The following is a 57,671-nucleotide window of genomic DNA, read 5'->3' on the forward strand; positions in this document are numbered from 1 at the left end:
AGCAAAATCAGCAAAATCAGCAAAATCAGCAAAATCAGCAAAATCAGCCAAATCAGCCAAATCAGCCAAATCAGCCAAATCAGCAGAAAGCGCTAGAACAGTCTACACCGCTGCAGAATAAAACGACGAAGAACCCTCCCGCAGAAACACCAATGGATCAGCCCGTCCGTTCAGCAGGTTACCGCTCTGAAGCTGCTGCGCCAGCAGAAAAATTACAGCAAGCAGATGACATTGATTCACGTTTAAGAGATTCGAGCTACTAAATGCTGAAACAAAATTAAGATTACAGGATGTATTAATAAAAATGTACACGTCTTCAAAGAAACTGATCCCGTTGATCATCAGCCTGTTTGCCTCATTAACGCCTGTTATGGTCTATGCTTTGCCTTCACAGGAGCAATTTGATCAAACCATGCAGGAGTTGATGAGCTCATCTGCCAGTCATCATCATCAGCCGTTCATTGCACAGCTGACGCAATGGGCAAAAGAAGGTCATGAACCTTCACAGGTCAACTTAGGGCAAATGTATCTGCAAGGAGATTTTGTTCAAAAAAATTTACGTTTAGCATATGAGTGGACGAATACCGCTGCGGCAAGAAATAATCCTAAAGCGCAAAATAATTTGGGCAAGATGTATCTTCGCGGTATTGGCGTAAAAAAAGATACTCTAAAAGCTTATGAGCTGTTCGGGAAAGCGGCTCAGACTGGACTTTCAGATGCAAACTACAACTTAGGCCTGATGTTTGAGCAAGGCATAGGTGTTGAGATGAGCATGCCTTATGCATTCAGTTATTATTTTAGGGCTGTTAAAACAGAGGCGCCGCAAATGTTCCAGCAAAATATGGGGCGGGCCAAGCAAGGCAATCCAATCGCGCAAAATGATTTAGGCTATATGTATGTTATTGGATTTGGGACAGAAAAAAATTCACAGCAGGCGCTTTACTGGTTTGAGCAGGCCGCTAAGCAGCAACTGCCAGAAGCAATGAATAATTTAGGCGTCTTGTATGACGGCTTTGGCGAGTTTATACCTAAAAATTTTGATCCTGGCTATTACAAGGCCATTAAACACTACAGATCATCTTTAACTAATGGGCGTTCTATTGAAAATGCCGCTGCGCGGGTCAGCTTGAATCATAATTTAGCAAATCAGTATTTTTCTCAGGCTTTAAAATTAGGGCATCCTGCAGCTCAGTTCAATATGGCCAAAAAACTTGAAACAGGCTTGGGTGTGAGTGCTGATCAGCAGCAAGCAGTGCAGCTTTATCAGGCTGCGATTGTACAAGGCTTTACTTTGGCCGAATACGAGCTGGCGCGTATGTATATGAATCAAAACAATGAGACTGGCAGATCTAAAGCTCTACCGCTGTTTGAAAGCGCTGCGCGTAAAGGTGACAGTCGTGCCATGAATTATTCGGCATTACTTTCTGGAAAGATGATTGATATTCCTGGGTGGTTCAATCCAGTACACAGCAGTGGACCTGAGGAATATCAGCGCTGGCTTAAAACACAGCAGCGTGACCAATTGATTGATGAAGATTATACAGAAGCCGGTATACAAAAACTGCAGCAGCAAGCGCAGAAGGGCAATGCATCGGCGCAATATAAGCTGGCATTATTTCGTATAGAAGGCTTTAAATATTTGCCGCAGGATTTCAAAGAAGCGGAAAATTTGTTGAAAGCAGCGGCTGCACAGGGAAACGCGCACGCAATTTACAAATTAGGCTGGCTGTATTCTCGGGAGTATGTATTTGTACCTGCAGATACATCTGATACCAGTTTATTTTCCAGCTATAAATATGCAATGCCTTACTTTAAAGCTGCAGCAGATCAAGGTGTACCTGAAGCATTGCTGGAGCTAGCGATGACTTATCATAACGGAATGGGAGTAGAAATGAATCCAGCAATGGCGGTGAGCTACTACCGTCAAGCAGCACAAAGCGGTCTACCTCCTGCGGTAAGATGGATAAATAGATTTAAAGAAAGTGACCGCAAATAAAGCTGAAATGATCATGCTGATCTAGAAAGTATCTGGGCTTTCCATAAATTGCGGCACAACTTATGGAAAGCTTAGAGCCCCTTTGGACAATTCAAAAAATTCGATAAAGCATTCTATTTTTATTTATCTAAATGCTCATGCAAAATATGGCGCAGTTCAATTAACGTTTCGGGTTCGGCATGTATAGAATGTCCGCCTTTTAAAATTGACTCTGAAATAGCGCCATCCAAATGCGAACTTGCATAAGGCACAATACCATCCGACATGTTTTGTTTATCATCTGACTTGCTTGCATTGCCAATAATGGAATGATAAATCATCCCAGACTTTGGCTGGACGTTCTGCGTTAGGGCCATAAAGCGTGAACTTGGCCGCAGGTCATCTGGGCCAGAGTGAATCATGCCTTCTGTGCTATTTTTTGAGTTTAAATGAACATCTACTTGCTCAAAGAAGCTGACAGGCAGTTTCACCAATTTCTTCGCAATATTTACATACCATGTTTCTGCCAACTCACTGCCGCGATGAGGCGCCGCAACAAAAATAGCGCGGCTAAACGGCGGCAGCGGTTTAAATATAAAACGCTCACGAATGATCGGATTACGCTGCAGCTGAATATTCTGTTCATAATTAAGCAGCGGTACAGCTTGTGCATTGATGTCTGCATCACTCACGAGTAAACGGCTGATGACACCGCCCATACTGTGGCCAATAAGAACCGCATCGTGCGATGAAACAGAATTTGGTTCAACTTGAGTAAAGGCCTGTTTCAGCAGAGCATGAATTTGAAAACGGCTTTCAAAAATTGGCATATTGGTAGAGTAAAATACTTGCCAAACTTGATAATGCTCACGCAGCTTTGCATCACCCATAATATTATTGGTTAAGGAAACCCAAGTTTCAGGACTGCTGGCAAGGCCATGAATCATCACAATAATTTTTTTATTTGGCTGATAAGGTTCTAGCTTGAATAAGTGCGGCATTTGCAGACGTTCTTCACGGTTCAGCAGCGTCCAATAACCTGCTGTACCTAACTTATTTTCTAAGCCATAAACCAAAAGGCACAGAGTAATTTACCGTCAGCGTGTAATCTTGTCCCTGAATATGAGCGCTCTGGTACAGGTTTGGGTCAATCAGCTGAATTTTAAATTCGGCCTGACCTGAGAGCACTTGCGCTGCAGTTGCCTCAGGCTGTACAGGCAATGCAATGCTGCTGAGCGCCAAATAACGCGGATCACGAATATTAGGATTGCTTTTGTCTTGGTAAACGCTTTCTGGATCGAGTATGAATGGGCTATTCTGCTGCGGCATCGCTTTTTGAATGACAAATTCAGCGCCAATGCCTTCCTGACGGTTAATGCGGTCTAAACATGTAAAATTTAAGTTATAGCTGGATTGCAGCTGGCTGATTTGAGCATTGAGCAGACTCGGATATTTTGATATATCTATAGCATATTCAGATTTGCCTACCTGTATGTTTTTAGGAGTTTTCGCCGCAGTTTTTGCTTTTGCAGTCTTTAAAATAATTTGCGACAAAGCGACATTATAGAATGTGCGGACTTGGCCTTGTCTTAAATCAAAAACACGGCTGGAAGGGCTATGCGGCGCATAGAACAAATATACAAAGCTATTACGTAAGCTTTTATCTAAGTAGCCTAATTGCTCAGCTGTACAGCTGTCTGCAGATTGATTTGACGTACAGGCTTTAGCATTATTCATTTGCAGCGCTTTTGATAAATAAAGTTCACTGACGGCTGCATAAACTTGTTCTTTATCTAAAGTATTTTCTGCATGCAATTGGGCTGCACATTCGTTGATATGAGCCAAACATTGAGAAGTTTCAATCGCTTCTAAGGACAAAAGCTGCCGAGTCGCTTCACTCAAATGATGTGTGGTTAAAATACTGTCGTTCTTTTGCGCTAAAGATGTACTGAGCTGATTTTCTTGTAATTTTATCAGCTGGCAGCCAGACAGCAGACTCAAGCTAAGCAGGCTTAAAAGACTTAAACGGAATGTTGGCAGCGTCGGCATATAATAGACCCAAATATACTTGGGCATATTTTAACTGAATCTGATTGTTTATGTGCAAGTGGTGCTCGGCCTTAACTTGCAGCGGCAGAAAATACTTTCTCTAATATATGCTTATGAATAAATTTCAGTTTGTTGAGAACTGCATTGGATAAAGTAAATGGGTAGGCATCATCCAGCCCCATGCTTCTATTCAGCGCATTTAGATTAAATGTTAAGGTTATCCAGTGCTGCAGCAGCAAATCAAAATTTTTTCCGCCTATTGGATTTTCAAGCATTTCAAGATTTTTTAAGCCATTTTTATTGGTACGGACTTCTAAGCCTGCATAGTAGGCGGTTTCCAGAGTGTCCATCATATGTAAATAATGCGCCCAAGTCTCTGCCCAGTCCTCCCAAGGGTGAGTGCTGGCATAGGAGCTGACAAAGGATTCTGGCCAATTATCTGGCGGGCCGTCTTCATAGTGCTTTTTTAAGGCTTCAGTGTAGTCCTGCCGCTCATCGCCAAATAGTTCACGAAAATCATGTATTAAATCTGGGTGTAAATGCTGAATTAAATCAAAATAATAATGGCCGCTTTCATGGCGGAAATGTCCCAGCAGTGTTCGATAGTTTTCGCCCATTTTTATGCGCGTCGTCTCACGGTAAATGACATCAGCTTCACTTGCGTTTAAAGTGATTACCCCGCTGGCATGGCCTGTCATCACAGGGAAGTCTGCTTGCGGCATCAGAAAATTAAAACGCAGGCCAAAACGGTCATCATCTGTTTTTTTGGGGCGCGGCATAATATTTAAGCGCTGCATTAAATATAAAAAACGGCGTTTGGCGTGTTCTAGACGTGCCCAATACACAATATGGTCAGGGTTATCCAGGCTTGGAATGATGTGCGTCAGCTGACAGGATTCACAGTAAATTTCCTCGCTTTCTATCGGAATCACCCAATTGCACACACTGTGATGCTGATAGTTATAACAAGGTTTATAACGTTTGCCCTTGAGCGCAGGATTGAGTGCTAGCCATAAGTTATTGCTGTATTTTTTGAAGCTGCCCATATCTTTTTCAGATGCAATATAGCCAAGCGCAGTTTGACAATTCACACAATATGAATTTGCAAAAAACACTTGATTACCGCATTCAGCACATGCGAAATACTTCATAGGCCACCTAGATTTTTATTCTTAATTTCAATCTTTTTTCTACAAATAGGTATTTTTGCACAGTTTATTTTTCGGCTATAGCAACTTTTTGTGATTTTTTAACAGCAGGTATTTCACTATGAGACTGTAGCCTTGAAAGCAGACCTAGAATTATAATATGTGGCTTCTTGATATTTACTTTATAGTTTTAGCGCTTTTATGTCTTTGCTTTCTTCCTATCTCCAAAGCGGTCAATTTTGTATTTTAGTAGAATACCTCACATCACTGAATGAGGTTTTTCCTGTAAGAAATCAATTTGCAGGCTATCCCGCCGTGATGACGCTAGCAGACCGCGTACATTCAGACCATGATGTATCTCCCTTAGAGGCAAGCAAAAAATATCCGAAGGATGCTGAAAAAGTGCTGCACTTTGCAGGTAAAGGCAGAGATATTCAGGATTTTGAAAGGTTTTTAGCACAGGCTAAAATTGCGAATATTCAAAATTTATTGCTGCTGACTGGCGATAAGCTAAAAGAGCATCAAAATGGGAACAATGCTGTGGAGCGCAGCCGCTATTTAGAGTCGGTGAATGCCGTCATGGCCGCAAAAAAAGCAGGCGGGTTTTGTATTGGAACCGCATTTAATCCATTTAAATATGCCGAAGCAGAACGTGATGCGCAATATTTAAAATTGCACAAAAAAATCAAAGCGGGCGCAGATTTTATTATTACCCAATTGGGCTATGATATCGCTGCATTAAAGCAGGCGAGGGCATTTTTAAAACAGCATCATTATGCACAAAATATATTGGCATGCGTGATGCCGCTAAGTTGGGCGCGTGCTAAATTTATGCTGAAACATAAAGTGGCAGGCATTGTGATTACACCGCATATGTTCAAGGTTTTAGCCGATGAAAAAGAGGCGGGATTAAGCGAGCAGGTTTATTTACGCTGTGCTTTGCAAATATTGATCTGTAAACAATTGGGTTTTGCAGGTGTTGACCTTTCTGCTTGTCATAAGCCTGAAGAGCAAATGCTGCTGGAGCGTTATATAGAGCAATATAGCCATTTAGATTTGGATGCACTTGAAAGGCTGTGGAATCAATTATGGAAAATACAAAGCGGCCACGAGTTTCAGCCTGAATTAAACTATTTTTCCCGTCCCCCATCATCAAGTCAGCTGATCAAATATCACCACCTGCATCTTATGCATGATGCGCTGTTTGATTCGAAAGTTGCCCGAGGTTTGGGACGCTTTATTTTTAAAGCGTCATTTTGGGAGCGTGCATCTGCAGCGAAAACCTTACTGAAAACAGAATATATCAGTAAACATGGTGTTGTAGGCTGTGAAAGCTGCGGGCAATGCCGTTTGGGTGATACCTTATATATTTGTCCTGAAACCTGTCCTAAAGGTTTAGCCAATGGCCCTTGCGGCGGTACAAGTTTAGACCGCTGTGAATTTGGCGACCGTGAATGCATCCATTCAGTAAAAGCGCGGCTTGCTAAAGCTGTACAGCAAACACAGGTCTTAAAAGAAAAGCTGATTCCAGCTGTGCCTATTGCTGTTCGGGGCAGCAGTTCTTGGAAAAACTGGTATTTAGCGGAAGAGGCCTAAACACAGATTTTTAATCCTCTTCCTGCGGGTAAAATGATTCTTTTTTGCTGATCCCAGCATGCGTACAGCACCGCCATTTTTACGCCAGTTATAGTCCCAGCAGGTCATCTCTTTATAATGTGAAGCAGAATGATGTCTGCAATCATTCATCTGCTGCTGTTTGCAATTTTGCTGCACAGCTTTGCATTTAAAATAAGATTGAATATCCATATAAAATATTGAAAAGCTATTTTGTCTTTTGCGCTGTTATATTTCAGCTATTCAGTATCTTTTATGTTGTGCGGAATGAGCGCCGTCACATCACTTAATCGAATGTTTCAGTCGCGCGGAAGCATTTTTGAACTTAATCATTTCATTCTAAGACTATGGTATTTTACTGCTTGCTTACAGACTTAAGGCCACGATAATGTATAAAATAGAAAGATTCAAAATATGTAATGGCTCAGCTATGCCTTGCTGACGCTAAAAGGTTTAGAACGACTCATGGAATTGAGACAATTACGGTATTTTACTGCTGTGGCGGATGCGCAGAGTATTACGAAAGCAGCCGAAAAGTTAAACATTGCACAGCCGCCGCTGACGCGGCATATTCAAAATTTGGAAAGCAGTTTAGGAACAAAGCTGTTTGAACGTGAGAGCAGGCCGCTGCAGCTGACCCAAGCTGGTCATTTTTTTTATTTGCATGCGAAACAGCTGCTGTCTAATGCGGACGAAATTAAAACCATGACGCAGCGTATTGCTGCAAATAATCAAAGTTTACGCATCGGCTTTGTTAATTCGCTTATGTATGGCGTAATGCCTAAAATTATTCATTTGTTTCATACGCAGCACTCGGATGTCCATATTGAATTGCTGGAAATGAATTCGCATGAGCAGGCCTCGGCATTGAGAGAAGGACGTATTGATATTGGCTTTGGCCGTTATTGTATTGCCGATGTCGCATTACGCAGGGTGCTGCTGAGAAATGAAAGCTTGGTGCTGGCAGTACATGCCAGCCATGCTTTAGCACAGCAAAAACAAGGAATTTACTTAAAGCAGATTGCAGAAGATCAGCTATTTTTATATCCCAATTCGGCTGGGCCAAATTTTGCGACATATTTGCTGCAGCGTTTTACGGAATGCAGCCTGATCCCGAAAAAACAGCAGTTTGTACGGGATTTACAGTTAGCTTTAGGCCGTGTTGCATGCGGTGTCGGTATTTGTGTTGTGCCGCAAAGCGCCGCAGCGCTGCAGCTGGCAAATGTGCATTATTTACCGATTTTAGATTGCGCGGCCGTCAGTCCGATCTATTTAAATGTACGGCAAAATGAGGACTGTGAACATATCAATTCACTGTTTGACTGTATTTATCAAGTGTATGATCTAGAAGCAATAGCATATGAAAGAGCAGTACTCTAATACGGTTTACTGTTAGAGAAAGTTCAGCCTTTTTCAGCTATGTTATCGGCAATGACGCGGCATAGCTGCTGCAAAGCTTGTTCTATATCCGTATGAAGCTCATAAGAGCAATTTAACCGGATACAATTTTGCAGGCTGTGTTTGGGCCTGAACAGCAAACTCGGAGCAATGCTGATTTTATGCTGCAGCAGTGTTTGGTAAATATGGTAGCTGTCACAATATTCGGGCAGTTTAATCCAAAGGAAATAACCGCTAGGATAAATATCCACTTTGCATTGCTGCGGTAAATGCAATTTTAAATAATCATAAATGACTTGTTTGTACTGAGCTAAGCGTAAACATAAATGCCTTAAATGCTTTTCATAGTGATGCTGCGATAAAAAGTCGACCAGCGCATTTTGTACCAAAGGGCTGACCGATAAAGTACTCATGAGCTGCAAATGCTGAATAGCATCTGAAAATTGACGTGCATGAATCCAGCCTACACGCGTCCCCATACCCAAAGACTTTGAAAAGGTCGAACAATGCAGCACTCGCTGATGCTGATCAAAATAAGTCATCGGCAGCGGTTTTTTCCCGCCATAATTCAGTTCTAAATAAACATCATCTTCAATCAAATAGACTTGATACTGTTCTAACAGCGCTGCGATTTTTTTCTTAATGTTATTTGAAACTGTATATCCGAGCGGGTTTTGGGTGTTTAGCATAAGCCAGCACACTTTAACAGGATACTGCTGAAGGGCTTTTTCAAAGGCTTCTATATGCAGACCAAATTCGCTGTGATCGGGAATAGTAACGACTTGTAAACCTAAGCGTTCGGCCGCTTGCCATGCACCATAAAATACCGTTTCCTGCAGTAAAATAACATCTGAAGGCTTGGTCAAAGCCTCTAATGCTAAATTTAGAGCATTTAATGCGCCAGATGTAATGACAATGTCATCTGAGTTGCATTGCACGCCTTGCATCATATAGCGGCTGGCAATCATTTGGCGCAGCGCTAAATTGCCTGGAGGCATGTTGTCATTATTTAAGTAACTTTGTTTTCGTTTCGCATGCTGCGCTAAAAGCTGCATAAATTTTTGGTTGAAGAGCAGCTCAGGATTTGGAAAAGCAGATCCGAAAGGGATAAAGCCCGCAGCTTGTGTATTTTTAAGATAATGAAATACAGCAGAGTTAATTTGAATATGTTCAGCTGCATGTACGCCTGCATTCAGCAGCGTTTGGCTTGCGCTGCGCTCATTGACATAATATCCAGATTTATCTTTGGCATAAATGATGCCTTGTGTTTCCAGTGTCTGATAGGCATTCAGCACAGTAATCAGGCTATAACCGGAAATCTGCGCCTGTTCACGCAAAGATGGCAGCTTTTCATGTGCTTTCCATTGGCCGCTGTCAATAAGCTGACGTAAATGCAGAGCCAATTTTTCGGATTTAAACATTTTATATACTTTAAAATCTGTACCTATATTTTGTATAAAATACCTGATAAAACGTAAAAAGTTGACTAAAATAATCAGAAAAGCAGGAATCTGTTATATTTTTTTAAAGCTTTTTTGTATCTACAGACTGAATCTCGTTTATACCATAATGCTGTTATTAGCTCACACGAAACAGGTGCAGATATGAGTCAAGAGCCGCAAAACAAAGCGCCAAAATATGCTGACAGCAGTATTTCAGATAAAGCATTTAAAAATATGATCATCTGGTTTGCTGTATATGCAGGTTTATTCTGCTTAGGTGTAGCCATTGCAGTAAATGCAGACAAATTAAATATGGGCTAGCCAAAAGCAAGCTTTAGCTCCTCATGATGTAAAAAGCCCAAAATATTTTGGGCTTTTTATTGCTATATCTTTTTGCAGCATTAAATTGGGGGCCAGCTGCAGTCCTGAAGAAAAATGTGAAACACTCGACCAAAGCATTAAATAACTAAATGTAAAAACAGTAGTCAAAAGTAAAATTCTAAGTTAATAATAATTCAGAGCAATTTAGGCATATTTTTGTGCTATTTGTTTTGCGGCAATAAAAAAAATTGAACACATTAAAGTCCATTGATGGACTAAAAATATAGAGATAAAGGAGCAAAACATGCTTGGCAATATGATGTTTCAGCCATTACTTATCAGCAGTATGATTGAACATGCGGGACGCTATCACGCAGATGGATTAATTATTTCACGCAATACTGATCTCAGTATGGTAGAGACCACATGGGCGAAAGTTCGAGATAATGCTAAGCGCTTTGCAAATGTTTTGCAGTCATTTGGTTTGCAAACCAGTGATCGAGTCGCAACAATTGCATGGAATAATCATCGTCATTTAGAGTCATGGTATGCAATTTCGGGCAGCGGACTGATTTGCCATACTATTAACCCGCGTCTGTTCCCAGAACAGCTGGTTTTCATCGTAAATGACGCAGCAGATAGAGTTCTAATTTTTGATAAAACATTCTTACCTTTGGTTAAAGCTGTGAAGCCGCTGTTAAAAACTGTGGAAAAATTTATCTGTTTAGATGCAGCCGATTCAGCAGTCAGTGAGGCAATGCCTGATGTTTTATTCTATGAAGACTTAATTGCGGCTCAAACACCAGATTTTGAATGGCCTGAACTGGACGAGTTAAGCGCAAGTTCTCTTTGCTATACCTCTGGTACTACAGGCAATCCTAAAGGGGTATTGTACAGCCACCGTTCGACTACACTGCATAGCTACGCAATCTGTATGCCAGACTCACTGAATATTTCAGCACGTGATGTCATGATGCCTGTGGTCCCGATGTTCCATGTCAATGCATGGGGAACGCCATATGCAGCAGCTATGGTCGGCTGTACGGTTGTGCTTCCCGGTCCTGGCTTAGATGGAGCAAGCCTCGTCAATCTTATTGATACATATAAAGTATCAGTTGCACTTGGCGTGCCTACAATTTGGCAAGGCCTCATTGGCGCAGCGCAGCAGTCGGGGTCAAAATTAGAAAGCCTGACCCGAAATGTTGTCGGCGGCTCTGCTTGTCCGCCAGCCATGCTGCGGGTATTTAAGGAACAGTTCAACTGTGAAACGCTGCATGCATGGGGCATGACAGAAACCAGTCCGCTTGGCACTTCAAACCAGTACAAAGCTAAGCATATGCACCTTTCAGAAGAAGAAAAGCTGAAAATCCGCTTATCTCAAGGCCGTCCGCCATTTGGTGTCAGCTTGCGCATTACAGATGAAGAAAATGGCACAAATGAAATTGAGCGTGATGGTCACACCTCTGGCAATTTACAAATTAAGGGACACTGGATTGTTGAAAGCTATTTTGGCAAAGAGCAATCAGCATTAACGTCAGATGGCTGGTTTGATACTGGTGATATTGCAACGCTGAATGATGATGGCTACTTATCGATTAGTGACCGTTCAAAAGATTTGATTAAATCAGGCGGTGAATGGATTTCATCTGTTGAGCTGGAAAATTTGGCAATGGGTCATCCTAAAATTGCAATGGCTGCCGTGATTGCCGCTGAGCATGAAAAGTGGGATGAACGTCCAATTTTAATTGCCATTAAAAAACCAGAGGCAGATTTAACGGATACTGAAATCTTAGACTATTATGCAGACAAAGTAGCTAAATGGCAGATTCCAGATAAAGTGATTTTTGTGGATGCAATTCCTTTAAGCGGTACAGGAAAAATGCTCAAAAAGGACCTGCGTGAGCAATTTGGCAAAGTTCTTTTAAGTTAAATAATAAGATGCCGCGTATATATTGCGCGGCATCTGCTGTTATTTAAGCGTCATCTTTTCAGTTGCCATATACCAGTAAAATAAATATGTGTTTCAGCATCGTTTCTAATTTTTAAAAAATAATAATAACTAGATTTTTAGACAAAGATAAAAAAGTTCAATGGGTTAAATTCTATTTTTACTCGAATTACGCTTCGAATAGGCGTAAATTAAACTCCAATATTCACATAACTCCTGCCTTTGGAATCTTTATGTTCTCCAGCTGGATACTTTTTACGCTCATGGCTGCATTTATGCAATCTTGGCGCAATGCATTTCAAAAACAGCTCAGTACAACAGTCGATGTTTACGGCGTTACATTGGCCCGCTTTTTATTTGGTTTGCCTTTTGCCGCAATATATATCACTTGGCTATATCAAAGTTATCCAATTGCAATACATGCAGAATTTACAGCAAAATTTTGGGTGTATATTTTCTTTTCAGGTTCAAGCCAGATTTTAGCCACCATTTTAATGGTGATGCTTTTTAAGCAGAAAAACTATGCTGTAGGTGTTGGTCTTGCTAAAAGCGAAGCGATATTGGCTGCTTTAGTCAGTGCAGTTTTTTTACAGGAGTTTCTGAGCTTCTGGGGCTGGATGGGGGTGCTGATAGGCGGCGCAGCTGTCTTCTTGTTAAGTAAAGGCGGCGGAATTAAGCAGCTTTCTTGGCCGACACTGCTGATTGGCATCGGCAGCGGTCTAAGTTTTGCCATCACATCATTATTAGTCCGTGAGGCAAGCCTTGAATTGGAGAGCCTGCCATTTTTACACCGCGCTTCTTGGGTATTGCTCTGTGTGATTGCTTTTCAGTGCATCAGTATGCTGCTGTATCTTGGACTATTCAGCCGCCCAACACTTAAAGCCATGTGGGAACGTATAGGTCTAACGTTTAAAGTCAGTGTGTGCAGCTTCTTAGCATCATTGGGCTGGTTTACAGCGATGAGTATGCAGTCCGTTGCGATTGTAAAAACTTTGGGACAAATAGAAATTTTATTCAGTCTGCTTATTTCAGCATTCTTTTTCAAGGAAAAACTGGCGAGAACAGACCACTGGGGCCTACTGCTTGTTGTAATTGCAGCCATGATGGTCATTTGGGCTTAAAGCGGAGCTGCATAAAAAACGGCTCAATCGGAGCCGTTTTTTATATCTTACTTAATTTAGTTAACACGAATCCATGTTTGACTGCGGCCTAAGGCCGATACGCCAATGTAGCCGCGGCCCTTTAAGGTCTTACCATCTTGAGATAATTTGGCATTAAAACTGTAAGTTTTTCCATTTTTAGGGTCCGTAATCTTCCCGCCATCATAGGTGTTTTTGCCTGTGTTTTTTAGGCCAGAAACAATCTGCAGGTTCTTTAATGGCTTGTTATGGTATTTACCTGTGCATTTCACGCAGCTCTCAGCTTCACCGGGGGTAAATACATCGACAATTTTTGCGCTCAGCACACCGTTTGATGTTTCTTTAAACTCAACAACAGACATTGGTTTTTGGGTTGCATCATCAATGGTTTTCCATTTGGTGCCGTTCAGCGGGTCGGCAGCCATTGCCATCGCAGAGATAACTGAGAGTCCAAGTACAGCAGCTATTTTTTTTATCATCATTATGACCTCAATTTGATTGATCTAAGCATTGTTCTGCTTAATGAAGGTTTATTGAACAAAATGCTGAGGGCATTATACCTATCAGCAGATTGCCTGCACCGCAGTGTTCAAGGCTTGTTTAAAGCATCTATAAAAAAGTAGCAGTGAATGTGGATTTTTCTTGTGTATATGTGACATATGTTTATATGCATGCAAAATATCTACACTATTTGTTTATGGCCTGATGGGCTGAAATGCCAAAGATTATTTATTAAGAGAATAAGGCAATGTTGCCGAAAGCAGTATTTTGACCACAGTTTGATATAAAGCTATTCACTTTTTATCTTAATTTAAATAATAGTTTAAACAGATTGATTACATTTAGCTGGGAAATGCAATATGCCGTATATATTTGTTATTATGTAAAAGCAGCTCATATTTTTTATATGAGTAAAAATTTACTTTTATCATCTAATGGTTAAAAAAATATAACGCTGTACTCTTTTTAGGCTTAAAAATACGATTTTATCTCATGAATATTGTATTTTGATTGTTTTTAAATCTTTATTCTTGGTCTAAATTGTTTGAGTTTAGGTATTTATTATATGAATGATAAAAGTGCTTTATTTTGAGTTAAGCTATACAAATAATCTATAAAACGGCCGCTGTAAATTCTGCTTGCAGCGCCAAGAACATCAATGAAATGAGTGTATTCATGTCTAGTGCAAATCCAGCTAAACGTCCTTTATATATTCCATATGCAGGGAATACTTTGCTTGAACTTCCGCTGTTAAATAAAGGTTCGGCCTTTTCAGAAGAGGAACGCTCAAATTTTAACTTACATGGGCTTATGCCGCATGTAATTGAAAATATTCAAGAGCAAAGCCAGCGCTCTTATCAGCAATACAGTTCATTTAGTGATCCAATCAATAAACATATTTATTTGCGCAACATTCAAGATACCAATGAGACATTGTTTTATCACTTAATTGAAAGTCATTTAACAGAAATGATGCCGATTATTTACACGCCGACAGTCGGAGAGGCATGTCAGCATTTTTCAGATATTTACCGCCGTCACCGAGGCATATTTATTTCGTATGCAGACCGTCAGCATGTTGATGATATTTTGTATAACGTCAACAAAAAGAATGTCAAAGTTATTGTGATTACAGACGGTGAGCGGATTTTAGGCTTAGGTGACCAAGGTATTGGCGGCATGGGTATCCCGATTGGCAAGCTGTCTTTGTATACGGCTTGCGGCGGTATCAGCCCTGCATACACCTTGCCGATTACTTTAGATGTCGGCACGAATAATCAGCAGCTGTTAAATGACCCGATTTATATGGGCTGGAGCCAGCCTCGTATCAGCGGTGATGAATATTATGAGTTTGTAGATACCGTGATTGAAGCGATTCAAAAACGCTGGCCAGATGCTTTAATTCAATTTGAAGATTTCGCTCAAAAAAATGCAATGCCGCTGTTGGAGAAATACCGAGACAAAATTTGCTGTTTTAATGATGATATTCAGGGGACAGCAGCAGTGTCTGTCGGCAGTTTAATTGCGGCATCACATGCATCAAATAAACAATTGAAAGATCAAGTCGTTGCATTCCTTGGCGCAGGCTCAGCAGGCTGCGGCATCGCAGAGCAAATTATTGCGCAAATGCGTGCGGAAGGTTTAACCGATGCTGAAGCAAGAAAACGTGTCTTTATGGTTGACCGTTTTGGCTTGATTACTGAAAATCAGCCTAACCTTTTAGACTTCCAGCGCAAGCTTGCCCAGCAGCCTGAAGATATTTCTCATTGGGCGCAAGCAGATGATATTATTTCCTTATTGGATGTTGTACATCACACTAAGCCGACAGTGCTGATCGGAGTTTCTGGTCAGCCGGGGCTGTTTACGCAAGAAGTCATTGAAACTATGGCGGCCAATTGTGAAAACCCAATTGTGTTCCCATTGTCGAACCCGACTTCACGTGTAGAGGCAGTTCCTGCAGATATTATTCAATGGACTCAAGGCCGCGCGTTAATTGCAACAGGCAGTCCGTTTGCTCCAGTGAACTATCATGACCGCATCATCAATATTTCACAGTGCAATAACTCATATATTTTCCCAGGGATCGGTCTTGGTGTTGTTGCATGTAAAGCATCACGTGTGACAGACAGCATGCTTATGGCATCTAGCAATGCTTTGGCTGAATGCTCTCCAAAGCTGAAAGATCCAGCCGCAGACTTACTGCCGAATTTAGATCAGCTTCAAGAAATTTCAAAAATTATTGCTCTGCGGGTGGCTTTAGCCGCAATGGATGACGGTGTGGCGCCTCGAGTGAGTGAAGAAGCGATAAAAGAAGCGATTGAACGCAATTTTTGGAAACCTGAATACCGTGAGTATAAACGGGTGACTTATTAATTCCGAGTAACAAAAGGCCTGCTTTATGCAGGCTTTTTTTACGTATGTAATATAGGTTTGATGCGCTGCCGGATACTTTGCCAATTGGTGGAAATCCAGCAGATAAAAGAGCCGGCTGTTACCAGCGAAGCGCCTTGCCAGAACTCAGCAGACAGCTGTGCATTTAACACCATCATTGAAATAAGAGATGAAAATAGCGGGCTGAAATAGGAGAGTGTCACCAGCAGAGCAATATTCCCTTTAATAATTCCAATATTCCAAGCGGCATAACCTAAAGCGGTCACAACAGAAACCAGCAGCATATATAGACCAAGCGCCGTATCTATTTTCGGCAAGTCCTGAATACTGAAGTCATGCAGAAAAAACATTTTCAGCCAGAGTACCGCGGTAATCACCGCAAAAAAGAAAGCAATAGGATTGTGGCCTTGGCTGTATTTTTTAGTCATCACGCAGTAAATTGACCACAGTACTGCGCCGATAAAAGCTAAAAGATAGCTTATGGGATTAGATTGTATATTTTGCAGCACAGCTGACCATGAAAAATGGCCAGCACCTGATTGGATCATGACAATGCCGCCAAGACTGACAGCTAAACCCAATACAACAAAAATATTGAACTTCAGCTCTTTAAATGCAATGAGGGCTGCAATCGTTAAGCTTGGCCATAAATAGTTCACCAAGCTGACTTCAATAGCCTGCTGTGCTGTTTGAGCGAAAGCAATGGCATATGAAAAACACAGCTCATAAATTAAAAACAGTAATGTTGAGCTAATGAGATATATACGCGGGATTTCTCTAAGCTTTGGTATACGGAACAGCAGCAGTAAAATCACGGTACTGAAGGTGTACATAAAGGTCACCGCCAGATTAGGCCCAATACTGAAACTGATTTTTTTAAGCAGGCCGACAATCGAAGACCATTGTAAAATTGCGCTGAAGCCAATCAATGTTGCTAAATTTTTTGACATTTCATGCTCGTGTTCGCGCTATTTTGCAGGCTTTAGAGGGAGAGATTGAGTGAGCCGAATTATACGCCGAATAACAGCGATCGTGGTGTTTTAAAACCGCAAAAGCTTAAGATGCTCCTACGGTTTTAAAATTAAATTAGAGCAGCGCGACTGTCCAGCGGATAAGGAACGGGCCAGCTAAAACCATAAATACCCCAGCCAGCACCATGGTTAAACAGGCTGCTACACCTTCTTCGGTATGGCGTGAAAAAGCATGGCTTGTACCAAAACCATGCGCTGAATTGCCAAAAGAAGCACCTTGCGCAAAGTGTGAGTTGAGTTTGAGTGCGGCCAGTATAACGTCGCCGAATACTACGCCAGCTGTACCCGTAATCATGGTAAATAAAATAACAAGCTCTATAGAGCCTCCTATATTGGAAGTCAACTCCATGGCAAAAGGCGTTGATATTGACCGCGCCATGAGGCTATAAGACGTCGCAGTGTCAAACTGGAACAGCTTTGCCAAATAAAATGAGCTCACAATACCAGCCAGCATGCCAACGACAATGCCTAAGCTAATGGCAAAAGCATGTTTTTTAATCATGGCGCGGTAAGTATAAATCGGGATGGCAAATGCAACCGTTGCTGGACCAAGCAGCCACATGAGCCATTGGTTATCATACATATAGGTTTCATAAGAAATATTAAAGAGAACTAGCCCTGAAACAAGAATAATGGGTACAAAGATACCGGGAGCAAATAATATGAAAGGGAATTTTTTATAGAATTTCTTTCCTAGCAAATAGAAAATTATGGTTGCCAGCAAGCAAAAAATAGATGCGGTATTCATTATTTTTCACCTGCTTGCTGCATATTTTTAGCGGTGAGCCTTTTTGCTTTAATTGCATTTTCCAATTTAAAGCCCCAAGCGACTGTATATGCCGTAATGACCATAACAAATAAAGTGCCAAGTACGACACTCAGCACCAGCTGCCAGCCTTGGCTTATAAAGAGGTCTTTATATTTCATAATGCCGACAACACAGGGGATAAACAGCAAAACAAGTTCAGCTAAAATAAAGTTTGAACCTGCCTCAATCCATTCCAGCTTCATTATGCCGCTCAGCAATGCGGCTAATACCAGCAGCAGCCCAATGACACCGCCTGAAATAGGCAAGTTCAGCCATTGCTGGATTTGTGCGCCTAACAGCCAAATGGCAATTAACAGACCTAACTGAAGCAGTATGCGTAAATACTGCTGGATATTGAAAATATTAAACATGATGAAACGGATGTGCAGATAACTTGGCTTTATTTTAAAATTGACCGCATATAAAAATTATGAATAATTGAAAAATAATTATGCTGTTTTGGAATATTTCATGGATATTAAAAATCTAAAAATATTTGTCAGTATTGTTCAGCTGCAAAGTTTCTCCAAAGCAGCAGAAGAGGCCTGTGTAACGCAGCCGACAGTCAGTAAAGCGATTGACGCTTTAGAAGAAGAGATTGGGGCCGCTTTATTTCATAAAGGGCGGGCTGGGCGAAAACGTGATGTAGAGCTAACATATATTGGTGAACATATTTATCAGCAGGCTTTGGCTATGCTGGAGCAGCATAGGCTGATGTTTGAAACAGTTGCTAAAGTCAGCCACTTGAAGCAGGGAAAATTAACCATTGGATTGCCGCCGATAGGTTCATCGATGTTCAGCAGGTTAATAGCGAAATTTCATAAACAATATCCTCAAATAGAATTGAGTTTTTTTGAAGTTGGAGCAAATGGCATCGAAGATGCCATTTTGGCCAGAAAGGTTGATGTTGGCATTATCTTGGGGCATCTTAAACCATTTTTAAACGGCATTCCTATTGTCGATTCTCCGATGTGCTTATTGGCGCGAAGAAGTTCTGGCTGGTCAAAGCGGCAATATGTGTCGCTAAGTGAGCTGAAAGAAGAATCATTTTTATTGTTTAATGACACGTTTCGTTTAAATACAATGATCCTGCAAGCTGCGCAGGATGCAGGGTTTGAGCCAAGTGTAGTGTGTAAAAGCAGCCAATGGGACTTTATAGCAAAATTGGTTGACTCGGATGTCGGTATTGCGCTTTTGCCTGAAAAATACTGTGAGCAGCTAAATAAAGAAAAATACAGCTATAGTATTTTAGAGAACCCCAATATTAATTGGACACTCAGTATGGCATGGAATAGAACCGTAGCAATGAGTCCAGCAGTCAGGGCTTGGCTTGAAATTGTTGAAGATAATTTAGAACAGATCAGCTTTTTCTAAGCTTGACGTTATATGTATGAGTTCAAATTAGATGCAGTATTGATTGCAAAAAGACAGCATTAGCGAATTTATGAGCCTTATTTGCTGCGTGTAAATAATGAAGTCAAAAATGCCTGAGATCAGGCATTTTTATTTTTAACTGATGCATTGTGAGGCGAAGGCTGCAACTTGCTGTTCCTCAAGTTTTAGATCTTCCCATTTCATCATCTGCCGCATAATCCAAATAAAGTCTTGAAGCTTGGGCGGGAGCTGACACCCAAAAGAGCGGATAATGGATTGCAGCTTATGGAATTGTTCAACATATATCTGTTCTGAACAGCTGAAACGAATAATTTCGTATTGTTCCAGCATTTGCCATACGGGCTGCAATGACTGCATATTGCTGATTTCTTGCTGTGCGCGCTGTATCGCTTCTTTGATTGCTTGCAGGGTATTGGGATGTTCTTTGGCCCATACTTGGGTTGTTGCTAAAACTTTGTCTGCAATTTCAGGAATAATCTGACGGCTTTCTGCAATAATTTGGCTATGGCCTTGTATTTGAGCTTGAATATTCCAAGGTTCACCTACACAAAAGCCATCGATTAGATGCGCAGAAACTGCTTCAACCATATATGGCGGCGGCAGGGACGACAAACGGTATGATTTGGCAATATTTTCATCTGCTAAAGCCAGCCATTCACGCAAACAATAATGATGTAAAGACTGCGTAAAGACATGTGCTAATTGAACTTTTGCACCATCTTGAATCCATTGCACTATTCTGTGTGCAGATTCTTGAGGGTTAAGAGCTTGTGTTATACCTGTATCAAAGCAGATCTTTTGGCTTAAGCTGATATAAGCGCGGGTAGTACTTAGTACTAAAGATGTTTGTAATGGAATTCCTAAATGGTCGCCGCCCGTTGCAGCAGCAGGAAGCATGGCAGACAAGCAGTGGGCAGCATCCAATATACCGAAAGCCAAACGGTCGCGTAAACTTGCCCAAGACGGCTCTTTGACTAATTTGACATTTAAGCCTTGTTCAGCGAAATAGCCTTTTTCATGTGCCCAAAGTATGGCTGTGCAATCAAGCAGAGGAATATAGCCTAATTGAATGTTATTTTTTTCAAGCGCATTCATTGTTATTCCTTAAAATTAGACAGCAGTAAAGCTTGAGCATCAATTAAACGGCGGGCCATATCACCCATTGTTATGCGCTGACTCATCGCATTTTTACGAAGCAGAGCAAAGGCTTGTTCTTCTTGAATATGATGAATTTGCATCAGCATTACTTTGGCTTTCTCTATATCTTTACGGTCGGCCAATTTACCCTTGGTCTCATTTAAATCTTTCAGCAGTTTTTTATGTTTTTTAAATTGTTCAATTGAAATCTCTAAAATACTTTCCAGCTTTATCGGGTCAATGCCATCGACAATATACGCTGTAACACCTGCTTCTATGGCATTTTTTATGGTGTCTTTATGCGTATTTTTAGTAAATAGAACAGTAGGCAGATCAAATTGATGAACGCAGTTTTCAATAATATCCCGATGCGGATGATCCATATCCAGCAAGATGACATCTGCTTGCAGACTTTGCAGATCCATATGATTTAAATGGTCAATCATCAGGCAAGCTGTCACCTCGAAATCATGCTCGATTAATGAGGTTTTGATAAATGATGCGCGATCAACATCATCATCGATGAGCGCTATTTTTAATTTTGACATGCAAAAATTCAGGCTTGTCCTGAGATTAATTTTATAAATATAAGCAAATTAAGTGCCAAGAATTTTTAATATCCAAACCTTAAGATCTTGCACTGTATTGATGCAGGTCTGCGTTATAACTATGCGCTGGATATTTTAGAGATGAAATTAAAAATTCAAAAATGAACGCCGTATTTTTATTTATTTTTAATGTCAGTTTGTTTTTAGAAATAAACAATTAAATTACAAATACTTATTTGTTTTTTTGTGAGGGTTGGCACACTCATTGCTTTATCTCTAATGAGTCAAAGACGACTCCAAAAAATTTGTAAGACGGCCAACGACGTCCGCTCTGATCGATCTGAAATGCATGGTTGCTTTTCAGAAAACCCAATACGTTCAGTTCAGGTAGGAGATGGCGATGTCTTCAAATTTAGAAGCAAAAAAAGCAACAAAAATTAGTCTTTTTAGTTTTAGCAGCGCAGCAATGAGAGCCTTCCATATGAGTTGGCTCGCGTTTTTTGTCTGTTTCTTTGCATGGTTCGCATGCGCACCTTTAATGCCTGTGATCGCAGGTGAGTTTCATCTGACTAAAGATCAGATAGCCAATATCAATATTGCTGCCGTTGCGATCACCATTGTGGTTCGTTTAATCGTTGGGCCACTGTGTGATAAATACGGTCCGCGTAGAACCTATACCGCACTATTAATGATCGGCAGTATTCCTGTATTTGGTGTGGCATGCGCCAACAGCTATGAATCTTTTCTATTCTTTCGTTTATTGATCGGGGCGATTGGGGCGAGCTTTGTTATTACCCAATATCACACCAGTATTATGTTTGCGCCAAATGTGGTCGGGACTGCCAATGCAACCACAGCAGGTTGGGGCAATGCAGGCGGTGGCGCAACACAAGCTTTAATGCCGTTAATGCTCAGTGCTTTGGTGATGTTTGGCGTTGAGCAAGCGATGGGTTGGAGAGTTGCACTGATTGTATCAGGTGTGATGATGCTGATTGTTGGAGCAATGTATTGGAAGTTTACGCAAGACTGTCCACAAGGCGACTTTAAGGAACTTCGTGCACAAGGTATCAGCGTAGGTTCAGATAAAAAAGGCGGTGTTGCGATTTTAAAACACGCTGCTAAAAACTACCGTGTATGGATTTTATTTGGTGCATATGCAGCATGTTTCGGGATTGAAATCTTCATTCACAACATTGTGGCAATGTACTACGTGGATCATTTCAGCTTTGGTTTAAAAGAAGCAGGGATGGCAGCAGGAATTTTCGGTTTACTTGCACTATTCGCCCGTGCCTTGGGTGGGATTGTTTCAGACAAAGTGGCAACCAAAAAAGGTTTGGATGGTCGTACTAAAGTATTGTTTGCGATGATTTTAATGGAAGGTTTATTCCTCATTGTATTCTCACAAATGAACACGGCTATCTACGCAATCCTCGCAATGACCGTATTTGCTTTATTTACCCACATGGCATGTGGCGCAACTTATGCACTCGTTCCTTTCATTGATCGTGATGCCTTGGGCGGTGTCGCGGGCATTATCGGTGCAGGCGGTAATGTGGGTGCAGTGGCAGCAGGGTTCTTACTTAAAGGCATGTTGGATATTCAAACCACATTGATGGTACTTGGAGGCTTGGTGGTCATTGCCGCAAGTTGTGTGTTGATGATTCGATTCTCAGTTGAGCATAAAGAGAAAGAGCAAAAATTATTTGAAGCTGCTGTGTTAGAGCGTGATCGTCTTGAACAAAACAATGCCGCTTAAGTGAACAAATAATCGTAAGAATTGAGGAGAATTGAAATGAAATTAGTAATGATTGGTCACGGGATGGTAGGGCATAAATTCATTGAATCTGTGTTAGAGCATGCAGGCGATGAAGTTGAAATCACCATCTTGGCAGAAGAACCGCGCTTAGCTTATGACCGTGTGCATTTGACTGAATATTTTACAGGAAAATCAGCGAAAGACTTAACCTTGTGTCGTTCAGACTTTGCCGATGCGTATGGGATTGATCTGCGTTTAAGTACCAAAGTAACAGCAATAGATACTGTAAATAAATTCGTGACCACCAATCATGGTGATGTAATCAGCTATGACAAATTGATTCTTGCCACAGGTTCTTATGCCTTTGTGCCACCGATTCCGGGTAATGATCGTCAAAATTGCTTTGTGTATCGTACCATTGAAGATTTAGATGCGATTCGTGCTGCAAGTTTGAATGCCAAAACAGGTGTGGTGATCGGTGGTGGTTTATTGGGGTTGGAAGCAGCTAAAGCCCTACGTGATTTAGACTTGGAAACCCATGTGGTTGAATTTGCACCACGTTTGATGGCAGTACAAATTGATGATTTGGGCGGTAAGGTTTTACGCTCTAAAATCGAAAATTTGGGTGTGAAAGTTCATACTCAAAAAGCCACGTCTTCAATTGAAGACGGTGTGAAGACCACGCATGTCATGAAGTTTGGTGATGGCTCTGAGCTTGAAACTGATATTGTTTTATTCTCGGCAGGCATTCGCCCACGTGATGAACTCGCGCGTCAAAGTGGTTTAGCCATTGGTGAGCGTGGCGGGATTGTGATCAATGATTATTGCCAAACATCCAATGCAGACATTTATGCGATTGGTGAATGTGCATTATGGCAAAATAAAATTTATGGCTTGGTTGCACCGGGCTATGACATGGCACGTATTGCAGCAAAACATGTCCTTGAGCAAAACTGTACTGAGTTTGCAGGCGCAGACATGAGTACCAAGCTTAAACTGATGGGGGTTGATGTTGCCTCTGTGGGTGATGCACATGCCATGACCCCAAATGCTTTGAGCTATTTCTTTGCCGATGAAGATGCCATGATCTATAAAAAGATCGTGGTCAATGCAGAAAAAACCAAACTTTTAGGTGCAGTACTGGTCGGCTGTGCCAAAGAATACAACGACTTATTACAAATGATGCTGAATGGATTGGACGTTCCTGAAAATCCTGAAAGTTTAATCATGCCGGGGTATGCACAATCCACCTCAAAATCAGGTGGAAGTGGTGTAGACCTTCTGCCTGACAGTGCCACCATTTGTTCATGTAATAATGTGTCAAAAGCAGATATTTGCTCGGCAATTCAAGACGGTTCAACCTCGTTGGGTGCGTTGAAAAAATGCACCAAAGCAGCAACGGCGTGTGGTGGATGTGCACCACTTGTGACGCAAGTCTTGAAATCAGAATTACAACGTCAAGGCGTGACGGTGAATAATCATCTTTGCGAACACTTTGCCTATTCTCGTCAAGAGCTGTATCACTTGGTTCGTGTCAATGAAATTAAAACTTTTGATCATTTGATTCAGCAACATGGACATGGCTTAGGCTGCGACATCTGTAAACCAACGGTTGCCAATATTTTGGCTTCTTGTTGGAATGATTTTGTCCTCAAACCAAGCCATGCAGGACTGCAAGACAGTAACGACTATTACCTTGGCAATATTCAAAAAGATGGTTCTTATTCGGTCGTGCCGCGTATGGCAGGCGGTGAAGTCACTCCTGATGGCTTGATTGCGATTGGTCAAATTGCCAAGGAATATGGTTTATATACCAAACTCACAGGCGGTCAACGTGTCGATATGTTTGGTGCGCAAGTGCATCAATTGCCTGAAATTTGGAAAAAACTGATTGATGCAGGTTTTGAGTCAGGGCATGCCTACGGTAAATCATTGCGTACCGTGAAGTCATGTGTGGGTAGCACATGGTGCCGTTATGGTGTGGATGATTCGGTGGGCTTAGCCATTTTCCTTGAAAATCGCTACAAGGGTTTACGTTCACCACACAAATTAAAAATGGCAGTTTCAGGCTGTACCCGTGAATGTGCCGAAGCGCAAAGTAAAGATGTTGGTGTCATTGCCACTGAAAAAGGTTGGAATTTATATGTTTGCGGTAATGGTGGCATGAAACCACGCCATGCAGAACTATTGGCCTCTGATTTAGATACGCAAACTTTAATCAAATATATCGACCGTTTCTTTATGTTCTATATCCAAACAGCTGATCGTTTACAAAGGACTTCAGTATGGCGTGACAATATGGAAGGTGGCTTGGATTATCTTAAAGATGTGGTGGTCAATGATTCTTTGGATGTCGCTGCTGAACTCGAACGCCGTATGAGCCATGTGGTTGGGACGTATCAAGATGAATGGCGTACTGCAGTTGAAGACCCTGAAGTACGTAAACGTTTCGTGACCTTTATCAATGCCAAAGCTGAACAACAACAAGATCCGCATATCCAATTTGCCGAAGTGCGTGGACAAATTCGTCCAAAAACGGATGCTGAACGTGATCTGACCCGTATTCCTGTGGTTGAGGCTTAATCAAAGCAATAGAGATCTTGCAAAAGTTAAAATGAAAAATTTCCATTATTTTTCAAATTGAAAGTTACTTCTCTTACGCCATATATGGCTCAAGAAGAAGGCTAGGATAAGGGATTTTTAACGAATACCTCTCCCTAACCCTCTCCTAATAGGAGAGGGAACTTAAAAAAGAACTTATGCAAGGATCTAATAAAGCTAGTGAAAAAAGGAACATAAAGATGACAATTTTACAAGATATGAATGAACTCAATTGGATCGACGTTTGCGCGCTTGATGATTTAACCCCGAATACAGGTGTGGGCGCATTACTTGAAGATCAACAGATTGCAATTTTCCGAGTCGGCAGCGAAAAGCGTGTGTATGCGCTGAGCAACCAAGACCCGTTCAGCAAAGCTTTTGTGATGTCACGAGGCATTATTGGTGATTTACAGGGTGAACGTGTTGTTGCATCGCCGATTTATAAGCAACATTTTAGTTTGGCGACAGGGCGCTGTTTGGAAGATAAAGACCAAAAACTCTTAGTATTTCCAAGCAAAATTGAAAATGGTCGGGTGATGATCAGCCCAACACCGCAAAAAACCTATATTACCAATAATGGTACAGCTCAAGAAAAAATGAAGTTGGTGTTGGTGGGCAATGGTTTGGCAGGTATGCGTTGTTTTGAAGATTTGCTCGATATGGCACCTGAGCGTTATGACGTCACCGTGATTGGTGAAGAACCGTGGGGCAATTATAACCGCATCATGTTATCGCCTGTATTGTCAGGAGATAAAACCATTGATGACATTATGCTGCATCCGCATGCATGGTATGCCGATAAAAACATTCGCTTTATTGCAGGGGATGCCGCTGTACGTATTGACCGTCCACGGAAGCAAATTTATACCGAAAAAGGTTTGGTGGTGGATTATGACCGTTTGATTTTAGCGACTGGTTCTAAGCCTTTTGTGCCACCTGTCAAAGGTTCAGAGCTAAACGGTGTCTTGAGCTTCCGTGATATTTATGATGTCAATAAAATGCTCGATTATTCAAAATCGAAGCAAAATGCCGTGGTGATTGGCGGTGGTCTTTTGGGTTTAGAAGCAGCCTATGGTTTAAAACAACGTGGCATGAATGTGACGGTTTTACATTTGATGGATCGCATTATGGAGCGTCAATTGGATGATAAAGCAAGCCAAATGCTACGCCATAGTATTGGGCAAAAAGGCATTTCAATTATTACCGAAGCCAATACTGAAGAGTTGATCGGTGAAAATGGTCATGTAACGCATGTTCGCCTTAAAGATGGAACGATTCTAAGTGCTGACTTGGTGGTCTTTGCTGTCGGGATTCGTCCAAATATGGCATTGGCACAAAGTGCAGGTTTACGTTGTAATCGTGGTGTGTTGGTGAATGACACCATGCAAACCTATGACCCAAGTATTTATGCAGTTGGGGAATGTATTGAGCATCGTAATCAAACTTTTGGTTTGGTTGAACCTTTGTGGGGGCAAGCGTTTATCTGTGCCTCGCATTTGGCTGAACACGGCAGTCTCACGTTTAAAGCACCAACCGTACCGACGCAATTAAAAGTCAGTGGTTGTGATGTGTTCTCCGCAGGAAACTTTGCACCTGAAGATGATTTTGAAGATATTGTTTTAAATGATGAAAAACGTCAGATTTATAAACGCATTATTATTCAAAAAGATAAGGTGATTGGTGCGGTGTTATTCGGTGATACTGAGGATGGTACTTGGTATGCTGAATTGATTTCGGATCAAACGTCTATTTCTTCGATTCGTAATAAATTGCTGTTTGGTAAGGATTTTGCATTGAAGAAAGCAGGGTGATTCATTATTCATCAAGAGAATAGAAGTCACGACCTCGCATGTTTATTTGAAGTTAATTGTATTTGCGTAGGTACTGCCTCACTTTTGAAGGATCAAAAGTGACAAAAATCCTTTGTTGGGCGAGGGGTACGTCCTGTACCCCCGCCCAACGGTGGCATCCATGCCACCGCACGATAGTCGATAGTCATTATTATCTTGAATTTAGATATTTTAATCGGTTTTTGAAATTGAGCGTAATACCCAATTTATTGAGACTGGGAATAAGGAGCACAGCAGAAAATGAATAATATCCCTGTAATGGAACTGCACAGCTCCACAGAAAATAACGTAACCATCACTCAAACCACCTGTCCTTATTGCGGCGTGGGGTGTGGTGTGACTGCAACAGTAGAAAATACTGTGATTGGACAAAAAGTGTCTGTAATAGGTGATGTCAATCATCCCTCCAATTATGGAAAACTGTGCATTAAAGGCAACAATTTAGCCGATACGATTGGTTTGCAAACCCGTGTTTTACATCCAATGTTAGGACGTAAAGTTGATGCAGAACATGCGTATGCTTACACACGTCAACAAACAGATTGGGATACTGCAACCGACTTAATTGCCCATAAATTTCAACACTATATGAATGAATATGGTCGTGATAGCATCGCTTTTTATGTATCAGGGCAATTGCTCACCGAAGACTATTATGTGGTGAATAAATTAGTCAAAGGCTATCTCGGTACAGCCAATATTGATACCAACTCAAGATTGTGTATGTCATCTGCTGTGGCAGCGCATAAACGCGCCTTTGGGGAAGACCTCGTGCCTGCAAGTTATGAGGATTTTGAGCATACTGACATGGTGGTGCTTGTTGGTTCAAATACAGCATGGTGTCATCCTGTGTTGTATCAACGCATTATGCAAGCTAAAGAAAAGCGTGACCTCTTTGTTGTAGTGATTGACCCACGTTTTACCGCAACCTGTGAAGCAGCAGATTTACATTTACCCATTTTGATTGGTCAGGATGTCTCGTTATTCAATGGTTTATTGCAATATTTATATCAACATGGTCATGCTGATCATGAGTTTATTCAAGCACATACTCAAGGTCTAGATGCATTATTAGACAGTTCACAACCCGAATCAGACATTGAAAATGTCGCGACTAAAACAGGCATTTCCTTAGAAAAATTACAATTATTCTTTGACAAATTCGCCCAAACAAAAAAAGTCATGACCTTATTTTCCATGGGGGTGAATCAGTCTTCCCGTGGGGTCGATAAAGCCAATAGCATTATCAATGCGCATTTACTGACAGGAAAAATAGGGAAGTTGGGTGCAGCACCATTTTCAATGACAGGACAACCCAATGCCATGGGAGGACGTGAAGTCGGTGGGCTTGCCAATATGCTTGCGGCACATATGGACTTGGATAATGTTCAACATCAACAACTTGTACAAGGCTTTTGGAACAGTCCAACGATAGCTACTCAAGTCGGCTTAAAAGCGGTTGATCTATTTGAAGCCGTTGAGAGCGGTAAAATTAAAGCCATTTGGATTATGGCAACCAATCCTGTTGTCAGTTTACCCAATGCAGATCAGGTGAAACGCGCTTTAGACAAATGTGAATTTGTTGTGGTTTCAGACATTTGCAAAGATACAGACACCACGCAATACGCAGATGTTTTATTGCCTGCACTTGGATGGGGTGAAAAAGACGGCACAGTCACCAATTCGGAACGCCGTATTTCAAGACAACGCGCTTTTTTAGATGCACCTGAACAAGCCAAAGCTGATTGGTGGGCGGTGTCACAAGTGGCTAAAAAGCTTGGTTTTCATGGCTTTGATTTTGAAAATAGCTATGACATTTTCAAAGAACATGCGCAATTGTCAGCTTATCAAAATGCTGAAATTTCACAGCGTTCCAAGACTGAAACTTTCCGTTATTTTAATTTGCAAGGTTTAACAGAACTTTCACTGGATGAATATAATGAGCTTGAGCCTGTGCAATGGCCTGTATTTCAAAAAAATCAAACAGATAATAGCTATGCTCAATTGTTTGCAAATGGTCAGTTTAGCCATGCAGATGGTAAAGCCAAGTTTATTGCGACCACTGCAATTGATCCTGTAAATCAAACAGATAGTGAATATCCACTTATTCTCAATACAGGACGGATTCGTGACCAATGGCATACCATGACCCGTACAGGTTTATCGGCAAATTTAAGTAGTCATAAAGCCGAGCCATTTTGCGAAATTCACCCCAATGATGCGTTGAAATATGGCTTAAAAGAAGGGGAGTTGGTCGAGATCAAATCGGCTTGGGGCAATTGCGTACTGCGTGCGGTGGTGAGTGACAGCATTCGTCGTGGTCAGATTTTTGCCCCAATTCATTGGAATGATCAATTTGCTTCCGATGCCCGAATTGGCAAAGTGGTCAATCCTGTGGTGGATGCAATTTCAGGAGAACCTGAATTTAAACATACACCTGTGATGATTCAGCCATTTTATACGCAGTGGCAAGGCGTGTTTTATGTGCGCGAAAGCTTTGAGCATATGGTCAAAAGTCCAATTGAAAATACCGTGTGGTGGACAAAAATTCAGACCGCTAAAGCTGTGCGTTATGAGTTGGCAGACCGTCGTCGTTTTACCCAAACCACGGAGCATCTAAAAGAACTATTACCATTTGAAGATGAGAGTTTTGAATGGCTGAATCTTGAGGATCAAACTGCACATATCAGTCATAGTGTGGTGTTGCAGGATGGGCAACTTATCGCAAGTTTATATATTGCACCCAAAGCTTTATTGCCTGATCGGGATTGGGTCGCGAGTTTATTTAAACGTGAGCGCCTAAGTGCCATGCACCGTAAGGCTTTGCTTGCAGGTCAAGCCATGTCGATGGGAAATAATGAAGGTGCATTGGTGTGTAGCTGTTTTAAAGTCGGTAAAAATAGAATTATTGAAACCATTAAAGAGAAAAATATCAGTAATGAAAAACAAGTCACCGCATGTTTAAAAGCAGGGGGAAATTGCGGTTCATGTTTGCCTGAAATTCGCGGTTTGATTAAAGCCTGTCAAGCGGAGGCAGCAGAATGAAAAGAATAATCAAAAAGATCAGAAAACAAATGGATTATCCAACAACAGATCTGGTAATTCTTGCAGGTGGTCAGGCACGGCGTATGAATGGGATCAATAAACTATTACAGAAATTTGATGATAAAATTCAGCTGATTAAGATTCATCAAAACTTAAAATCACGCGTTGAAAATGTATGGATTAATAGTCACCGCGACCATTCTATTTACGAGTGTTTAATTCCATCGGTCAAAATGTATAAAGACGATGAATCTGGTTTTTTAGGGCCACTCATGGGGATGAAAAGTGCTTGGTCGCATGTGCAATCAGACTATGTGCTGTTTGTACCATGTGATGTGACTTATATTCCTAAAAAAGTGATCTCACGACTGCATCAGGCGATGCAGCGCAATCCGCTCTGCGAAGTGGCTGTGGTTGAAATTAATGGGAAAGCGCTTTTTCCATTTTGCCTGCTGAAACGCAGCAGCTTACCAAAACTGATGAACCATCTTGATCAAAAACAGCGCAGTTTAAAGCTGTGTTTTGCAGAAATGCACATGCAAGTGGCACGGTTTAAAAATCATGCACTCTTTTTTCACAGCATTAACTCTTTGGATGAGTTGCAGCAGCATCGGCAGCTGAACTTTCTATAAGTTTTGTGCGATGCAGTACGACTCAAAGATCATTTTGCTAAAGCCTATATGTAGAGTGCGCTGTTTTTGAGCGAAATCTAGGCTTAAAAGTTGTCATACATTTTTAGATATATGAACCTCTTTGAATTTTAAAATCAATTTAATATTTAAAAATCAATGTATTAAGATTTACTTTTTGCTCAGCATAGCACGTGGAATTTAGCCCTAAATCATTGTGGTTTATATAGAAAATTTAGAAGCAGCATTTGGCGGCAAAAAAATATTTTTAAAAGCGCAAAGTTGGAACACTTATTGCAATTTTGACTGCAAGAAAATAGGGCGCAAAATTTGAACTGTGCAATGACAGGGCAAATCACAGCGTCATGGATTATAAGCATGAACAGCATGACACAATTACAGCCAGTGACCATTTATAAGGATCAATTCGGCCGTGAAAAACGCAAACTACGCATTTCAGTGACAGACCGCTGTAATTTTAAATGTGTTTATTGCATGCCAGAACATCCTGAGTGGATGAAAAAACATAATCTTTTAAGTTTTGAAGCACTTTATTCATTTTGCGAATTTATGGTGCAGCGCGGTATAGAGCAAATTCGTATTACTGGCGGTGAGCCTCTAATGCGTCAAGGTGTGGTGCATTTTATAGAACAGCTGCAGCCGCTGAAAAAAAATGGTCTAAAGCGCATTTCGATGACCACAAATGGCCACTACCTAAAACAATATGCAAAAGTCTTAAAGCAAGCTGGGTTAGATGATCTGAATATCAGTTTAGACAGTTTAGATGAAGCACAATTCTTTCAACTCACTCAAAAGCAGCTGAAGTCGGTCTTAGAAGGCATAGATGCGGCAAAAAATGCTGGTTTTAGTATAAAAATTAATGCTGTACTCATGAAAGGCGTGAATGATCAACAGATTATTCCTTTAACTTATTGGGCACAGCAGCAGTGTTTTGAGCTGCGCTTCATTGAGTTCATGCCTTTAGATGGTGATCAAAACTGGACTAAAGATTCAGTTGTCACTGAACAAGAAATATTAACGACCTTGAAAACCGTTTTTGAGGTGAACATCTTGCATGGGCAAGGTGCATCGCCAGCCCGTAGCTATGAAGTAAATGGTTTGCCGATTGGGATTATTTCAACCATTAGTAATTCTTTTTGCGGCAGCTGTGACCGTTTAAGGCTGAACGCACAAGGTGAGTTTTTTAACTGTCTATTTGCCAAAAAAGGCTTAGACCTTGGCAAGGATATACGCTCACTTAAAAGCACACTGTCTAAAAATGAAAATCCGCTGGATGTGCTGAACATGCAAAACAAACTTGGCAGCTATATTTGGCACAAAGAACAAGGCTTTCACACAATTACGGCGACTAGTAACAGCAATACCAGAAAAATCAGCATGCACATGATCGGAGGCTAAGATGGCTAACAATGAAATTATCGTCAAAATTGAATCTTTTGGAGCAATCGAGCGATTACTGCCATCTGATTTAAGCCTGAAGTGCAAGGCACAACAGTCAATTACCGAAATTTTAGAGCAAGTTTCCGCTCAATTTCCGAGTGCATTGAACATGCTAGAACGTTGCGCTTGCGCGATGGGAGAAGACATTATTCCTAGACAAACGGTACTGATGCAAGACAGTACTGTTGTGTTGCTTTCACCGGTAGCTGGAGGTTGAGCATGGAACTTAAGCAGATTGCCCGTATTCAAGATACCGTACTTAATCAAGCAGACTTTGACGGTATAGAAGTTTTTCCTGAGTGTGGAGGTATCGGTATTTTTATTGGTACGGTGCGTAATCATCATGAAGGTAAGGCGGTGAAAGCCCTGAAATACACGGCGTATGCACCCGTTGCAGAAAAAATGATCCGTCAAATAGAACAAGAAATACAGGCTGAACATGGCGTGTCATATGTTCGTGTTGTGCATCGTATTGGCAGTTTAGATATTGGCGATACTGCAATTATTGCTATGGCTTATGCACCGCACCGCCGTGAAGCATTTGCAGCCTGCGAAGAAGTGGTTGAACGTGTAAAGCATGAAGTGCCAGTTTGGAAAGAAGAATTTTATATGGATGGCAGCAGTCAATATGTGGAAGGCTGCTGTATTCGTAAGGATCATGCGCCTGAAGTGACAGATCATGAATCGAAGCATACGCATGTCCATGGCGTGCACTGTAACCATACACAGCAAGCTGTCCATCAAACCATGCATTTGAATGCCAATATTTACCAATGGCATTTATAAGATCGAATTTTAGTCATCAGCTGTTAAAAATTTTATAAGGACTTTGCAATGAAAAATGTGGGCATGAAAGCCGAAAGCTACCGTACAGCAATTGCGACTGGAATATTGCATGCACCGCCACATTGCATCGAACTGCTGCGCAATGGCAATACTGAAAAAGGTGATGCGCTTAAAACCGCACGTATTGCTGGAATATTAGGTGCGAAGCGTACAGATGAACTGATCCCTTTATGCCATCCACTGCCAATTTACCGTGCCGATGTGGAATATGAGCTAGGTGAAGCACAAGTTGAAATTATCGCTACTGTAGAAACTATTGGGCCTACAGGTGTAGAAATGGAAGCTTTAACTGCTGTCAGCCTTGCAGGTTTAACACTGTATGACATGCTCAAACCGCACTGTGAACCAGAAGATTTGTGCCTAGATCAAGTGAAACTGCAAAAGAAAAAAGGCGGTAAATCACATTTCACACGTGTGCTCAAAGAAAGTATGGCGGCCTCTATTATTGTATTGTCAGCTACTGTAGCTGCAGGTAAAAAACCGGATACAGCAGGGCAAAATGTCCATGAAATATTAGAAGAAGCCAATTTCAGTAATATTCATTATCAGGTCATTGCAGACAGCCCTGAACAGCTGCTTACCTTGATTGAGCAGCAAAAAGATCAATACCCGCTGATATTGACTGTTGGCGGTACGGGTTTAGGGCCAAAAGATTTAACTGTAGAAACGATACAGCCGCTGTTAAAACGTGAAATTCCGGGTTTGATGGAAGCTTCACGCAGTTTTGGTCAAAAACGAACGCCTTATGCTGCGCTTAGCCGCGGTGTTGCGGGCTACATAGATAACAGCCTTGTTATTACGTTGCCGGGCAGCAGACAGGGTGCAAAAGAATCCTTAATTGCAATTTTACCAGCGCTTGTTCATCTCTTTGATGTGCAAAAAAATATACCGCATGCTGGAGGCTATCAATGAACCAAGTTGTCATGCATACAGGCTGCGGTGCTGAAGCAGGGTTGATTTCTGTAGATGATGCCTTGGCCCTGATTACTGTACGTACCCAAAGATTAGGTACAGAACAATTGCCGCTTCAACAGGCTTTAGGGCGTTATTTGGCTCAGGATGTTCATTCCAAAATTAATCTGCCTTTATTTGCCCAAAGTGCAGTAGATGGCTATGCCATTAGTGCTATAGCGGAAATTGACGCTGGCGCTGAATTTGCATTGATTGGTGAAATAAGAGCAGGGCAAACAGCTAATGTCGCATTAAAAAATGGGCAGGCTGTGCGTATCTTTACTGGTGCGCCAATTCCAGACGGTACAACCACGGTAGCGCGCCAAGAAATCGTAAATGTGGCTGAGCAGAAAATTGTGCTGACATCACCGCTAAAACTGCATGCTGACACACGAGATGCTGGCGAGGAAATTTCAGTGGGTCAAATATTGGCTGCCAAAGGCCAAAAACTGTCTGTGGGTGCAATTGCAGCACTCAGTATGGCAGGCATATCCCATTGTGAGGTCTATGCTTACCCTAAAATTGCAGTTGTAATCACAGGTGATGAAGTCGCAGAAAATATTGATGACTATAGCGCGGGTAAGATTTTTGACGCTAATGCGCCATTAATCGCTGTTTGGTTTCAGTCGCAGCTTGCACACGTGGAAATTATGCATGTTACAGATGATAAAAATGCCGTACTGAATTTATTTGCACATTTAAAAGATCAATACGATGTGATTTTAACAACGGGTGGCGTATCTGTAGGTGACTACGATTTTGTCCGCCCAGTAGCCTTAGATTTAGGTTTTAAGCAAATATTCTGGAAAGTAAAACAGAAGCCGGGCAAACCAATGCTTTTCGCAGAATACAAACGTGAAGATGCAAGCTCATGCTATTTGCTTGGACTGCCAGGTAATCCTGCTGCTGTATATGTAGGTATGCAAATTTATACAGATACACTGCTTAAGGCGCTGCAAGGACAGACTGAACCCCTAAGCTGGTTTAGCGGTGTAATTACACATGATTTAAAAGCTGATGCGAGAGAACGGTTTTTAAGAATGTCTGTTCAATTTGAGCAAGGTGCTGTGCAGCTGACCAGTTTAGCGAAGCAGCAATCCCACATGCTGAGCAATCTTATGCAAGCCAACGGTCTTGTACGTATTCCAGCTGGTCAATCTATACAAGCAGGTAATCTTCTTCATGGTCTGCTGATTCAGCAGTAGGAACGTTCTATGCATATTCGACTTAGTTTTTTAGCTGTGCTTTGCAGTACAGCAAGTATGGCGCAAGCTGAAACAATAAAAATTTATGCTGCTGCCAGTTTGACGAATGCGATTACTGAGATTGCGAAAAAATATCAGGAGCAACACTCCGAAACTAAGATTGTTCCTGTTTTTGGCGCTTCATCTGCTTTGGCTAAACAGATTGAAGCTGGCGCGCCAAGTGACCTGTTCTTTTCGGCAGATCAGGATTGGATGAATTACTTGGTGCAAAAGCAAAAGGTGTCAGCTAAACATGTACATGCCATGTTGTCGAATGATTTGGTGTTGATTACACCTAAAACAAGCACTGTACAATTTAAAGCTGTGCCGCAGTTTAATTTTGCACAGTCATTTCAAGGACACCTATGTACAGGGCAAATGGAGTCTGTACCCGTAGGAAAATATGCTAAACAAAGCTTAACAAAGCTGGGTTGGTTGCCAAATTTAACTGGTCGTATCGTTGGAACAGATGATGTGCGTTCGGCTTTGGCTTTTGTAGAACGAGGTGAATGCCAAGCAGGTATTGTCTATCGTACAGATGCGATGATTAGCCAAAAAGTAAAAATAGCCGGTGTTTTTCCTAACAGCACACATCAGCCGATTATTTACCCGCTTGCTTTAACAAGCCAGGGCACAGCAAAGCCTGAAGCAGTGAAATTTTACCGTTATCTTAAAGATCAAACTCAAAGTAAAATCATCTTTAAGCAATATGGTTTTGGCGTGAAAGGTTAAAGCATGCTTAGCCCAGAAGAGTGGAGTGCACTGTATCTTTCAGCCAAAGTTGCTATTTGTTCGACTATGTTCTGCTTGCCATTTGCAATTGCACTGGCATGGGTTTTAGCGCGTTATGATTTTCATTTGAAGTTTATCGTTGAAGCCTTACTGCAAATGCCAATGGTCCTGCCGCCAGTCGTTTTGGGCTATCTGCTGCTGATTTTATTTGGCTCAAATGGCTGGATAGGACAGCTGTTAAATGCATGGGGCATACAGTTGGCATTTAATTGGAAAGGTGCCGTGCTGGCTTCGATGATTGTGGCTTTTCCGCTGATTGTGCAGCCGATCCGACTGTCATTTCAAATGATCAATCAACAGCTCGAACAAGTTGCAGGTTCATTGGGTGCGCATCCACTCAGGGTATTTGCCAATATCAGCTTACCGTTGGCACTGCCAGGTATTTTGATTGGCAGTATTTTGGGTTTTAGCCGCAGCTTAGGTGAGTTTGGTGCAACCATTACTTTTGTGGGCAATATTCCAGATGAAACTCGAACTATACCAATTGCCATTTATTCTTTAATCCAGCAGCCAAATGGTGAAGAGGCCGCGATGCGCCTAGTGATACTTTCATTAGCCGCGGCGTTTGGCGCACTGATTGCAAATTATTATATTTTACAAAGATATCAGCGAAAATTAGGAGCTAACCATGCTTCAGTGTGATTTTCAGTTTCAACATGCAGATTTTACGTTGAATGCGCAGCTGCAGATGCAAGAACAGCTGCTGGGCATTATGGGGCCATCAGGCAGCGGGAAATCGACACTGTTAAAAAATCTTGTGGGTTTACTGCAGCCACAGCAAGGTTTTATCAGGCTAAATGAACGTGCTTTATTTGATGATTTACATAGGTTGAATATGCCAATGCATAAACGCCGTATTGCGCTGATATTTCAAAAGGCATGGCTATTTCCGCATATGAATGTGCAGCAAAATTTACAGTATGCGGAAAAGCTTACTTTACAGGTAGCACAGAAATTTCAGTATACAGACATTGTGGATTTGCTTGAGTTACAGCCTTTACTTAAACGTAGAGTACATGAGCTTTCTGGCGGGGAGGCACAGCGAGTATCAATCGGCCGTGCATTGTTATCATCACCAGATTTACTGCTTTTAGATGAGCCACTGACAGGATTAGATCGCAGGCTAAAATCGCAAATTTTGCCATTTTTAAATAATGTCAAAACACAAACGAAATTGCCCATGCTGTATGTCACACACCATGCAGAAGAACTGGAATATTTAAATGCCCAAATCATGTATTTGGAGCAAGGCAAATTGATTACATAACAAGATATTAAGCTGGATAAAGATATGGATTTTTTACCTATTTCATTAAAATTGCATGATCAGCCCTGTTTGGTGGTTGGCGGCGGGGACATTGCTTACCGCAAGGCGCAGCTTTTAGTCAAAGCAGGTGCGTGTCTTTCGGTTATTTCACCTGAAATACGTGATGATTTATTGGACTTGGTTTTAGCCAGCGGCGGCAGCTATATGCAGGCAGCTTTTCAAGCCGATTTTGACCTGAATGCATATAGATTGGTTGTCGCGGCGACGGACAGTCCGGAGGTCAATGCTCAAGTTTATGAGCTGTGTGAAAAAGCCAAAGTGCTGATCAATAGTGTGGATGACACACCGCATTGCCGTTTTATGCTGCCAGCAATTATAGACCGTTCACCGCTGATGATTTCTGTAGCCAGCAATGGCGCTTCACCCGTACTGACACGCCAAATACGTGCACAGCTGGAAAGCACAATTCCGCATGGTTTAGGCTTGCTGGCTGAGTTTTCTGGACAATGGCGCAGTACTGTAAAAGCGCAGATTTTAAGTCCAGAGGAACGCCGTGTTTTTTGGGAAAATCTGTATGCAGGCCCATTGAGAGAACAAGTATTCAGCGGTAATATTGACGTTGCAAATCACTTAATTACAGAGGCGCTTAAAAACTGGCAAAGGCCGAAAGGCGAAGTGTACCTCGTTGGCGCTGGGCCAGGTGATCCTGAGCTTTTGACCTTAAAAGCGCTTCGCCTGATGCAGCAGGCAGATGTGATTATTTATGATCGATTGGTATCTGAGCCTATTTTAGCGTTATGCCGCAGAGATGCTGAAAAAATTTATGTCGGCAAAGCACGCTCTAACCATAGTGTGCCGCAAGATGGCATCAATGCCTTATTGGTTAAATATGCTTTAGCGGACAAACGTGTGTGCAGGCTTAAAGGAGGCGATCCGTTTATTTTTGGCCGCGGCGGTGAAGAGCTGCAGGAGCTGTGTGAGGCGAAAGTGCATTTTCAAGTCGTGCCGGGTATTACTGCTGCTTCAGGCTGTTCAGCGTATGCAGGCATTCCGCTGACCCACCGTGATTATGCGCAAAGTGTACGTTTCTTAACAGGCCATTTAAAAGATGGTTCTCCAGAACTGCCATGGAAAGAGCTGGTCTATGAAAATCAGACCTTGGTTTTATATATGGGGCTGCTGGGGCTGGAAAAAATTTGTGAAAGCTTAATTGCCCATGGACAGCGGCCAAACATGCCCGTTGCCTTAATTTCTAAAGGCACAACACCAGAACAGAAAGTAGTCGTTGGCACATTGGCAGATATCAGCTCTAAAGTGACCGAACATCAAATCCAAGCGCCGACGTTGACTATTATCGGCGAAGTGGTCAAATTGCGTGAACAGCTGAATTGGCAGGCACAGCTTAAATACATTTAATCGGCTTCTATCTGAAATAAACCTAAAGTTTTTACGGACTTTAGGTTTATTTTTTGGACTCATTTATTTGAGGCGATACATTTAGCTGTCTAAGTGATTTTATTTGTGCAAGTTGTCTTAAATTGTGCTTGTACTAAAGCCGAAAGTTGTCAATACTTTTGCCGCAAATTTAAGGCTGAAAAGCGGTTATTAAAAGGTTAGGTCAATACTGTGAAAATGCATCCTTTTTCATTCAATCAAATTCAAAAAGCATTGCTGACGGCGGGTGCATTTTCTAGTTTAAGTATCATTACAACCGCGCTCTATGCAAATACTGCACAATTAGAAACGATTACCATAACTGCCGATGCGGACAGCCCAGTACCCAAAACAGCTTTATTTGGCTTAGGCCAGCAAACATTGGCTGAAGTTCCAGCTTCAATCAGCACAGTATCATCCAAACAAATTGCAGATCAGCACGCCAAAAATCTGGCAGATATTATTAAAAATGATGCCGCTGCAGGTGAAGGGTATGCGCCAATTGGTTACTACGGCAACTTTATGATGCGCGGTTTTTACTTAAATCTTGGTTCTAGTTACTTGATCAATGGCAGTTTGCTTCGCGGTGAGCAAAATACGGCGCTGGAAAATAAAGAGCAAGTTGAATTTTTAAAAGGTATCAGCGCGCTGCAAAGCGGTATGTCGACGCCAGGCGGTGTGATTAATTATGTGACCAAGCGTCCTGAAACTATCCGTGCGCTAACAGCAGATGCAGATAGTTATGGCGGCAGCCGTATTACTCTGGATACAGGAGATTTTTTTGGGGCAGATCAGCAGTTTGGTTATCGTGTCAATTTAGCCAAAGAAGAGATTCACCCCAATGTCGATCATGCAAATGGCGACCGCCTGTTTGGTTCATTAGCGCTGGATTGGAATATTTCTGAGCAATCGAAACTTGAATTTGATATTGAGTCGCAGCGTCAGCGTCAGCGCTCTGTGCCCGGCTATCAGCTGCTGGATAATGCCGCCCTGCCGCAAAATGTAGACTGGGACCGCTTGCTGGGTTACCAAAGCTGGGCTAAGCCAGTGACCACTGAAAGCTTAAATACCAGTTTAAAATTTTCACATCAGCTGAATGACAGCTGGCAGGCCAATCTAACTGCTTCACACAGCCAAGCCATTACCGATGATTACTCGGCATTTCCTTGGGGCTGCTATAGTTCTATTTGCCAAACAGCAGGTTTGGGCAACACATTTGACCAAAATGGCAATTATGATGTGTATGATTTTCAAGGGCCGAATGACCGCTATCAAACCACGCAGTTTAAAGCCGGTTTAAATGGCGAAGTACAAACTGGCGCTTGGCTGCACCAGTTATCTTTTGAGCTGTCGCAGGCTTATAAACGCCATGCGCAGCATGAAGCAATCAATGAATATGTCGGAACTGGCAATATCTATGAAGATCAGGAACAGTTTGGGCCTTCTTCTACAGGTGTATTAGGCCCCCACTATAAATCTCTAGACAGCAAGCAAACGGCGCTGAATGTGTTGGATCAAATTGATTTTAATGAACAATGGTCTGTACTGGCAGGCGGAAAGCTGCTGCACATTAATGAAAGCGCGTATGATCCTTCAGGCGAGAAAAACCGCGGTACAGATTTCAACCGTTTCTTACCGCAATTTGCAGTCATGTATCAGCCATGGGACCAGACCCATCTGTATGCATCCTATACCAAAGGTATAACAGATGGCGGTCAAGCGCCGTGGTATGCAACAGGCAATCCTGATAAAGGTATATTAGGTAATGCCTATGCAACTTTAGCGCCTACACATTCAACCCAGTATGAGCTGGGCGTTAAGCAGCAGTGGCAGTCGCTGCTGTTCAGCGCAGCATTATTTGATTTAAAACAGGATAATCAATATACCAACTTAGACAACTACTATGTCACGGAAGGCCAGCAGCACAACATTGGCTTGGAATTCAGCTTGCAAGGCGCTTTAACACCTCAGCTGGAAATAAATTCTGCTTTAGCGCTGACACGCGCGCGTTTAGAAGATGTGCAGATTGGTGAATATGAAGGTCATCAAATGCAGAATATACCCAAAATACGTTTTGCAACGCAGCTGGCTTATGCAGTGCCTCAAATTGAAGGACTGCGTTTACTCACAGGCATGCAATACAGCGACAGTAAAAATGCCAATAAGTTAGGCAATGTAGAAGTGCCGAGCTATACCATTTTTGATTTAGGCGCAGCATATAACTTTTATGCTTATGGTGCCGAAAATACTGTAAGGCTGAATATTGAAAACCTGACCAATAAAAAATATTGGCGCGATGCCAGCGGATATATGGGAGATGATTATCTGTTCCTAGGCACACCGCGTACAGCCCAGCTGTCTTGGACGCTTCGTTTTAAATAATGCTGTACCTGTCTGCTGAAGAGAGATGTAGGCAGACAGGTTTTTAAGCTTTGTATTGTGTACCTCGCTTTTGATCATCTAAAGCTGAAGTTTTAGTTTTATGCCGTTAGCCTCAGCAAATCAGCAGCAGCCGATATTCCCCATTTTTTTCAACTGGCGCTCTATGTACGCAAGGTTTAACTTGCTGTGCTGGGTGATCGACCGCCAAGCGCCAAAGGTGGCCTAAACCTAAATTGACAGGCTGAGCTTCAGGCTTTGCCTGATAGTGCAGATCAAAAAAATACTCTTCTAAAAAAGCATCAAATTCGCTCTCAGGCCCATCATGCAATGCTTTTAGCTGTGCACGAATTTCTGGAATTAAAATCTTTTGTTCAACCTGATGGTTCGGTACGATATCGCTCGCCGCGCCGTAATAAGTACATAAAAAAGTATCTGCAGCTATCGGTGAGCGGTCTACATGAAATGAATAGACATCTGTCGATATAAACGAGAGCTCATCATCACGCTTATAGCATTTCAGCAGATTTAATGAAGGTGAGGCGCCAAAATCGGTCAGCATCTGCATATCTTTTAAGATCGTATCCCGTGCCAGCAGGCCTTGTTCTGAAAGCTGCAGCGCTAAAAGATCAGCTGTTGATATTTCCGTGATGTCATCGACCAGCTGCAGTTTGGATACAATTTCATGAAAGTCACCTAAAAGATTTCGATGCCAGCAAATCGCGTTCATTTGCCCCTGAAAACCGGTATTAATAAGTTCTGAAAAGCTAGCTGCGACATGAATTTGAGGGTTTTCAGAATAGGATGTTTGCATATTCAGCAGGCGTAGAAAAACACTTGATCATAATAACATTTTTACTTCAACGCTGCGGACATTGGCTTTTGTAAACGAAGGGCCTGAGATACTGGATAATGATTAATTGAGCAAATAATTGGTCACAATAATTGTAATTAAACTGCTGATGCAAATGATAAAAATGACCTCAAATTTTAGATTCATTTTCAAAATCCCTATTCTGAATCATCCATGACCTGATGGCGTTCCTGATGATAGGACTCTTCTGTATAGCCTTTTTTCCAATAGGGCACAGCATATAAATGGCTTTTTGGGACTTTATAGCTTTGTTTAAATAGCTTCAGCAGAGACACAACTTGAGCATTTTCACCTGCAAGACTGACTGAAATCTGCTGTGCCCAATCTATTTGTGCTAAAGATGCCTTAACTGTTTCCTCAAAGTCTGTACTTTTCAGATGCCAATGCAGCTTCACACCTGCAGGATGCTTTAATGCAATACGGTCTCGTTCATCTTCTATTTCAATCCAAGCCTCACCGCATGCATGTTCTGGCAGAAGTTCTAAACAGGCGGCAATCATAGGCAGTGCAGATAAATCACCGATAAAAATCCAATAGTCTGCTGCTGGATGAAAACGTGAACGTCCGCCAGGACCAGCTAAGCCTAATACTTGCCCTTTTTCTGCATGGACCGCCCAATGAGCTGCAGCGCCGTATTCTGCATGACGTACAAAATCGACAACTAATAATTGTTCCTCCGCTAAAAAGTCGCGGATGGTATAGGTGCGGGTGTTCGGTTTTTTGCCCTCAGGCCATGAAACTTTACCGTGCTTATTACGATAAGGCAGCAATGGTTTTAACTCAGGCTGTTCTGGGAAAAATAATTTAATGTGTGCGCCATTTTGATTTTTAGGGAAGTCTGTGAAGTCTTTACTTGAAAAGTAGATTCGCTGCAGATGCGGCGATAATTGCTCTACAGCATGAACATAAATATGGCGCGGTAAATTTGGAGAAGGCAAAGCCATGATATTTCTGCTTTTAAGGGTTTAGGGTCTAAAAGACGGGTTAAATATAACAAGCCAATACAGCCAAGCATGTTTTATTAAAGTAATGTAAATGAGTATTGTTTGCAAATGATAATGGTTGTATTTTGTTGCTGCGCGGCCCAACCTCGATCAGTCTGTGCACGCTATATAAATAAACTCTAATTTTTATACATGCTGATAAAAATTATCAAATCAACGGTATTACACATGCAAACCATCGATTCTTTAGCTCTTTTAACTCGCGCTCAACATAGTATGTGGAAGGGGCATCATCATCATGGTAGTTACCCATTTCATACTGCAGAATGGCTAGTTATAGAAGGTCCTCTTGACCGTGAACTGTTTCACCGCGCTATTGAGTTAACATTAAAAGAGGCTAAATCATTACATTGGCGCGCCTTTGAACAAGACGCTAAGGTTTATCGTATCGATGATGTAGCAGTACGCGGGCCGCAATTTGCAGATTTATCGCATTTAGATGAGCAAGGTATTTTGGATTGGGCTGATCGAGCGGTAGAACCGCCTTTTGATTTAAGCACAGGCCATTTATATGATTATGTTTTTGCGCATTTGGATGAACAGAAATATGGCCTGTTTTTTAGAGCGCATCATGTTGCTTTAGATGGCTATGCTTATGGTTTGATGATTCATCGTTTTTTAGATTATTACCAGTCTTTAAAACATGATTCTGAACTGAAAAACAAACCCTTTGATCATTTTGATCAGTTTTTAGCAGATGAACAGCGCTATTTGGCATCATCAAAGGCAGAAAAAGATTTACAGTTTTGGCGTGATAATTTTTCACATCATTTAGCGCCTAAAAAACGTTTAAAACGCAAGCTAAAACAGCCTTTTTATCAAGGGCCTCGGTATGAAGATGTCATTGACTGGGAGACGCAGCAGAAGATGAATGCTTTGGCAGCTGAACTGAAACTCCCAAGCGCAATGATTGTCATGGCCGTTATGATGAGTTATTTGGTTAAACAGTCTGGTGACCCTCAGCAGTGTTTTGGTGTACCTATGATGTCGCGTTTAGGAACAGCCGCGATGCGGATTCCTTGTTTAGTCATGAATATTCTGCCGCTGCGTTTGGCTGGAACAGGTCAGGAAAATCTTGCGGAAACAGTGCAGCTGCTTGTGCAGCGGTTTGCAGAAATTAGGCCGCATCAAAACAGCTATTTTGAGCAAATGCGTTTTGTATTAGATGGTTTTGATCCTTTTGAAAATATCCTGTTTGGCCCGATTGTAAATTGGATTCCATATCCGCTTCCAGAGTATTTTGAAGGATGCCATTTAACCAAAACAACAATTTCTGCTGGGCCAATTGAAGACTTTGATATTGCCATTACCAATAAATTTGTAGATGGCATAGAGCGTTTATATCTTGCAGTGGACGGTCATAAGGAACTTTATGATGTTCAAGCTTTAGCTGAATATTGGCATGATTTTATGCGGATCCTGCGTTTATGGCTGCAGCAGCCTGACTTGCGGGCAGTTCAATTAGAAATTGAAAAAAAACTGCCAGACTAAGTCTGGCAGATCATATTCGGCAGTTGTCCTGCAGGTTTAAACGCCTAGAGTTGCGCCGCCATCGACAACAAGTTCATGCATGGTGATCTGTGATGCCTGATCTGACAGCAGGAACATAATTGCATTTGCGATGTCTTCAGGTTCTGCAATTTTTCCTAAAGGTATACCAGACCTAAACTGTTCTAGATTGCCTTCAACAATGCCCGCAGGCGGTTTGTCATCAGTCCAGAGCTGCTTCTGCATTTGCGTTAACGTTGAACCAGGTAAAACCAGATTGCAGCGAATGCCATGCGGTGCAAGCTCTAGCGCTAAGTTTTTAAAATAATGGCTCACAGCGGCTTTGGTGGTGGCATATAGCCCCATATTTATGCGAGGTATTAGGGCCGCATTAGAACTGATACTGACAATCACGCCAGATTTGTGCGGCATCATTTGCTTAGCGGCCCACTGTGACAGCAGAGCTGGCCCTATAAAGTTGATGGCTAAATTATGCAGCCATTGCGCTTCTGTGGTATCGAGTAAGCTGCCCATTTCTAAAATGCCTGCCGCATTCACAAGGCCAGCAAGCGGAAGCTGTGGCCAAGGGTTGAGCTGTATTTTGTGAATTAAGCTTTCTGTTTGTTGAATATCATGTGAGATTGGGTGAAAGTTTTGCTGCTCGCTGGGAGATAGTTTCTGAAAAACCTCCCATGCTTGAGGCTCAGAATTTAGATCAATGCCAATAACGAAATGCTGTTTTTCAATTAATTTTTTGACTGCTGCTGCGCCAATGCCTTGGGCAGCACCGGTCACAATAAATACTTTGGACATTTAAGCGCTCTCTATTACGTTAACAAAGTTTAACAATTATCATTTACAATTGAGAATAATAATCATTATAGTGGTTGCGTTCAACCGCTTTAGGCTAAAACCTGAAGGCTGAACATCTAAAAACATAATTGAACGATGTGAGAGCACATATGTTGGCAGCAGAACCATCAGTCTTTAAAAATATGATTGGAATAGCCAAGGAAGACTTAATACAGGCAGAGATTGCAGGCTTTGTTTTTGCAACACCAACTGGAATTATTTCAAGCAAGAAATTGCTAGAGAATATTTATTTCAAACCTGAGCCGGAACTATCTTTTATACAGCAGCAGCAAAAATGGCTGCAGCTGGCACAGCAAAAACTGCAGCAGAAAATTGAAGAAACAGGAAATTCTGAACTGATTTTAGTGGGGAGTTTACCTTTCGATCACCGCGATGTTCCTGAGATCTCGATCGCTGAGGCGAAAAATACACATATTGCAGATGGTTTTAATACGGCTGAACCGTTCAAAATGCACTCTGCAGTACAGGCTAAACTTGTACCGCCGCAAGCTGATTATATAGATGGTGTGGCTAAACTCGTTGAGTTGATGAAAACCACTGAATTAGAAAAGGCTGTTTTAGCGCGGGCCATTGATCTTCAATGCAGTCAAACGATTCCTGCTGCTGCGCTGTTTGCTCAGCTATTTCAAAATAATCCTGAAGGCTATACGTTTGCTTTGGCTCAAGATCCCAAAAATGCAGGCTGGTTTATGGGGGCTAGCCCTGAATTGCTTGTAGCAAAGCAAAATCAGTATGTGTTCAGCAATCCTGTCGCTGGGACTTTACCTCGCTGTGCTGATCAGCAGGAAGATCAAGCTCAGGCACAGCGTTTATTGGCATCAGCTAAAGACCGCCATGAGCATGCTGTGGTGATTGAATCAATTGCCGATCTGCTTTCTCCATTATGTGACCAGCTGAATATTCCAAAGTCACCGTCATTGATTAAAACCCAAACGGTCTGGCATTTGGCAACGCAAATCCAAGCAACCTTAAAAGACCCTGAAATGCATGTCTTTGACTTAGCTTCTATTTTGCATCCGACACCTGCTGTGTGCGGACAGCCTGCACCTCTAGCAAGGCAATTAATATCTGATTTGGAACCATTTAATCGAAATTTATTTGCTGGAACGATGGGCTGGAGTGACTCACGCGGAAATGGTGCATGGGCTGTCAATGTCCGCTGCGGCCGTATTTATGAAAAATCAGCACGTTTATATGCAGGTGCCGGCATTGTGGAAGCTTCACAGCCAGTCAGTGAGCTGCATGAAACAATTGCAAAGTTTAAGACCATGCTGAATGCATTGGGCTTAAATGCAGATCAGCTGATATATCAATAAGGTATCGTCATGATTAAACAAGATAAAGCAGCACCAGATCTTTGGGAAGGGATTGTGCAATATCCGCCTGAATTTGCAGAAAAGTATATTGCAAAAGGATATTGGAAAGGGCAGACGATCAGTGACTTTTTTATAGAATGCGCTGAAAAATATAGTGAAAATATTGCACTTGTTTGCGGTGAACGTCAGTTTAGGTATGCAGAATTGCAGCAGCATGTTGATGAGTTTGCTGTGTATTTAAGCAAGCAAGGCTATCAGGCTGGTGACAGCGTTGTTATACAGCTGCCGAATATTGCAGAATTTTTTATTGCCTATTTTGGCGCTTTGCGGATCGGTATGCGGCCCATCATGAGTTTGCCTGCACACCGTCATTGTGAAGTCAGTCATTTTATAGGGCAGACAGACGCTAAATTGTATATTTGTGCCGATAAATTCATGGGTTTTGATTACCGTAAATTAGCCCAAAAATGTATGAGCCGCTGCGGGAGCTTAGAACAAGTACTGGTTGTGGGAGATGCAGGCGAGTTTGAAGCATGGCCTGAACTGAGCCAATATCAACAGCAGCGGATTGTTCCGCCAAACTTAAGTGCACGCCATGCAGCCTTTTTTCAGCTTTCTGGCGGCAGTACCGGTACGCCTAAACTGATACCGCGTACGCATGATGATTACTTGTATAGCGTTAGAGCAAGTGCGGGCATTTGTCAGCTGACACAGCAGACAAAAATGCTGATGGTTTTGCCGGTTGCGCACAATTTCAGTATGAGTTCTGCGGGCTCTTTGGGACTGTTTTATGCAGGAGGAATGCTGGTTTTATCACAGGATCCTTCTGCATCAGTTTGCTTTAAATTGATTGATCAGCACAATATTTCACATGTTGCATTGGTTCCTGCCTTGGCAGCGTCTTGGGCAGAAGCTGTACAAAAAGGGCAGGAAAATATTTTCTCCCGTTTAGAGCTGCTGCAAGTTGGCGGGGCCCGTTTAGCCGACGCGCTTGCCCGTCAATTGATTGAACAATATAACTGCCGCCTGCAGCAGGTTTTTGGTATGGCGGAGGGCCTAGTCAATTACACTAGATATGACGATGACATTGAGCAGATCATTGCGACCCAAGGCAGCCGTATTAGCGCCGCCGATGAAATTAAAGTTGTAGATGATGAAGACCAAGACGTGCCAAGAGGTGAAGTCGGTCATTTATTAACACGAGGCCCTTATACCATACGCGGCTATTACAATGCGCCAGAACACAATCGAAATGCATTTACAGTAGATGGTTTCTACCGTACTGGTGACTTAGTCCGTATTAATGAAGCTGGAAATATCATTGTTGAAGGGCGCAGCAAAGATCAGATTAACCGCGGCGGTGAAAAAATTGCTACTGAAGAAGTAGAGCAAGTGCTGAATCAGCACCTTCAAGTGATTCAGTCTGCATTGGTGTCTATGCCGGATCCAATGCTTGGTGAAAAAAGCTGCGCTTATATCCAATGGCGTAAAGATGAGCAAGACCCAAGTCCAACACGCCTGATGATGCAGCTTCGACAGTATGTTCAGCAATACGGTCTAGCAACCTACAAAGTTCCTGACCGAATCGAATTTGTTGAAGACATGCCTTACACCGCTTTAGGCAAAATTGATAAAAAAGCGCTCAGACAGCGCTTAATGACAGAACACACTTTATAACAGATAGGTAAGACCATGGCGATTCCGCGTATTGCAAGTTATCCAATGCCAAAACTGCAAGACTTTCCAAGCAATAAGGTTAACTGGGCATTAAACCCAAGCCGTGCTGTTTTATTGGTGCATGACCTGCAGCAGTATTTTTTAGATTTTTATGACCAGACTCAAGCGCCAATTCCAGAGCTGCTGCAGCACTGCCGCCAGTTGATTGATCTGTGCCATCAGGAAGGTATTCCTGTGTATTACACAGCTCAGCCTGGAGATCAAAGCACTGAACACCGTCAGCTGCTGACCGATTTTTGGGGTAAAGGTTTGGCTGCAGACCCTGAAATTGTGCAAATTATTCCAAGCCTGCAGCCGCAAGAGCAGGACACGGTTTTAACCAAATGGCGCTATAGCGCTTTTAAAAAAAGTGATTTTGAACAGCGGATGAAAGATGCAGGACGCGATCAGCTGATGATTTGCGGTGTATATGCACATATAGGCTGCCTATTAACGGCAGCAGAAGCATTTATGCTGGATATGCAAGCTTTCTTGGTGGGCGATGCACTTGCGGACTTCAGTTTAGAAGAACATGAGATGGCTTTGAAATATGCCGCAGGCCGCTGTGCAAAAGTTGTGGATACAGCATCTGTATTAGCAGCGCTGCACGCGGAGATTGTACGATGAGCCACACTGAATTGACCCTAGATGAACTGCGTCAAACAATCGCAAAGCAGCTGAATATTGAGGCCAGTGAAATACAAGATGATGACAACTTATTTATGCTTGGTCTTGATTCAGTCAGTTTAATGACTTTAGTGGGGCAGTGGCGTGAACGCAGTATAAATGTTGAGTTTCAGGATTTAGTCGAAGAACCGACTTTGGCTGATTGGCAGCATCGTTTAAAGCTCAGTCCAGCTTAACTTCAGTTTTTATGAGTTGCAATTGATCTTAGGTTTGATTGCTTCATTGACAGGCCATAGCCAATTTTTTTAATAGCCAAAGGCCATTTTCGTTACAACACTTAATAACGTGAGTGGGTCTTCCATGCAGTTAGACAATTATTATTCATCGCAGCAATGGCAAAAAATTCAAGATTTTGCAGCGCATAAACCCAGTCCATTTTTAGTGGTCGATTTGGATCGTGTTGCATACAAATATCAGGAACTTCAGCAAAGCTTTCCAATGGCACATATTTTTTATGCCGTAAAAGCCAATCCAAGCTGTGAAATTTTACGGCGCTTAGATCAATTAGGATCATGCTTTGATGTTGCTTCTATTTATGAGTTAGACCGTGTCATTGAGTGCGGAATTTCTCCAGCGCGCATTTCATTTGGCAATACCATCAAAAAAGCAGCGGATGTGAAATATGCCTATGCAAAAGGAGTGCGTTTATTTGTCACAGATGCACAGGCAGATTTAGAGCAAATTGCCCAGTTTGCACCGCAATCACGTGTATTTGTCCGTGTTTTAGTTGAATCAGGCACGACTTCAGATTGGCCATTATCTCGAAAATTTGGCTGTGACAGCCAAATGGCGATTGATCTGATGGTTAAAGCTCAACGGCTGGGACTGCAGCCCTATGGCGTTTCTTTTCATGTCGGCAGCCAGCAAAATGATGTCAAAGTCTGGAAAACAGCGCTCCATATTGTAAAACAAGTATTTCAGACACTTGATGAACAGCATGGCATTCAATTGCAGCTTATTAATGCCGGCGGCGGCTTTCCAGCACAATACCTTGCTGACATTGACAGTATTCAGTCTTATGCTGAGCAAATAAAAGAGTATTTGAAAGCATATTTTCAGCAAGATATTACATTATTTTTAGAACCTGGCAGATCCTTGGTTGGTGATGCTGGCGTGATTGTTTCAGAAATTGTGCTAATTTCGAACAAGTCCGAACAAGATGATAAACGCTGGATTTATACAGATGTCGGGGTTTTTAATGGCTTGATTGAAACACTGGGGGAGATGATCAAATACCCCATTTACACGCCAAAAATGAAGCACGATACGCCAAACTCGAATGTGATATTGGCAGGCCCGACATGTGATTCAACGGATATTATGTATGAAAAAGTTCCATATCCATTGCCTCAGAATCTGCAAATGGGTGACCGTTTATATTGGCTGAGTACAGGTGCATATACTACGTCCTATGCATCTGTTGAATTTAACGGTTATCCGCCTTTAAAAACCTTCTATTTAGATTAAAACAATGCCAGCCCTGATTCTATTCAGGGCTTTTTTTATACTTTTGTTAATCACATATCACGATGTGATCTAAATGATAAACAGATTAGATCAATAAAAGAGCGCTTCGCAAAAGAAATAAACAATAAGCATATTAATAGTGTAAATGCTAATGATTATCGTTTGTAATGTATAGTGTCCCACCATTAGAAAAGTATTTACTTGGTGAAGGGAAGTTATTTTGAAAAGAACGATTTTATTTTTGTCTTTAGCGGCATCTCCATTTTTTGCTATGGCAGAAGACACTGTTTCGTTGCCAACGATTGTTGTTAAGGCAGATTCGCAAGAAACGGACGTTACGGGGAAGTTAAAAAAGAAAGCAGCGCTGAATATTTTGGGTGAAAAGGATGTACTGGATACGCCATTTACTATCCGTAATTATAGTGAACAAGCGATTGAAGACTCTCATGCGCATACCATGATGGATGTGTTGAAAACAGACCCTAGTATTCGTACAACGACTAATAGCGGCCACTTAAATGAAAACTTTAATATTCGCGGCTTTAATGTTAATTGGGAAGATATTAACCTTAATGGCGCATACGGTATGGCGCCTTCAGGCCGTGTGACGACAGATATTTTAAGTTCTGTAACTGTTTTAAAAGGTCCAAATGCTTTAGTTGCTGGTATGGCGCCAGGCGGCAGTGTGGGCGGTGTAATTATTGCCAACACCAAACGTGCGGACAAAGAACTGACACGTGTTACTGCAAATTTTGAAGATGAAGGTTTCTACAAGTCTGGGTTTGATGTTGCGCGCCGTTTTGGAGAAAACCAAGAGTTTGGAGCACGTGTAAGCGCTAATTACGGTCAAGGTGAGCATGTTGTTGATGGCTTAGAAGATGAAAGTACTTCAGCCGTTATTGGCCTAGATTGGACTACAGATCAGGCTAAAATTAACCTTGATGCTTATGTGACTGATGACAAACGCAATGGCGGTTCACCCTCAATGGTGTCATTTGCACAATTAGGCAAAGTGCTGGATGCGCCAGATGGCCGCAGCAATTATTTGCCAAATTTATGGGGTAAACAGTCTGCTAATTACATTGGTTTATCTGGCGAATATAAATTACTCGAAAACTTAAAATTAATTGCAGGTGCGGGCACAGCAGAACAAAAATATCAGGGGCATTTATTTGGAACACGTTTAGTCGTAACCAATGATGCCGGTGATGCAAACTCGCAGTATTATCATGTCAAAATGAACCAGCGAAATACTACTGCAAATCTAGGTTTAGAAGGTGCATTTAATACAGGCGCAGTGAAACATGTTGTTGGTTTAAGAGCTGACTACTTAAATAAAGATGTCAATATGCACAGTAAGGCTGGTGAAACTAAATTTGTCACTAATATTTATCATCCTAGCAATCATACGGAGTCAATGTCGGCTGTACCAGCAACTTCTCAAACAGCCGATAATGATTACATTAGCTACTCATTGACTGATCAAATTTCAATGCTGGATGACAAGCTGCAATTTATTTTGGGTGCACGTTATCAAGATATCAATATTAAAAACCCAACGACTCCAACCAATAATTATAGTGCTGATAAAGTTTCACCTAGTGTAGGTATTGTCGTTAAGCCATGGGGTGAAGACATTTCACTATATGCAAGCTATGTAGAAGGTTTGTCACAAGGCAAAACAGTAAATGACCCTAAAGATGCCAATGATGGACTGACGTTCGCTCCATTTGAAACGAAGCAATATGAAATTGGCGCAAAATATCAACATGGTTCTTGGCTGCACACTTTAGCTGCCTACCAAATAGAAAAACCAGAAACGATCAGTTCGGCTTACTCTGATCCAACAAATACGAACATCACAACGATTACAACGGATGGCGTAGAAACAACATCGAAAGGTATTGAGTATGGTTTCTCAGGTAACGTGATTGATGACCTGATCGTTTGGGGGAATTTAGCTTATATCGATGCTGAATATGCTAAAACCCCAACTGCTATCGAAGGTAATACCGTGATTGGCCAGCCTGAGTTTACAGCTGGCTTAGGTGTTGAATATAAACTGCCTGTAGATGGTCTCAGTGTAAATGCCCGCGGCACTTATGTTGATAGTCAATATTTAAACAATACCAATACTTTAGAGCTGCCTGACTATACCTTATTAGATGTAGGAGCTAAGTATAAAACCAATCTTGGCGGCGTAGATACCACTTTCCGTGCCAACATTGACAACGTCACAGATGAAAAATACTGGGCTGGTGTGTTTAACAGCGGTTTTACCACACTTGGTTCAGGACGCACTTATAAATTAGGTGTAAGTTTTGATTTTTAATATCAGCACAGATCTTCTCCAGTTTTTATAAAACCGTATTGAGGCAGTTCCATATAGGTGCTGTCTCATTTTTGCATGCATATCATGCAAAAAGTGTTTTATATACAGAAAATTCAATTTTTTCATATTCATGTTGAGAGGCATTCAGCGATGAAAATTATTGCCGTCATGATCTGCTTGATTGGATGTGTACTCATTTATTGCAGTCATCGAAATCAAAACCTATTGAAACAGCATTTACCCAAGAAATACGCCGTGACTGGATTATTTTTACTCATTATTTCAGTGGTTTTATTATTTTACAGCGTACCAAAGCTGGTCGCCATCTATATGTGGAGCATGACTTTAATCGCGGTATGGTCACTCATTCCCTTTGTTGCATTATTTAAGAAAAATACTCCTCATGAAACGTCTGCTTCAACAAAAAATTCAACCTGACTGGCGGTCAAAAAGTTTTGCTGGATGGGGACTTGGTTTAAGTCTCGCTATTGCTGGCGCTGCTTTTATTACTCTTTGGGCACTTCAGCATGCAGATTCATCCTTAGCGCCGCAAATTGGTATGTGGTCCGTGCCTTGGCTGTATTTACCTTGTGTATTTATGGCTTATTTTATTCCTAAAGGATGGCAAGCAGTGCTGATCTATAGCGTCCTAAACTTTGCAGCGTATGGCATTTTGTTGAGCATTCGAGGGTAATTCATTATGAAAGTCCGTACCGATATTCTTCGACATGCCAAAGAGCTGCATACTTGGGTTGGAATCAGCTCTGGCATTTTACTTTTTATCTGCTTTTTTGCTGGCGGGCTGAGCATGTTTCAGCATGATTTGAGTAAATGGGCAGCACCTGCACAGCAAAGTTTAAATAGCATTCCACACACCCAATACAATGAACTGATTCAACAGGCTCAAGCTGAATATCCTGAAACACTGAAAAGCTTCCAGCTGAATGTGGAATCTAAAGAATTTCATTATGCTCCGATGCAGTGGCAAGCGCCTAAAAAAGTGACCGAAGATGAGCATGCTATTGATTTAAATCAAAACACAATGCTGGCGACACTGAATAATGATGGTACTTTGAATGTTCAGCAAGAGAATCTTTCCAAACTTGGCTGGCTCATAGAACAGCTGCATGAAACGGCAGGAATTCCAGGTTCCTTAGGGCATCATTTGCTTGGTGTTTACATCATGGGAGTAGTTGCTGTTTTATATTTCTTGGCGCTGATGACTGGGCTTATCATTTTACTGCCTACTTTAGTAAAAGACTATTTTGCAATTCGGGCAGGAAAAAATAAAAAACGTTTTTGGCTGGATGCGCATAATGTCGTCGGTATCAGCAGTTTGCCTTTCCACATTATTATTTGTGTGACGGTTATTTCCTTTGCCTTTCATGATCTGATTTATGATGCCTTGGGCGGCTTGGTTTCAAAAGATAAACCATTATTTGCACGGCCAGCCGCAGTTAAAATTGTTGAGCCAGTTCAACCGCTGGATGTAGAAAAAATTTTTGCAAAAATTCAGCAGCAGGCACCCGAATATCAAATCAGCTCAATCAGTTTTAATCATTTAGACAATCCAGCCAAAGCATCTGCACGTGCTAATCTATATAGTCCAGATCAAATGCTGCGGGGTGACCGTTTTGATGTGATGGTTTTTAATCCGTATCAAACGCAGTCTTATCCAACTAATAACCTAAATACTCATGCAGCCTTTATGGATCAAGTCATCCGTTCAATGTTCAGCTTGCATTTTGGCAATTATGGCGGTGATCTTACCCGCTGGCTGTACTTTATTTTTGGCATTGGCGGGGCTTTTTTATTTTATTCGGGCAATATTTTATGGATTGAATCGCGGATTAAACGCCAAAAAAATCCTGCATTGGCTGCACCGCAGCAGCGTAAAGATGTTCAGTTAATTGCAAATTTAACTGTTGGAGCGTGTTTAGGCTGTGTATTGGCAATTGCAGTCAGTATGCTTTTAGGCCGCTGGAGCAGCATATTGGGGTTAAGTTTGGACAGTATGAATCATGTGCTGGTTTATAGTTATTATCTGATTTTTTTATTCAGCGCCGTATACAGCTTTATTGTTGGCGCAGGAAAAGCTTTACCGCATTTGCTGTTCAGTATTGCTTGTGTGTTATTTATTCTGCCTGTGGGGCTTATGATGAGCTGGCTAAGTGCTTCAAGCACACAGCTATGGTGGATTGAACTGATCGGGCTGCTTTTTGCTTTGTTTTTTTTAGGTTTTTATAAACAAGCGAAAGCACGTCAAAAGACCGCTGAAATAGGGAGTATTTGGGCATCGCATTAAAAGTCAATACACTGAATAAAAAGACGGTGCTGAAAAGCGCCGTTTTTTATCGTATGCGTGATATGTCTAATTTTTAATTACGATGATGTTATTTGCAGCTATTTGAAAAATGCAGTGAGTAGTTTATGTAATATTCATCATAAAGACTTGACCTTGGACTCAGTCCAAGCTTTATAATCGCTAAAACTTTTTTTGATAGATGCAATATGCGTTCTGCTGCATGGATGACAGTCTTAGTGGGATTGTTCATGTTCCAAAGTCTTTGGAACGTGGCGGCGGCTTTCTGTGTGCATGAAGAACAAATGCAGCTTCAGCAAAGCTATCATTTTGGGCATCATCAAAATACTTTATGTGTCAGCAATGAAAATAATTCACAGCATGCTTCACATCAGGCCTCTGAACTCATCAGCAAACAGTTAAAAACGGCCGTCAGTGACATTCAAATAGGTGAAGATCATCAAGATCATTTACCCTCGATGACGCATTTAATTGTGCAAAATCAGCAAACTATTATTTTTAATCCCTATCAGCCGTTTGAGTATTCACCTAAGTTTGATTGGGAAAACTCTTATCAAGCGCCTGATCTGCTGCTTCAAACACCGCCTCCTGTTTACGCCCCGCTAATGGCGGGGTAGCCCAAAAATTCCCGCCGCTTTTTTAATTAAATAAGTGGGAAAATCATGTCTTTATATTTTACAGCGTTCATACGCTTTGGCTTGGCTGTCGGTATTTCCGCAGTCTTGCCCAGCGCTTTTTCGGCAGATGTCAGCAGTTTTGAGTCAGCCTTTGCAAAAGTGCAAAACTATCAAACACAAACAGACATTTGGCAACAGCAGCAGCAGATTTCTGATTTTAATATCCAGCAAAGTAAACTTTGGCAAAATCCAAGCCTATCGATTGAACAAACAGGCTTTGGTTCTGATCAAGATCGGGAGCTGAGTATTGGGATCAGCCAGCCGCTGGATATTTTTGGGCAGCGTAAAATCAATCAAGCCCTTGCAAAGATTTCAGAACAGCAAATTCAGCTGCAGCAGCAATTATGGAATGCGCAAAGCCGGCTGATTGTGAAATTTGCATGGTCTCAGCTGGCTATTGCTCAAAAGGAGCAGCTGATTTACGCGGCTCAGCTTAAACTCAGCAAAGCCAATTTAGATAGTGCGCAAAAACGCTATCAAGCAGGCAGTATTGCTTTGGTGGATGTTGAGCGTGCCGAAATTGAATCGCTGGATATACAGCGGCTCTACCAGCAGGCGGTATTAAAGCAGCAAACTGCAGCGCGCCAGCTCTCTAATTTATGGGGAGAAACTGCAGCTCCAATTCAATTGGACACTGCAGCTGTAAATTGGCCAGAGCAGATTCAAGGCCTTGTTCAGCATAATTTATCCGAGGGTTGGCTGGATAAGTTATATGCATTGAATATTCAGCAAGCCAATCAGCAAATTGAACATTTAAAAGTACAAGCCCGCCCAAGCCCTACTTTAAATGTCGGTATGACACGGACGAAGTCTCCTGCGGAAGCCGACGATACTGCCTTAGCTTTAGGTGTAGATATTCCGCTGAATATTTTTAACCGTCAGCAATATGCCATTCCAATGGCTAAAAAACAGCAGATATTACTGAATCATCAGCAGCAGCGGGAGCTGAAACAGCATATTGAAGATATTGCGAGCAGTATTCACCAGCTCAAAGGCTTGCGTACTCAGTTTGATGCTGCAGCCAGTCAAATTGGCTTGGCTGAAAAAATTCAGAGTCGGACATTGCAAGGTTTTCAAGCTGGAAAATTTGCCATTACAGAGGTGCAGCAAACCACGAAACAGCTGCAAGATATTCGTTTAAGCCAAGTACAAATTTTGGCGCAGGCTTGGCAAAACGCACTGAGTGCAGAAGCATTAAGTATTGGCACAAGTTATGAAGAAATCAGCCGTTCAGATGCCTTTAGCCAATTGAATAAAAAAGCCATTGAAGCATCACAAAATTTAATTAGCACAGCATTAGGTCAATGAGGAAGTGAATCACATGAAAATGAAACAAGATGGAAAAATTTCACAGCCTTTAATGATTACAGTTTTGATTGGATTGACTCTGATTGTATGTGCTGCAATTTGGCTAAGTCAAAATACAACAGATAGCCATGATCATGAGCATGGGCACGAAGAAGAAGAAAAAGGTCATCAGGAAGATGAAACAGAACATGCGGAGGAAGGTGAGCTTCGTTTGACCGCACAGCAAATGACAGAGCAAGGTGTCAAAATTGCTGCCGCAGAAAATGGTCTGGTGGAAAATATTGTTAACCTGCCGGGTAAATTGGCGGTAAATACAGATCAGCAGGCGCATATTTCTCCAAACTTCAGCGGTCATGTCGAACAGGTGAATGTTGCATTAGGGCAAACCGTACAAAAAGGGCAAACGCTCGCCGTACTTTCTGTACCTGAACTGATTGATCAGCAGGCCAATTTACGCATGGCAGATGCGAATTTGGATTTGGCCCGTCAAGATTATCAGCGTGAGC

The 57,671-nt window shown here is 41.8% G+C and carries 50 protein-coding genes and 1 pseudogene (1 of these 51 running past the window's edge); 37 read left to right on the forward strand and 14 right to left on the reverse strand.

The annotated features are described in order from the left end of the window. Both D7V32_RS08865 and D7V32_RS08870 read left to right on the forward strand, forming a co-directional pair. Nucleotides 1-263: hypothetical protein (locus D7V32_RS08865; RefSeq protein WP_213072547.1), on the forward strand; the 263-nt coding region annotated here is incomplete at its 5' end. Between the two features lie 41 nt (nucleotides 264-304). Then, a complete protein-coding gene (locus tag D7V32_RS08870; RefSeq protein ID WP_120402529.1) occupies nucleotides 305-1,996 on the forward strand; it encodes a tetratricopeptide repeat protein in 1,692 nt (563 codons plus the stop codon). A 119-nt stretch (nucleotides 1,997-2,115) separates the two neighbouring features. Here D7V32_RS08870 and D7V32_RS17880 read toward each other — a convergent pair whose 3' ends face one another. The 3 genes from D7V32_RS17880 to D7V32_RS08880 form a co-directional block, all read right to left on the reverse strand. Then, entirely contained in the window at nucleotides 2,116-3,051 is a 936-nt protein-coding gene (locus D7V32_RS17880) for a lipase family alpha/beta hydrolase (RefSeq protein WP_322898859.1), read from the reverse strand. Continuing rightward, a complete protein-coding gene (locus D7V32_RS17885) occupies nucleotides 3,029-4,024 on the reverse strand; it encodes a hypothetical protein (RefSeq protein ID WP_322898860.1) in 996 nt (331 codons plus the stop codon). Before D7V32_RS17885 ends, D7V32_RS17880 begins: the two co-directional genes overlap by 23 nt. Before the next feature lie 71 nt (nucleotides 4,025-4,095). Next, a complete protein-coding gene (locus D7V32_RS08880) occupies nucleotides 4,096-5,175 on the reverse strand; it encodes a zinc-binding metallopeptidase family protein (protein ID WP_120402530.1) in 1,080 nt (359 codons plus the stop codon). A gap of 198 nt (nucleotides 5,176-5,373) precedes the next feature. Here D7V32_RS08880 and D7V32_RS08885 point away from each other — a divergent pair, with 198 nt between their 5' ends. Further along, complete coding sequence (locus tag D7V32_RS08885; protein WP_120402531.1) at nucleotides 5,374-6,768, forward strand: methylenetetrahydrofolate reductase C-terminal domain-containing protein; 1,395 nt, start codon at nucleotides 5,374-5,376, stop codon at nucleotides 6,766-6,768. 19 nt (nucleotides 6,769-6,787) lie between these two features. Here the strand turns inward: D7V32_RS08885 and D7V32_RS17890 are convergent. After that, nucleotides 6,788-6,924 (reverse strand): annotated as a pseudogene (locus D7V32_RS17890) (epoxyqueuosine reductase QueH); the annotation flags it as partial. Between the two features lie 327 nt (nucleotides 6,925-7,251). On the opposite strand from D7V32_RS17890, the gene D7V32_RS08895 reads away from it, so the two are divergent. Beyond that, nucleotides 7,252-8,166, forward strand: a complete 915-nt coding sequence (locus D7V32_RS08895; RefSeq protein ID WP_120402533.1) for a LysR family transcriptional regulator — start codon at nucleotides 7,252-7,254, stop codon at nucleotides 8,164-8,166. A gap of 23 nt (nucleotides 8,167-8,189) precedes the next feature. On the opposite strand, the gene D7V32_RS08900 is transcribed toward D7V32_RS08895, so the two are convergent. Further along, on the reverse strand, nucleotides 8,190-9,605 hold the full coding sequence (locus D7V32_RS08900; RefSeq protein ID WP_120402534.1) for an aminotransferase-like domain-containing protein: 1,416 nt from the start codon (nucleotides 9,603-9,605) through the stop codon (nucleotides 8,190-8,192). 183 nt (nucleotides 9,606-9,788) lie between these two features. Here D7V32_RS08900 and D7V32_RS17285 point away from each other — a divergent pair, with 183 nt between their 5' ends. The 3 genes from D7V32_RS17285 to D7V32_RS08910 all read left to right on the forward strand — a co-directional run bounded on the left by D7V32_RS17285 (nucleotide 9,789) and on the right by D7V32_RS08910 (nucleotide 13,016). Further along, a complete protein-coding gene (locus D7V32_RS17285; RefSeq protein WP_171407625.1) occupies nucleotides 9,789-9,947 on the forward strand; it encodes a hypothetical protein in 159 nt (52 codons plus the stop codon). 304 nt (nucleotides 9,948-10,251) lie between these two features. Further along, entirely contained in the window at nucleotides 10,252-11,877 is a 1,626-nt protein-coding gene (locus D7V32_RS08905; RefSeq protein WP_120402535.1) for a long-chain-fatty-acid--CoA ligase, read from the forward strand. 251 nt (nucleotides 11,878-12,128) lie between these two features. Then, nucleotides 12,129-13,016 (forward strand): DMT family transporter, encoded by an 888-nt coding sequence (locus D7V32_RS08910; RefSeq protein ID WP_120402536.1) that lies wholly within the window; start codon nucleotides 12,129-12,131, stop codon nucleotides 13,014-13,016. 56 nt (nucleotides 13,017-13,072) lie between these two features. Here D7V32_RS08910 and D7V32_RS08915 read toward each other — a convergent pair whose 3' ends face one another. Then, complete coding sequence (locus D7V32_RS08915) at nucleotides 13,073-13,510, reverse strand: DUF2147 domain-containing protein (protein WP_120402579.1); 438 nt, start codon at nucleotides 13,508-13,510, stop codon at nucleotides 13,073-13,075. A 700-nt stretch (nucleotides 13,511-14,210) separates the two neighbouring features. Between D7V32_RS08915 and D7V32_RS08920 the strand changes: the two genes are divergently transcribed. Continuing rightward, nucleotides 14,211-15,908, forward strand: coding sequence for an NAD-dependent malic enzyme (locus D7V32_RS08920; protein ID WP_120402537.1), 1,698 nt, complete (start codon nucleotides 14,211-14,213; stop codon nucleotides 15,906-15,908). Nucleotides 15,909-15,946: 38 nt separating this feature from the next. Here D7V32_RS08920 and yddG read toward each other — a convergent pair whose 3' ends face one another. The 3 genes from yddG to D7V32_RS08935 form a co-directional block, all read right to left on the reverse strand. Then, nucleotides 15,947-16,876 carry an aromatic amino acid DMT transporter YddG gene (gene yddG / locus D7V32_RS08925; RefSeq protein ID WP_120402538.1) on the reverse strand — a complete coding sequence of 310 codons (930 nt, stop codon included), beginning with the start codon at nucleotides 16,874-16,876 and terminating at the stop codon, nucleotides 15,947-15,949. 136 nt (nucleotides 16,877-17,012) lie between these two features. Further along, nucleotides 17,013-17,705 carry an LrgB family protein gene (locus D7V32_RS08930; protein ID WP_120402539.1) on the reverse strand — a complete coding sequence of 231 codons (693 nt, stop codon included), beginning with the start codon at nucleotides 17,703-17,705 and terminating at the stop codon, nucleotides 17,013-17,015. Beyond that, nucleotides 17,705-18,136 carry a CidA/LrgA family protein gene (locus D7V32_RS08935; protein ID WP_120402540.1) on the reverse strand — a complete coding sequence of 144 codons (432 nt, stop codon included), beginning with the start codon at nucleotides 18,134-18,136 and terminating at the stop codon, nucleotides 17,705-17,707. The genes D7V32_RS08930 and D7V32_RS08935 overlap by 1 nt, the downstream gene beginning before the upstream one ends. A 100-nt stretch (nucleotides 18,137-18,236) precedes the next feature. On the opposite strand from D7V32_RS08935, the gene D7V32_RS08940 reads away from it, so the two are divergent. Continuing rightward, nucleotides 18,237-19,139 carry a LysR family transcriptional regulator gene (locus D7V32_RS08940; protein ID WP_120402541.1) on the forward strand — a complete coding sequence of 301 codons (903 nt, stop codon included), beginning with the start codon at nucleotides 18,237-18,239 and terminating at the stop codon, nucleotides 19,137-19,139. A 135-nt stretch (nucleotides 19,140-19,274) separates the two neighbouring features. Here D7V32_RS08940 and D7V32_RS08945 read toward each other — a convergent pair whose 3' ends face one another. Further along, nucleotides 19,275-20,255: an ABC transporter substrate-binding protein gene (locus tag D7V32_RS08945; RefSeq protein ID WP_120402542.1), complete on the reverse strand. Its 981-nt coding sequence runs from the start codon at nucleotides 20,253-20,255 to the stop codon at nucleotides 19,275-19,277. 2 nt (nucleotides 20,256-20,257) lie between these two features. Next, on the reverse strand, nucleotides 20,258-20,845 hold the full coding sequence (locus D7V32_RS08950) for an ANTAR domain-containing response regulator (protein ID WP_120402543.1): 588 nt from the start codon (nucleotides 20,843-20,845) through the stop codon (nucleotides 20,258-20,260). Nucleotides 20,846-21,245: 400 nt separating this feature from the next. On the opposite strand from D7V32_RS08950, the gene D7V32_RS08955 reads away from it, so the two are divergent. The 15 genes from D7V32_RS08955 (at nucleotide 21,246) to D7V32_RS09025 (ending at nucleotide 41,103) form a co-directional block, all read left to right on the forward strand. Continuing rightward, a complete protein-coding gene (locus D7V32_RS08955; protein ID WP_120402580.1) occupies nucleotides 21,246-22,601 on the forward strand; it encodes an MFS transporter in 1,356 nt (451 codons plus the stop codon). A gap of 36 nt (nucleotides 22,602-22,637) precedes the next feature. Then, nucleotides 22,638-25,184, forward strand: a complete 2,547-nt coding sequence (gene nirB, locus D7V32_RS08960; protein WP_120402544.1) for a nitrite reductase large subunit NirB — start codon at nucleotides 22,638-22,640, stop codon at nucleotides 25,182-25,184. Between the two features lie 218 nt (nucleotides 25,185-25,402). Then, complete coding sequence (gene nirD / locus D7V32_RS08965) at nucleotides 25,403-27,013, forward strand: nitrite reductase small subunit NirD (protein WP_120402545.1); 1,611 nt, start codon at nucleotides 25,403-25,405, stop codon at nucleotides 27,011-27,013. 279 nt (nucleotides 27,014-27,292) lie between these two features. After that, nucleotides 27,293-30,097 carry a nitrate reductase gene (locus D7V32_RS08970; protein WP_120402546.1) on the forward strand — a complete coding sequence of 935 codons (2,805 nt, stop codon included), beginning with the start codon at nucleotides 27,293-27,295 and terminating at the stop codon, nucleotides 30,095-30,097. Beyond that, complete coding sequence (mobA, locus tag D7V32_RS08975; RefSeq protein ID WP_120402547.1) at nucleotides 30,094-30,729, forward strand: molybdenum cofactor guanylyltransferase; 636 nt, start codon at nucleotides 30,094-30,096, stop codon at nucleotides 30,727-30,729. The genes D7V32_RS08970 and mobA overlap by 4 nt, the downstream gene beginning before the upstream one ends. 375 nt (nucleotides 30,730-31,104) lie before the next feature. Then, nucleotides 31,105-32,145, forward strand: coding sequence for a GTP 3',8-cyclase MoaA (gene moaA / locus D7V32_RS08980; RefSeq protein WP_120402581.1), 1,041 nt, complete (start codon nucleotides 31,105-31,107; stop codon nucleotides 32,143-32,145). Nucleotide 32,146: 1 nt separating this feature from the next. Further along, nucleotides 32,147-32,404 (forward strand): MoaD/ThiS family protein, encoded by a 258-nt coding sequence (locus tag D7V32_RS08985; RefSeq protein ID WP_120402548.1) that lies wholly within the window; start codon nucleotides 32,147-32,149, stop codon nucleotides 32,402-32,404. A 2-nt stretch (nucleotides 32,405-32,406) separates the two neighbouring features. Continuing rightward, entirely contained in the window at nucleotides 32,407-32,973 is a 567-nt protein-coding gene (locus tag D7V32_RS08990; protein ID WP_120402549.1) for a molybdenum cofactor biosynthesis protein MoaE, read from the forward strand. 48 nt (nucleotides 32,974-33,021) lie between these two features. Continuing rightward, a complete protein-coding gene (gene moaCB, locus D7V32_RS08995; protein WP_120402550.1) occupies nucleotides 33,022-33,945 on the forward strand; it encodes a bifunctional molybdenum cofactor biosynthesis protein MoaC/MoaB in 924 nt (307 codons plus the stop codon). Next, entirely contained in the window at nucleotides 33,942-35,189 is a 1,248-nt protein-coding gene (locus D7V32_RS09000; RefSeq protein WP_120402551.1) for a molybdopterin molybdotransferase MoeA, read from the forward strand. The genes moaCB and D7V32_RS09000 overlap by 4 nt, the downstream gene beginning before the upstream one ends. Nucleotides 35,190-35,198: 9 nt before the next feature. Then, nucleotides 35,199-35,960, forward strand: coding sequence for a molybdate ABC transporter substrate-binding protein (gene modA / locus D7V32_RS09005; protein ID WP_120402552.1), 762 nt, complete (start codon nucleotides 35,199-35,201; stop codon nucleotides 35,958-35,960). Between the two features lie 3 nt (nucleotides 35,961-35,963). Beyond that, a complete protein-coding gene (modB, locus tag D7V32_RS09010; RefSeq protein ID WP_120402553.1) occupies nucleotides 35,964-36,662 on the forward strand; it encodes a molybdate ABC transporter permease subunit in 699 nt (232 codons plus the stop codon). Continuing rightward, the gene (locus tag D7V32_RS09015; protein ID WP_120402554.1) at nucleotides 36,649-37,287 is read left to right on the forward strand and encodes an ATP-binding cassette domain-containing protein; all 639 of its coding nucleotides are present in this window, start codon (nucleotides 36,649-36,651) and stop codon (nucleotides 37,285-37,287) included. Before modB ends, D7V32_RS09015 begins: the two co-directional genes overlap by 14 nt. Before the next feature lie 24 nt (nucleotides 37,288-37,311). Further along, the gene (gene cysG, locus D7V32_RS09020) at nucleotides 37,312-38,703 is read left to right on the forward strand and encodes a siroheme synthase CysG (RefSeq protein ID WP_120402555.1); all 1,392 of its coding nucleotides are present in this window, start codon (nucleotides 37,312-37,314) and stop codon (nucleotides 38,701-38,703) included. Nucleotides 38,704-38,919: 216 nt separating this feature from the next. Further along, on the forward strand, nucleotides 38,920-41,103 hold the full coding sequence (locus D7V32_RS09025) for a TonB-dependent siderophore receptor (RefSeq protein WP_120402582.1): 2,184 nt from the start codon (nucleotides 38,920-38,922) through the stop codon (nucleotides 41,101-41,103). 112 nt (nucleotides 41,104-41,215) lie between these two features. Here D7V32_RS09025 and D7V32_RS09030 read toward each other — a convergent pair whose 3' ends face one another. After that, entirely contained in the window at nucleotides 41,216-41,914 is a 699-nt protein-coding gene (locus tag D7V32_RS09030) for a DUF1826 domain-containing protein (RefSeq protein ID WP_120402556.1), read from the reverse strand. 197 nt (nucleotides 41,915-42,111) lie between these two features. Next, the gene (locus D7V32_RS09035) at nucleotides 42,112-42,918 is read right to left on the reverse strand and encodes a siderophore-interacting protein (RefSeq protein ID WP_120402557.1); all 807 of its coding nucleotides are present in this window, start codon (nucleotides 42,916-42,918) and stop codon (nucleotides 42,112-42,114) included. 228 nt (nucleotides 42,919-43,146) lie between these two features. Between D7V32_RS09035 and D7V32_RS09040 the strand changes: the two genes are divergently transcribed. Continuing rightward, on the forward strand, nucleotides 43,147-44,469 hold the full coding sequence (locus tag D7V32_RS09040) for a condensation domain-containing protein (RefSeq protein ID WP_120402583.1): 1,323 nt from the start codon (nucleotides 43,147-43,149) through the stop codon (nucleotides 44,467-44,469). 36 nt (nucleotides 44,470-44,505) lie between these two features. On the opposite strand, the gene D7V32_RS09045 is transcribed toward D7V32_RS09040, so the two are convergent. Continuing rightward, complete coding sequence (locus tag D7V32_RS09045) at nucleotides 44,506-45,279, reverse strand: SDR family oxidoreductase (RefSeq protein ID WP_120402558.1); 774 nt, start codon at nucleotides 45,277-45,279, stop codon at nucleotides 44,506-44,508. Nucleotides 45,280-45,428: 149 nt separating this feature from the next. On the opposite strand from D7V32_RS09045, the gene D7V32_RS09050 reads away from it, so the two are divergent. From D7V32_RS09050 to D7V32_RS09105, 12 genes are all read left to right on the forward strand, one after another. After that, nucleotides 45,429-46,655, forward strand: a complete 1,227-nt coding sequence (locus tag D7V32_RS09050; RefSeq protein WP_120402559.1) for an isochorismate synthase — start codon at nucleotides 45,429-45,431, stop codon at nucleotides 46,653-46,655. A gap of 9 nt (nucleotides 46,656-46,664) precedes the next feature. Further along, entirely contained in the window at nucleotides 46,665-48,332 is a 1,668-nt protein-coding gene (locus tag D7V32_RS09055) for a (2,3-dihydroxybenzoyl)adenylate synthase (RefSeq protein ID WP_120402560.1), read from the forward strand. A 15-nt stretch (nucleotides 48,333-48,347) separates the two neighbouring features. Beyond that, nucleotides 48,348-48,998: an isochorismatase family protein gene (locus tag D7V32_RS09060; protein ID WP_120402561.1), complete on the forward strand. Its 651-nt coding sequence runs from the start codon at nucleotides 48,348-48,350 to the stop codon at nucleotides 48,996-48,998. Then, nucleotides 48,995-49,234 carry a phosphopantetheine-binding protein gene (locus tag D7V32_RS09065; protein ID WP_120402562.1) on the forward strand — a complete coding sequence of 80 codons (240 nt, stop codon included), beginning with the start codon at nucleotides 48,995-48,997 and terminating at the stop codon, nucleotides 49,232-49,234. Before D7V32_RS09060 ends, D7V32_RS09065 begins: the two co-directional genes overlap by 4 nt. 124 nt (nucleotides 49,235-49,358) lie before the next feature. Continuing rightward, the gene (locus D7V32_RS09070) at nucleotides 49,359-50,525 is read left to right on the forward strand and encodes a type III PLP-dependent enzyme (protein ID WP_120402563.1); all 1,167 of its coding nucleotides are present in this window, start codon (nucleotides 49,359-49,361) and stop codon (nucleotides 50,523-50,525) included. A gap of 220 nt (nucleotides 50,526-50,745) precedes the next feature. After that, nucleotides 50,746-52,857 carry a TonB-dependent receptor gene (locus tag D7V32_RS09075; RefSeq protein WP_120402564.1) on the forward strand — a complete coding sequence of 704 codons (2,112 nt, stop codon included), beginning with the start codon at nucleotides 50,746-50,748 and terminating at the stop codon, nucleotides 52,855-52,857. A 150-nt stretch (nucleotides 52,858-53,007) separates the two neighbouring features. Beyond that, the gene (locus D7V32_RS09080; RefSeq protein WP_120402584.1) at nucleotides 53,008-53,295 is read left to right on the forward strand and encodes a hypothetical protein; all 288 of its coding nucleotides are present in this window, start codon (nucleotides 53,008-53,010) and stop codon (nucleotides 53,293-53,295) included. Next, complete coding sequence (locus D7V32_RS09085; protein ID WP_120402565.1) at nucleotides 53,261-53,551, forward strand: hypothetical protein; 291 nt, start codon at nucleotides 53,261-53,263, stop codon at nucleotides 53,549-53,551. The genes D7V32_RS09080 and D7V32_RS09085 overlap by 35 nt, the downstream gene beginning before the upstream one ends. A gap of 6 nt (nucleotides 53,552-53,557) precedes the next feature. Beyond that, on the forward strand, nucleotides 53,558-55,162 hold the full coding sequence (locus D7V32_RS09090; protein WP_120402566.1) for a PepSY-associated TM helix domain-containing protein: 1,605 nt from the start codon (nucleotides 53,558-53,560) through the stop codon (nucleotides 55,160-55,162). Nucleotides 55,163-55,368: 206 nt separating this feature from the next. Beyond that, nucleotides 55,369-55,797 (forward strand): cation efflux protein, CzcI-like, encoded by a 429-nt coding sequence (locus tag D7V32_RS09095; protein ID WP_213072548.1) that lies wholly within the window; start codon nucleotides 55,369-55,371, stop codon nucleotides 55,795-55,797. A gap of 45 nt (nucleotides 55,798-55,842) precedes the next feature. Further along, nucleotides 55,843-57,165 (forward strand): TolC family protein, encoded by a 1,323-nt coding sequence (locus D7V32_RS09100; RefSeq protein ID WP_120402567.1) that lies wholly within the window; start codon nucleotides 55,843-55,845, stop codon nucleotides 57,163-57,165. Between the two features lie 13 nt (nucleotides 57,166-57,178). Continuing rightward, nucleotides 57,179-57,671, forward strand: the beginning of a protein-coding gene (locus D7V32_RS09105; RefSeq protein WP_120402568.1) for an efflux RND transporter periplasmic adaptor subunit. Its footprint extends 734 nt past the window's final position; 493 of the gene's 1,227 nt are visible here — the first part of the coding sequence; its start codon is at nucleotides 57,179-57,181; its stop codon lies off the right edge, out of view.

Source organism: Acinetobacter tianfuensis (genome assembly GCF_003611465.1).
Taxonomy (GTDB): domain Bacteria; phylum Pseudomonadota; class Gammaproteobacteria; order Pseudomonadales; family Moraxellaceae; genus Acinetobacter; species Acinetobacter tianfuensis.

Bases quoted from the DNA above. Each gene is read 5' to 3' on its own strand.
- D7V32_RS08940 (WP_120402541.1), top strand. From the start codon at position 18,237: ATGGATATTAAAAATCTAAAAATATTTGTCAGTATTGTTCAGCTGCAA.
- D7V32_RS08880 (WP_120402530.1), bottom strand. From the start codon at position 5,175: ATGAAGTATTTCGCATGTGCTGAATGCGGTAATCAAGTGTTTTTTGCA.
- D7V32_RS08985 (WP_120402548.1), top strand. From the start codon at position 32,147: ATGGCTAACAATGAAATTATCGTCAAAATTGAATCTTTTGGAGCAATC.
- D7V32_RS09080 (WP_120402584.1), top strand. From the start codon at position 53,008: ATGAAAATTATTGCCGTCATGATCTGCTTGATTGGATGTGTACTCATT.
- D7V32_RS09015 (WP_120402554.1), top strand. From the start codon at position 36,649: ATGCTTCAGTGTGATTTTCAGTTTCAACATGCAGATTTTACGTTGAAT.
- D7V32_RS08905 (WP_120402535.1), top strand. From the start codon at position 10,252: ATGCTTGGCAATATGATGTTTCAGCCATTACTTATCAGCAGTATGATT.
- nirB (WP_120402544.1), top strand. From the start codon at position 22,638: ATGAAATTAGTAATGATTGGTCACGGGATGGTAGGGCATAAATTCATT.
- D7V32_RS17285 (WP_171407625.1), top strand. From the start codon at position 9,789: ATGAGTCAAGAGCCGCAAAACAAAGCGCCAAAATATGCTGACAGCAGT.
- D7V32_RS08955 (WP_120402580.1), top strand. From the start codon at position 21,246: ATGTCTTCAAATTTAGAAGCAAAAAAAGCAACAAAAATTAGTCTTTTT.
- D7V32_RS08970 (WP_120402546.1), top strand. From the start codon at position 27,293: ATGAATAATATCCCTGTAATGGAACTGCACAGCTCCACAGAAAATAAC.
- cysG (WP_120402555.1), top strand. From the start codon at position 37,312: ATGGATTTTTTACCTATTTCATTAAAATTGCATGATCAGCCCTGTTTG.
- D7V32_RS09040 (WP_120402583.1), top strand. From the start codon at position 43,147: ATGCAAACCATCGATTCTTTAGCTCTTTTAACTCGCGCTCAACATAGT.
- D7V32_RS09045 (WP_120402558.1), bottom strand. From the start codon at position 45,279: ATGTCCAAAGTATTTATTGTGACCGGTGCTGCCCAAGGCATTGGCGCA.
- D7V32_RS08990 (WP_120402549.1), top strand. From the start codon at position 32,407: ATGGAACTTAAGCAGATTGCCCGTATTCAAGATACCGTACTTAATCAA.
- D7V32_RS09035 (WP_120402557.1), bottom strand. From the start codon at position 42,918: ATGGCTTTGCCTTCTCCAAATTTACCGCGCCATATTTATGTTCATGCT.
- nirD (WP_120402545.1), top strand. From the start codon at position 25,403: ATGACAATTTTACAAGATATGAATGAACTCAATTGGATCGACGTTTGC.
- D7V32_RS09090 (WP_120402566.1), top strand. From the start codon at position 53,558: ATGAAAGTCCGTACCGATATTCTTCGACATGCCAAAGAGCTGCATACT.
- D7V32_RS09095 (WP_213072548.1), top strand. From the start codon at position 55,369: ATGCGTTCTGCTGCATGGATGACAGTCTTAGTGGGATTGTTCATGTTC.
- D7V32_RS09065 (WP_120402562.1), top strand. From the start codon at position 48,995: ATGAGCCACACTGAATTGACCCTAGATGAACTGCGTCAAACAATCGCA.
- D7V32_RS08920 (WP_120402537.1), top strand. From the start codon at position 14,211: ATGTCTAGTGCAAATCCAGCTAAACGTCCTTTATATATTCCATATGCA.
- D7V32_RS08910 (WP_120402536.1), top strand. From the start codon at position 12,129: ATGTTCTCCAGCTGGATACTTTTTACGCTCATGGCTGCATTTATGCAA.
- D7V32_RS08945 (WP_120402542.1), bottom strand. From the start codon at position 20,255: ATGAATGCGCTTGAAAAAAATAACATTCAATTAGGCTATATTCCTCTG.
- modA (WP_120402552.1), top strand. From the start codon at position 35,199: ATGCATATTCGACTTAGTTTTTTAGCTGTGCTTTGCAGTACAGCAAGT.
- D7V32_RS08935 (WP_120402540.1), bottom strand. From the start codon at position 18,136: ATGTTTAATATTTTCAATATCCAGCAGTATTTACGCATACTGCTTCAG.
- moaA (WP_120402581.1), top strand. From the start codon at position 31,105: ATGAACAGCATGACACAATTACAGCCAGTGACCATTTATAAGGATCAA.
- D7V32_RS09070 (WP_120402563.1), top strand. From the start codon at position 49,359: ATGCAGTTAGACAATTATTATTCATCGCAGCAATGGCAAAAAATTCAA.
- D7V32_RS09025 (WP_120402582.1), top strand. From the start codon at position 38,920: ATGCATCCTTTTTCATTCAATCAAATTCAAAAAGCATTGCTGACGGCG.
- D7V32_RS09055 (WP_120402560.1), top strand. From the start codon at position 46,665: ATGATTAAACAAGATAAAGCAGCACCAGATCTTTGGGAAGGGATTGTG.
- D7V32_RS09060 (WP_120402561.1), top strand. From the start codon at position 48,348: ATGGCGATTCCGCGTATTGCAAGTTATCCAATGCCAAAACTGCAAGAC.
- D7V32_RS08885 (WP_120402531.1), top strand. From the start codon at position 5,374: ATGTCTTTGCTTTCTTCCTATCTCCAAAGCGGTCAATTTTGTATTTTA.
- D7V32_RS08870 (WP_120402529.1), top strand. From the start codon at position 305: ATGTACACGTCTTCAAAGAAACTGATCCCGTTGATCATCAGCCTGTTT.
- mobA (WP_120402547.1), top strand. From the start codon at position 30,094: ATGAAAAGAATAATCAAAAAGATCAGAAAACAAATGGATTATCCAACA.
- D7V32_RS08900 (WP_120402534.1), bottom strand. From the start codon at position 9,605: ATGTTTAAATCCGAAAAATTGGCTCTGCATTTACGTCAGCTTATTGAC.
- D7V32_RS09100 (WP_120402567.1), top strand. From the start codon at position 55,843: ATGTCTTTATATTTTACAGCGTTCATACGCTTTGGCTTGGCTGTCGGT.
- modB (WP_120402553.1), top strand. From the start codon at position 35,964: ATGCTTAGCCCAGAAGAGTGGAGTGCACTGTATCTTTCAGCCAAAGTT.
- D7V32_RS09030 (WP_120402556.1), bottom strand. From the start codon at position 41,914: ATGCAAACATCCTATTCTGAAAACCCTCAAATTCATGTCGCAGCTAGC.
- D7V32_RS08930 (WP_120402539.1), bottom strand. From the start codon at position 17,705: ATGAATACCGCATCTATTTTTTGCTTGCTGGCAACCATAATTTTCTAT.
- yddG (WP_120402538.1), bottom strand. From the start codon at position 16,876: ATGTCAAAAAATTTAGCAACATTGATTGGCTTCAGCGCAATTTTACAA.
- moaCB (WP_120402550.1), top strand. From the start codon at position 33,022: ATGAAAAATGTGGGCATGAAAGCCGAAAGCTACCGTACAGCAATTGCG.
- D7V32_RS09085 (WP_120402565.1), top strand. From the start codon at position 53,261: ATGAAACGTCTGCTTCAACAAAAAATTCAACCTGACTGGCGGTCAAAA.
- D7V32_RS08895 (WP_120402533.1), top strand. From the start codon at position 7,252: ATGGAATTGAGACAATTACGGTATTTTACTGCTGTGGCGGATGCGCAG.
- D7V32_RS09050 (WP_120402559.1), top strand. From the start codon at position 45,429: ATGTTGGCAGCAGAACCATCAGTCTTTAAAAATATGATTGGAATAGCC.
- D7V32_RS17885 (WP_322898860.1), bottom strand. From the start codon at position 4,024: ATGCCGACGCTGCCAACATTCCGTTTAAGTCTTTTAAGCCTGCTTAGC.
- D7V32_RS08950 (WP_120402543.1), bottom strand. From the start codon at position 20,845: ATGTCAAAATTAAAAATAGCGCTCATCGATGATGATGTTGATCGCGCA.
- D7V32_RS09000 (WP_120402551.1), top strand. From the start codon at position 33,942: ATGAACCAAGTTGTCATGCATACAGGCTGCGGTGCTGAAGCAGGGTTG.